We start from the raw sequence: 53,783 nt of genomic DNA on the forward strand, positions 1-53,783 counted from the left end.
CTGGCGCAACTGCAGGCCTTCAATGGCACGCAGACCGTGAACACCGGGGAGGGGTTACTGACCCTGCTGAGCTACAGCGGCTCGGCCAGCGGTGGCACGGTGAACTACAGCTACACCCTGAGCGCGACCATCGACAACGACAGCAAGGCGGGTGCCACGCTGACGGAGTTTGATGACAGCGTGACCATCGCGGTGAACGGGGTGGGCGGTACCACCGCCAGCGACCAGCTGATAGTGCGCATCGTGGATGATACCCCGACGGCCAATGATGATGCTGACAGTGCGACTGAAGGCGTGTTCACTGCCGTTACCGGTAATGTCATCACAGGGGTTGGTACTACAGGTGGCACGGGAGGCTCGGGGGTTGACGTCAAGGGGGCGGACGATGCAGCCGTCAGCCAGGTTGTCGGCTTTGGTGGCAGTACTGACAGCAACCCGGCAGGTGGATTCACGGTCAGCGGTCAATACGGCAACCTGACCATGGGGGTGGATGGTACATACAGCTATACCCTGACGGCAGCCTCGGTTCCTGTCGGTGCCTCGGACGTGTTTACCTACACGCTCAAGGACGGCGATAACGACACTGATCCGGCTACCTTGACGATCAATATCGCTCAGGACACGCGTATCCCAGTGCTCACCATCGGCAATGCGACCGTCGATGAAGAGGGCTTGCCGGCTCGCGCCGGTGAACCAGCAGGCAATGCGGCCAGTGGCAACTCCGAGATCTTCAACGGCAGCTTCAGCATCAACACGCAAGGTGAGAACCTCACCGCGCTGACCATAGGTGGCCAGATTTACAACCTGGGGACGGGGGGCAGTCAGACCCTGATCAATAATACGCAGGGGATGCTGGTCGTGACCGGGGTGAGCGGTCCGGTCTCGGGTGTGTTCACGGTGAACTACACCTATACGCTCAAAGACAACATCCTCACCCACAATGTGCAGGGCAACGCTGACACGGCCAATGGCCCCAGCTTCGTGGTCTCTGCCACGGATGCCAGTGGCGATACGGGTACTGGTAACCTTCAGGTGGTCATCAGTGACGATGCGCCGATCGCCAACGGGGCTACCAATGCAGGCCAGGCGACTCAGGTCCAGAACACGAACCTGATGCTGATCCTCGATATCTCCGGCAGTATGGATGACTCATCGGGGTATCAAGGCATGAGCCGGTTGCAGGTAATGCAGAAGTCAGCCCTGGAGCTGCTCGACAAGTACGATGCCTACGGCAATGTGATGGTCAACATCATCACCTTTGCCACCATGGCATCCAACCCGACTGGGACCTGGGTGACTGTCGATGCGGCCAAGGCGATCATTCTTGGCCTCTCGTCAACCGATTCGACCAACTATGACGATGCGTTGAACGACGCCATCAATGCCTTCGCAGCGAGCAACAAGATCGTCGGGGCGCAGAACGTGTCCTACTTCATGTCGGATGGTTTGCCCAATGCGAGCAGCGTCAGCAACGCTGCGACTGTCCCTGATGGTTCCAACAGTTTTGGCGATGGTGATGGCATCAGTGCCGCCAACGAGAAGGACTGGACCGATTTCCTGAAGGCGAACAACATCAACTCGTTCGCACTCGGCATGGGCTCCGGCGCTACCCAGTCGGCACTCGATCCTATCGCTTACAACGGTGTGACCGGAGCCAGTCCGGCAAACACTTCCGCGGTGGTCGTCACCGACTTCAGCCAGCTGGCGGCTACGCTGCTCAGCACGGTTGTCGCACCACCACTGGCCGGACAGCTGATCGATGGACTGACGGCGAGCACGGGGGCGGATGGTGGCTGGATCAATGCCATCACGGTTGGGGGGATCACCTACACCTACAACCAGAAGACCGATGTCTCGGGTGTCACTGGCGGGGCGTCGGCCGGTACCTTCGATACAAACACCAACGAATGGTCCATCACGGTGGCCGGTGGCATCTTCAAGATTGATATGGATAACGGTCTGTATACCTACACACCGCCCTCTTCCATCCCGGTGGGGGGGATCAGCCAGGTGCTGGGTTACAGCGTGATCGATAACGACGGGGATACCGCGTCCAACACCTTGTCTCTCATCGTCAACCCGGCGATCGGGCCCACAGTGGTGCGCGATGACTTCATCATCACCAACCAGGATCCGTCGACCATCCCGGATTGGGCTCTGCTTGCCAATGATACGGGACCACTTGCTGGCACACAGACGCTTACAGGGGTCTCTGGGGCCGTGAGTGGCACTGTGGCTGACAACGTGGGGTCGGTAACATTCGATGACACGTCTGGCAATATCACGCCGAGTACCTACGAGGGGTCGTTCAACTACACCAACAGCACCACCACGGATACGGCCAAGGTGTTCGTGGATGTGCAGAGCGGCTCGACGCTCACTGGTGGTTACCTTGACGAGATCCTGATTGGCGGAACAGGCAATGACACTATCAACGGCAATGCCGGCAATGACATCCTGCTGGGTGGTGCCGGCAACGACAACCTGAACGGTGGGGAGGGTAATGACATCCTGGTTGGCGGTGCGGGCAACGATATCCTGGATGGTGGCGTGGGCAACGACACCGCCAGCTATATCGACAGTGCGGCTGGGGTCACCGTCATCGTCAATGGCGCCAGCCAGGCGACGGGAGGGGCGGGTACCGACAGTCTGAGCAACATGGAAAATCTGGTGGGTTCCATGTTCAACGACAGCCTGACCGGTGATGGCAATGCCAACATCCTCAGCGGCCTGGCGGGTGACGACATCTTGAGCGGTGGCGGAGGCGATGATCTGCTGATTGGTGGTACCGGCAGTGACACCCTGACCGGTGGCGCAGGCAAGGATACCTTCAAGTGGATGGCGGGGGATGCTGGCGGTACCGACACCATCAAGGACTTCACCACGGGTGCTAACGGGGATGTACTGGACCTGAGTGAACTGCTGAGTGGGGAGCACTCCAACGCAGCCAGCCTGGATCAGTATCTTAACTTCGCGTCGGGTCCAGGTAGCAACAAGTCGACCCTGACGATCGATCTGGATGGCTCGGGGAGTGGCAGCACGACCCATACCATCTTCTTCGACAGCGTGGATCTGACGCTCGGCAATACCCGAACCGACTCACAGATCATTCAGGACTTGCTGACCCAAGGCAATCTGAAGGTTGATCCATAATCAAACCATGGGGGCCGGGCTTGCCCGGTCCCTGTTATTTGATGACGAGGACGGCTAAGATAGCGGGAGTATCAGGAGTAGAGTCACCATGCAGTCATTCAATTGGGTCGACATCGATGGCATTCGCTATAGCTGGGATGGGCAGGACAACATCGTCTGCACCGGCCGGTTTGGCTATCAGGCCACGATGACGGGTGACCAGATCAGCGGCCTGGATCTTGAAAGTGAAGATGGCGAAGTGGCAGGGTCGCTCAATGTGGACTTTGCCGCATCGAGCATCAGCTTCACGCCGGCAGAGGATGCTCCCTTGCCCCACATGGTGGTGCTGGTTGGCCACGAACAGGGGCAACAGGAGTACTCACTGCAGAGCCTGAGTGACAGCTCATTGCAGGACCTGCTCAGTCAAGGCGATGATTTTGACTGGAGTGCGCTGGCCATTGCCAGCACGCCAGAGTCAACAACGCCTTCCCAGGGACATATTCTGTCGTGGGACTCGTTTCATTTCGAAGAAGAGGATGCCCTGCTCGGAGCCCGCGAGCCTGCCGCCGTGCTGGCGTCCCATGGCAGTCTGCTTGGCAGCGAGATCAGCATCAATATCGACATGACCAATCAGGTGCTGGAACAGATCCCCCCCTTGCACGATATATGAATCTCATTCGACGATGGGCATAATGACCTCAATCCAATCGATTGAGGTTTTTTCTATGTGGCGTCCCCTTCTTACCCTGTCTGCGCTGGTTGTCAGCGCTCCCTTGCTTGCCATCGAGGTGCCGCAGGCGCCGCATCTGGTAGTCAGTGGCTACGCCGAGCAGAAAGCCGAGCCCGACATGCTGACCCTCAACGTCTCTGTCACCGCGCTGGAGAAACAGGGCATCAAGGCCAAGCAACAGGTTGATACCAAGGTGGCGGTCTTCTTCGGTCAGCTGGAGAGCCTCGGCATCAAACGCAGCGATGTGGAAGCCGGTAATCTGGTGATCTCCCCCGAGTATCAATACCCCCAGAACAAGCAGCCGGAGATGGTGGGCTATCGTGCCCAGCGCCAGCTCTCCGTCAAACTCTATCAGCTCGACAAGCTGAGCCAGCTGATGGATACCGCCCTCAAGGCGGGGCTGGAGTCCGTCTCCCAGATTGAGTACGGCTTGAAATCACCGCAAGTTATCAAGGAGCAGGCTCGTCTTGGCGCCGTAGCCGATGCCACTAACAAGGCAGAATCGCTGGCCAAGGCGTTTGGCATGAAGCTTGGCAAGGTCTACAGCGTGGAGTATCGCAACAACTCTCCCATGCCTATCTACAGCCGGGCCATGAAGGCCGCTGCGGCACCTGCCGCCGACATGGTGGAAAACAGCTATCAACAGCAGCAGATCAGCATCACGGACAACGTGGAAGCCGTGTTCCTGCTGGAATAGCATGATGGCCACTCGGCCCTGTTCCATTGGTTCTTAAACACAAAACCCGGGGCTGATAACCTCGGGTTTGTTGTTTATAACAATGATGTAGAGTAAATAAATTATGTTGTAAAAATCTTTTGGATGAGTTTTTAAATTACGTACCTTCTTAAGGTGTTATATATTCTTATACATGAAGTGAGCCGGGTTCCTGAGAACAGGCCGTCTTACCTCGGAATTCTTTAACCAAGTGATTTATAAGCTTATTATTGAAGTCTTATATTTATATTCGGAACGCTCTTGGTCAGCGGAGGAATAAAGCTAGATATTGTTACTAACATCTGACCGGCCAGACAGGTTTGGCAACAATGTCTCATAAACAGTCGTTACTACTTAGTGTCAATGTAGTAGTGACGCAGATAATATCGTCTTTCACATCAACAATACCGGGGTTGGGATTTTATTTTTAGTCTTAACTTTAATCATGGCTGGAGTCAGTAGATCCGCTAAAGTCCAAGGTTGAAATAACAGCCAATATGTACGTCTTATTAAGTGAGAAGCCATTTCTCATTATGCTCATGTTTATTGCTTTTTATTTTAAAATAAAATTTACGAGTTGCTTGACGCGGTATGTGCGCTCATCCAGCTAGCGGATGAGCGCACCGCAATATGGTTCCAGTTGCAGATATTCTGATAGGGTTGTTTATCTGATATATATCAAATTACCGATCCGTCCTGCTCAACAGGGTTAACCGATAAGACCTTTACCACCAAACATTGACCATGGCGCCGACGGCCCAGGTGTCGTCGCTGTTATGGCCTTCGAAGCTATGGGTTGTGTCGTCCCAGTTGCTGTTGTCGCTGTCCAGATAGGAGGTGTAAACACGCAACTCAGGCTCGCCACGGCCAAAGGACAGCGCTTGGGCGAGTGTGACTTTGGAACCGCTGCGGTCATAGTCGGTATCGTTGACGCTCTTGTCATCCTTGAAGTACCCAGCGTCGAGATAGGTGCGGGTAATATCCGACCAGTGATAAACCACGCCGGCGTTTACGGCCATGCTGGAACCATCACCTTCGTCACCATTCCACTGCTCGACGCTATCGGCCTCGGCATAAGTGAGCACATGGGTAAAGTCCCAATCAGCAGAGAGCGGGATTGCGCCAAAGTTGCGGATGGCAAACCCTGAACCGTCTTTCACTTCCCCATTCAACACGTCGGCCGCACCAAATTGGACGCCTTGCAGGGCCGAACCATCCAGGTAGTACTGCAGCACAGTGCGGTTATAGCCAGATTCGCCAATTTCCTGTTTGAGTTCGACCAGGAAGGCATGACCATCGGCGTAATCATGTTCACCCAGCTCCGGGTTGTCGATTTGAGCGTCTGTTGGGTCGGCATGGAGGAACCTGTAGCCCATTGCCAGCGTGCCTTTATCCCAGACAGAGAGGTTGTCATAGAGGATCTCGTAGTTCATGGCGTCGATGAGGGTACCCTCCAGGGCGCCTTCTTCAGAGTCGATGCTCGGATTGTGAATGACGCCATCGAGATCCCGATGCAGCACGGCAAGGGAGAGGTTGCCCGGGCCAGCCTTTATATCCTCGACGCCGGCACCCACCGTGGTCTGACCCCAGTAATAGTGGTCGGTCATATCGATATAGTAATTGCTCTTGTATTGACGGATCCCCGCCCATGAGGTTTCGCCCAGACCCATGAAGTTGCGTAACTGCATATTCATGTTTTCCCAGCCGAAGGGACTATCGTCGGTGCTGCTGTTGGTATCCCCGTCCCACATGTTGAACATGGTCTGTACGTAGACGGAGCGGTTATTTTCGTTATACAGCTCGGTGCCGAAACCGACCTCGGCGTAGTTATCAAACTCGTTGCCGATACGGCCTATTTTATTTTTCTCGAAAGAGTCACCACCAATGTTGTTTTCCATGCTGCCATCGGCACCACCCGCAACACCTGCTCTAAAATAACCAAAAAAATCAATGTTCTTGGCTGCTGTGGCCAGAACGTCAGCAGTTGTTGTCCCCTCGGCCGCCATGCTATTCGTTGCCCCGAGGGCGAGAGCGGCGGCAACCATGGTGTAACAGATCGATTTTTTCATAACTTTAAATCCCTATTATTAGTTATGTGACTCACCCAGCCTTGGCAAAGGCAGCAACCTAGATCCGTTGAACGGCCGATTAAGCACCGTATATCGGTATCCTGACCTCAAGGTTCGGACTCATTCTTTGGTCTCCCCCTCCAGATTGGTATCAACATACCAGACCAATATTTTCATTGAAACACTCTGTTACATAATCGTGAGCACAATCACAGTCGGAGACTTGCTTTCGAACGAAAGCTTCATTCCATCCGATGAAAAATCATGAACGATGATGAGAAAGGGTGTTTCCCAGAAAGGTTCTGATGAATCCAGATGGTGACAGACAGTCCTTTACCTCCTGGTTGTACTCGATCGAGTGTTGTGTAACTTATTGTTTTCATTGAGATAAAAATAGATCTTGTGTGTTGATAAAAATATCCATATAAGGTGTGCTGTTGGCCGTATAGCAGGGTGTCGCAGGGATCTCCCGGGCATGAAAGTGGTGATGGTGATGACTGAGTATCATCTGAATCACGGGTTTGACGGGGTTTTGCAATCGCCCTCACACTTTAGTGAAAATGTGGTAGATACCAAAATTGGTATTTGTTATTTTGCGGCCAATTGGTATTTGTTTGCGATGTGGTTGGAGTCTGTATGAAGAGAATGTTTGAAGTCCTCAGAGCCGATGTGCTGGCGACGCCGCCGGAGCAGCTACTGCAGATGATCCGGCATAGCGAGGGGCGGACCCTGATGGCCGAGACGGTGGTGAGTTGCCAGCCCTTCTCCGAGGGGGTGAGCAATCCCGAGTTGGCGGCATCGTTTGGCGCAGACATGATCACCCTCAACACCTTTGATCTGGGCCAACCCTTCGTCGAAGGCCTGTATGAGGAAGCGGTCGACGACGATGCCTGCCTCGCTACCCGCTATGAACAGCATGCTGGCTTCATTCGCCAGCAAGCGAGCCTGAATCGGGTGGTACAGGATTTAAAGCAGGTATCGGGTCGCTTCATTGGCTGCAATTTGGAGCCTGTGCCGCAAGACATTAAGTATCCGGCCGGTTTTCGGGTATCGGCAGACAACATCAGGCAGGCGGTGGCCCTGGGTCTGGATTATGTCGTCATCACCGGCAATCCCAATACCATGATCACCGAAGAAGGGATCATCGACGCCATTCGCATGGCCAAGGCCGTGGCTGACAATCAATTGCTGATCATTGCCGGCAAGATGCATGGGGCGGGTACAGGCACAGAGGTTGCGGCTGAGATGCTGCTCAAATATTGCCAGGCGGGGGCCGACATCATCATGATCCCGGCGCCTTACACCACCCCAGGCATGACACCAGAAACCGCCAAGGCGCTGATAAACGTTATTCATGGTGCCGGCAAGCTGGCCTTATGTGCCATGGGAACCTCTCAGGAGGGGGCCGATAGAACGGTCGTCGAGCAAATAGCACTTAATTCCAAGGTGGCCGGCGCAGATATTATTCACATCGGTGATGCAGGCTTTGCCGGGATTGCCGACCCAGAGAACATCAAATATTGCTCAATAGCCATTCGTGGTAAACGACACACTTATCGCCGGATAGGATTGCGCCGTTAATTAATGTCATTAAATGGTTTTTAAAATGGAGCCTGTTATCAGGCGTATTTAATCGATGCTGTTGCGTTGATATATGGCGAGGGATGCTATGAATAATACTAATGCAAAAGATCCAATTGAAAAATATGTGATGCCGCTGGCTCAGCGGTTGGGAAATAACCGTCATCTGATCGCCATCCGTGATGGTATGGCACTGGTCATGCCCTTCATGATCATTGGCTCGCTATTTCTTATCCTGGCCTTCCTGCCGTTCCCCGGCTACGAAGAGTACATGACCGAGAGCGGTCTGATGGATAAGCTGCTGCTGCCGGTCGGTGCAACTTATGATCTGATCGCCATCTTTGCCACCTTGGGGGTTGCCTATCGTCTGGCACAGAAATATACCCAGCTCGATCCTATTATCGCCGCCGCCGTTGCGCTGGCTGCTTATATGCTGGTCACGCCCTACAACATTACTCACACCATAGAGGCAACCGGTGAGGAGATCAGTGTCAGTGGCATCAACCTTGCCTATATGGGTAGTGCCGGTATGTTCCTAGGGATCATCATCGCCATCTATGCAACCGAGGTCTATCGGTGGTTGATGGTCAGGAACATCAGTTTCAAGTTGCCCGATTCGGTCCCACCCGCCGTGTTGAAGTCCTTCGCGGCCCTTATTCCCGCGTTCGTTGTGCTGACCTCACTGTGGCTGGTGCGCCTGGCCATTGAAGCGGCTGATCTTGGCAATTTGCACACCATCATCGAGAGCATCCTGACGGCGCCGCTCAAGCTGATTGGCGGCAGTTATATCGGAGCATTGGTAGCCACGACGATGGAGCATGCGTTGTGGGCCGTGGGTATTCATGGCAGCAATATCGTCTCCAGCATCATGCTGCCCATCTGGCTGGTCTTCACCGATGAAAACCGGATCGCCTTCCAGGCCGGTACCGAAATCAAAAACATCATCACCGACCAAACCAACTCCATTTTCCTGAACTTCGGTGGTTCTGGCAGCATGATGGCGCTGGTACTGTTGCTGGCCTTCCGTGCCCGCAGTGAACAGTGCCGTTCTATCGGCAAGTTGGGCCTGCCTTCCTCGCTGTTCAATATCTCCGAACCCATCATGTTTGGTCTGCCTGTGGTGCTCAACCCCATCATGGTCATTCCTTTCATCCTGGCGCCGGTCGTGGGTCTGACTCTGACCTATACCGGCATGGTCAGCGGTCTCGTGGCGTTGCCGGCGGGTATTTCGGTGCCTTGGACCACCCCCATCTTCATCGGTGGTTATCTCTCCACGGGGGGCCATATCTCGGGCGCAGTGATGCAGCTGATAAACCTGTTGGCAGCCATGGCCATCTATTACCCCTTCATGAATAAATGGGACAGCATCTGCATGGCCAATGAAAAAATGGTGACGAAAGAAACGCAGGAAGAAGACGAGAAGGCAGCACTCTCTTTCTGAGTCAGTCAGTGGCAGACGTTAAGTCATCGGGCTTAACGTCTGCGATAAAACGGGGTAAGGCAGCATGCAGGCAATTGTGGTTACAGCGGGAAAGGGCACCAGGTTATGGCCATTTACCAAGATAAGAAGCAAGTCTATGCTAGCTGTCAGTAATATGCCGATTGTTTACTGGTTGCAGCAAGCCTTGGCTGTTGCCGGAGTAAATGAGGTGGCAATACTTGCTGATGAGCATGAATGCCAATTCACCCAGTTTATTCATCACAATAAATTGGCGCCTGCGACCAGTATCCACTCGGTGGCAGGGGCTCAGGACATCGTAGAGGCCTTGCTGGCGTATCAGCAGCGCAACCCTGTAACCGATACGGTGCTGATTATTCCCGGGGATTGTCTCATTCAGGCAGAAGATCTGGCGCGACTGGTCAACAGCACCTCTGCCAACGCCGTTTTGCTGAGAAAACTGCGTGCAGAAGAGCGTTCCGATCGGCTGTGTTTCAATGCCGAACAAGGCTTTAAGTTATTGGCGCACCCACGGCGAGAGGGATTTGATTGCGAGATCGTCGCTTATAAGTTGAGTGCCGATTTTTTCAGCGAGGCATTGCCTTACACGACAGAAATTTATGACCATGTTCAGGTTGGCATGATGCCGTCGAGAGAGAAATTTCTGGAATCAGCCCTGGTTAGTTGGGCGCAGCAGGTCGCCGTCGATTTTATCCACTGCGACCAGCCCAGTTTTAATCTCGACTACCCCTGGAATATTCTGGAGGTCAACAGCTATCTCAACCGTCAGCGTTGTCAGCAGCTGATCACGAGTGAGATTGCAGACAGTGCCACCGTCTCAGCCCGTGCTGTGATACGTGGACACATCAAGGTCGGTCAGCACAGTCATATTGGCGATGGGGTTATTTTCCAGGGTAATGCGATTGTCGGTGATCATTGCCAGATAACAGATGGTGCCATCATCGGTGAGAACGTGGTTATCGGCCATGGTGCGACCATCAAAGAGTATTGCAAGCTGGCCGATGAGACCACGGTGGGTAACCAGGCCATCATCGGCCACTGCGCCGAATTGGCGGGGGTCATTTTTGAGAGTACCTATCTGTACCATAACTGCGAGATCGCCGGGGTGCTCGGCCGTAATGTGGATATAGGCGCCGGCACGACCTTTGGCACGCTGCGATATGATGATGCTAAAACCAGTCATCTCATCAATCAGCAACGGGTGACCCCTCACCATTATAGTAACGTCGTCTACATGGGGGATTTTACCCGTACCGGGGTAAATACCGTGATCATGCCAGGCGTGAAAGTCGGCAGTCGCTCCGTCGTCGGCTCGAATGTGGTGTTGGCCGACGATCTGCCCGATGAACGTATTATTCAGGTTAAACAGACATTGGTTACCAAGCCTTGGGGCAGTCAGCGTTATGGTTTTAATAGTTAGGATGACCTCATTGTAAATGTATTAAGGAACCTCCTGGCTTATAGCTATGGCCAATCATCGACAGGGTCGACTTATGTTTGAATATGTAGAGTTATTGCAACGCAGGCTTGATACCTTGATCAGCTGTAATACTGACAATATGAAAAAAGTCATTGAATTATTTTCCGATGCAATATTGAACAACAGCATGATTCATATCCTTGGCACCGGTCATTCTCATATGGTCGGCTTGGAAGGGTTCATTCGTGCCGGGGGGCTTGGCAATATCAATGCAATCCTTGATTCGACGGTGACGACCAGTGACGGCGCCTTGCGCAGCTCCAAACTGGAGAAGTTGCCGGGGCTGGCGGCCATCTTGTGGTCAGAGCAGCCCATCAGTGCAGGTGATCTGATTGTCGTGGTCTCCAATTCGGGGCGCAACGCCTTGCCGATTGAATTTGCCCAGATAGCACAGGCACGTGGCCACAGTGTGGTGGCTATCACCTCGGTAGAGCAGTCGAGCGCCTACCCAAGTTTGCATCCTTCAGGGCAAAAACTGTTGGATGTGGCAGACATAGTCCTTGATAATTGCGTTCCGAGTGGAGATGGCTTGTGCCTGGTCAACGGCCGAGTCACTGGCGCATTTTCTACAGTGGCAGGTGTCGTCCTGCTCAACAATATCGTAGTGGAAGCGCAAAAGCAGGCATTGGCTCGACATGGCACGCCCTTGATATTCTCTAGTCAGAACGTCGATGGTTTTAATAATGATGATGTCTATGCCCACTTTGCAGGTCGCTTGAAGTCAATGTGAGGAGATGATTTTGTCCAGTTACCGTTATCAAGAAGTCTGTGCTCAGCTGAAAGAGTTTATTCTCAATGAGAAGGACTTTCAGAAATTACCTGATGAGAGGACGTTGGCACAGCAATTTTCGGTAAGCCGGGTAACCATTCGCAAGGCGTTGGCATTATTAAAAGAAGAGAAAATAATTGATGTTCGTCACGGCTCTGGAATATATATAAACAATAATAAGATGATTAACTCGTTTGAATTTGGTAGCCTGACTCAAGACATGAAAACAATTGGTAAGGAAGTGGGCACCGAGCTTCTTAATTGTTATGTGATGAAAACCCCGGCGCACGGCGAATTGAGTGGTTTCTCCGGTGATAATATTATTTGCCTGGAGCGTGTGCGCAGTGTCGATGGTGTGAAATCTATTCAAGAACTCAATTATCTTTGTGCCGAACGGTTTCCTGAATTAGATAAAAAAGTAGAAAGTAATCAATCTCTTTACCAACTGCTGTTGCAAGAGTATCACGTGAAATTCGACCGTGGTGTTGAGACATTATCTGCTGGGTTTATATTGTTGGATACCGCCAGCAAATTGGATACATCGGCGCTTAGCTGCGCAGTAAAAGTAATTCGTGCTGCCTATGAAGGGGACCGACTGGTTGAATACACCATCTCTTATACTTTGGCTGAGCATTATAGTTGGCAGTATGAATTAAATAACGTCACTTTATTACACAGATAATCAGGTTGGTCATATGCAGAAAGCGATTAAAGTGGTGACTATCGGCGGGGGCAGCAGTTATACCCCGGAGCTGATGGAAGGATTCATCAAGCGTTATCATGAAATGCCGATCAGCGAATTCTGGTTGGTGGACGTGGCCGAAGGAGCTGAAAAGCTGGGCATCATTTTTAACCTATGCCAGCGGATGATCAAAAAAGCAGGCGTGCCCATCAAGCTTTACCAAACGCTGGACAGACGCGATGCTCTGTCGGGTGCCGATTTTGTGACTACGCAATTTCGAGTCGGGCAATTGGAGGCGCGGGCCAAGGATGAAAAAATCCCGCTTTCTCACGGGGTGCTGGGGCAGGAGACGAACGGTGCCGGCGGGCTGTTCAAAGCGCTGCGAACCATCCCGGTCGTCTTCTCTATCATCAAGGATATTGAAGAGCTATGTCCGGATGCCTGGCTTATCAATTTCACCAACCCGGCTGGCCTGGTGACGGAAGCTGTTCATCGCCACACCGATTTTCGCCGCTTCATCGGGGTTTGCAATGTACCCGTTGGCATGAAGATGTTTGCCAGGGAGCTGCTCCGCTGTGATGAGCATGCCGAGGTGAATATGGATCTCTTTGGCCTGAATCACATGGTGTTCATGCAGGACTTCCTCATCGATGGTGACTCGAAGATGGAGCAACTGCTGGCGGAGGTGACCAGGGAGAGCAACCAGCAGTCAGCCTCGGTAAAGAATGTATCCGATCTGCCCTTTGATATGGATTTCATCAATGGTTTGAAGCTTATTCCTTGTCCTTACCTGCGCTATTACGTCAAAGAAAAAGAGATGCTGGCGATAGAAGTGGGTGAGTACTATAAGGGAGGAACCCGCGCCGAAGTCGTGCAAACGATAGAAGCCGATCTCTTCAAACTCTATCAGGATCCCGAGCTGGATATCAAACCAAAGCAACTGGAAGAACGTGGCGGTGCTTATTATTCTGAGGCAGCTTGTGATGTCATCAGTGCGATTGTGAACGACAGCCACACCGAGCATTATGTGAATGTCTGCAACAACGGCCATGTCAAAAATATTCCACATGATTGGTGCATTGAAATTAGCTGCACCATCAGTAAAGAAGGCGCCAAGCCTAAAGCTCACATTGAACATTTTGACGAACGCGTGCTGGGTATCATCAGTTCAATTAAATCTTTTGAGATTGCAGCCAGCAAGGCCGCGCTGACAGGAAATTACCAAGACTTGATCGTGGCCATGAATTTGAGTCCGCTGATTCATTCAGATACATCAGCGAAGTCTATCGCCAACGAAATGTTATTGGCTCATCAAAAATACTTGCCACAGTTTGATAAAGTGATTGCTCAATTGAGTAATTAGATAGTAACGTGAAGATGAGCCACAGCATATAAATTCAGGTGTCATATGAATAAGAAAATATATCTCTTTTGTGCCGCAGGCATGTCCACTTCATTGTTGGTTAATAAGATGAAGGAGCACGCAACCAAACACGCAGTTCCGGTAGATATTCAGGCATTCTCCGAATCATTGATTCTGGAAAAAGGCCCCGAGGCTGATCTCATTCTGCTCGGGCCACAAATTAAATATATGCTCAATGACTTCGCTGGCAAATTCCCTGATAAGCCAGTGGCCATCATTGACTCCTTAATCTATGGCAAGATGGATGGCCTGGCATTATTGAAATCATCCATCGCCATGATCAAAGCACATCAGAGTGCATAGTCCATCCACACAAAGCAGGAAGACAGATGAATATGCTGGATATTGAACTGCCTGGTTCAGAGGATATTGTCTCTGATTTGGAAGAACAGGTAATGGGATTGATCATCAATTCCGGTAATGCACGCAGTTGCGCCTATGAAGCACTCTCTTTTGCTAAACAAGGAAACTTTCTGAAAGCAGAAGACATGATGCAAGAGGCCAGGGCTGCGTTAAATGAGGCCCATCTGGTTCAAACTCAATTAATCGAACATGATCAGGGAGAAGGTAAAACCAAGATGACGCTGGTCATGGTCCACGCCCAGGATCATTTGATGACCTCCATGCTCGCTCGTGAACTAATTGCAGAGTTGATCCAGGTTTATAAAAGGTTGTCAGAAAAGTAATTAGCGATATTTATATTTAACACTACTTAATAGCAATTTAGTTTAAGTCATTATTAAAATGGAGTTTTGTCATGGAAAAAAATGGACTTTTCAATAAATCAAAAATAGCAGTGGTTATTATTACCGCGATGCTCGGCCTGTCTGCGTGTAACGACGCTACCGAAGATAACGGCAATGCGGCGGTAGACAATAATACGAGCGATTCTCGCAATCCAGGTGCCCCGCGGGACCCCATCGTTCCGACCAATCCGAGCACGCCGATGACTCCTGATAATCCGGATGTGGCTGCCAAGCCCGTGCTCGATCTCGATGCGCCGGCAAAGATCAAAATGGGAATATGGAATAACACCGAGCTGGTCGTTGGCCAATCCCGCTCTATCGAAGCCATGCTGATCCCCGATGAATCTCTGCCTTATCCCGGCAGCCCGGAAGAGGTACTGCAAAAGCAGGGTATCACCTGGTCCAGCTCCAATGAGGCAGTGGCCACCGTCGACAAATTTGGCCGGGTCAAGGCCCTGAGCACAGGCGCGGTGGAGATCTCCGCCCGCTCTGTGACCAACACCACAGTGGTGGGGATCGCCAAGTTGAATGTGGTGGCCACCCCGACCCTGAACACGCAGAACCCGACTGTCATGATCAAGGGTGACAAGCCTGCCAAGAACCCGATCTTGCTGGAGAAGCAGGTCACCCGTTATGCCTCTACCAATGCCAGCCAGGACCTCGTCGACATTCGTGCCCAGATGGCCGCCGACGGTAGTGACGAAGTTCTGCAGGACAACATTCGCTGGCTGATCCAGGAAAATACCAACCCGGGTCGTGAAGGTGTCTATATCGTGCGGGAAGACAGAACCGCCACCAACCGTGACCGCATGATGTACTTCATGGGCAACCGCTATCTGCCCATCGAAGCGAACATCTCCCTGACTGGTGAGGTGGAAATCAATGCCCCGGTGAACTATGCGCCGCAGGTGCCCACCAAGATCATGTCTGACGGCAACAAGGGCATCTGGATCACTTCCGCCACTGGTGCCCTGAGCCACATCGCCATGGTGCGCATGAACCCGGATGCCAAGGCGAGCTTGATGAGCGAGGTGACCCAGCGTGTGGTCGATCGCCGTGGCTCCGTGTCCGATGCCAGCTATCGTGCCGATGGCAGCACCGGTACCTGGCACCCGGAGATCACCGACAACGATGGTCTGTGGACATCCATGTACGGCGGTGGTGAGCTGATGCGTTATGCCACTCTCAAGCGGGAAGGGGCTGACAAGGGAGAGATCGAAGCCGCCCGCAAGACGGCGCTGCGCGCCCTCAAATTCGATCTGCTGCTGAGCAACATCTCCGGCCGCAAGGGAGAAGTGAAGACCAAGGTCCGTCCTATCGTGGGCGCGGATGGCGGTGACTACAAGTTGCAGACGCTGGTGCTTCGCAAGGATGGCGAATACGCCATCAACAACAAGCCGACCGGGCCATCAGGCAACGGCGGCAAGGTGGGTCTGGTCTATAACATGAAGCCGATCGACGATACCCAGTTTGTCGACGATCCCTATGCCATCGGTGCGCTGAATGATACCAACATCGACTATGACACCAAGACCCGTACCATCGAAGGCTTCTTCGCCCGTACCTATGCCTTCCAGGGCGCCGATACCAACGGCTTCATCGAGGGTTACGTACAAGGTGGTTCCAGCAACTACTTCCCGGGTGGACACACGGTTGCGCGTGCGGGGGAACTCGGTACCAAGGGGGATCTGACCGGCAAGAAAATTGCCAAGTTTATCTACTGTGATGGTGTACCAAGAGATTTGGGCGGTAACAAGGATTGCAACCCGGTTGGTGAGAAGATGGCTGGTCTCGAGATCAATGCCGAGCTGCCGATCCCGGATGTGCTGCAGTGTACCGGTGCCTTCGCCGCACAGAGTGATTGTGCGAATGCGATGGAAGACGATCAGGGAACCATCTTTACCGAGGAGCAGGTGCTCTACAAGGCGGATACCAGTAACGACGAGTCCATCGGCCACTTCTTCATCTACCGTATTGCCTACGACATCCTCGATGAGAGCAATCCGGAAGAGAAGGCCACCAAGGATCTGATCCGTACCACCATGCAGAAGTGGGCCGACCAACTGATCGCCAACGAGTACAACTTTGTTGATGCCAGTGGTCAGCCGACCAAGTGGGGCAAGACCTCCCGCGATTACTTCAACAACGATTACGCATGGGAAGATGCGGCCCTGAACTCTGTGGTGCTGGTTGCTGGCATGAAGGTGGCGGCCTATGTCACCGGTGAGCAGCGTTACGAGTCCGAATATCAGGCGCTCGCCAGCAAGCAGGGTTATGACTACGCCACCCTGGCCAAGGAGTACTGGAGCCGTTGGGCGGCCTTCGCGGGTGCCCAGTATGGTGCCGATACCTCCATCATCGGCTGTCTGGATTCGACTCCGGTCATAGAGAACGGTGACAACACCAAGAACTCCCCCTCCATCGGTACCTTTGCCAGCGGCAACGACGGTGGTGGCATGTGTGGTGACGGTATCGAAGATCCCAGCGATCCGGTGCAGGTTGAAGAGTGGGTGCGTGAGGTAGTCAACACCTCCGATGAAGAGATGGCTGCGCTGGCCTGGTACATCCTGTTCACTACCGAACAACAGGGCACCGAGCTGCATCAGCAATACGTGGCGGCCTATGACGAGTGGTACCGCTCCATGGGTTACCAGGAGAACCCCTTCTTCGATTACGTCCGCCAGCTGGGCCAACCGAAGACAGAGTTGACCAACGCCTCGGGCAACAACCTGAAGAAGACTGCCGCCTGGCAACTGCATCGTCACCCGATCGACACCAGACGCTGGGGTGCCTATGACTTCGCCCGTCCCGACGTATGGAAGGCTGGTATAGGTTCGGAAGCCGCGACCCGTGAGGATCGTTACCCCATCATCAAGACCAATGATGCCGCCATCGTCGATAGTCGGACCATGCGTGATCAGGTGCTGGTCGAGGGGTCACACACCACCTTGCCGCTGGATGAGCGCATGCTCACCAAGTTCAACAACAGTACCTTCAACCTGGGCTTCAAGCCGCTCCAGTATCATCAGTGGCTGGACAAGAACAGCACTTGCTTCGATAACGATGCCAGCACGGCCTGTGCCTATACCGGCACCAAGCCGAACCCGGCTTATGGCAGCCCGACCACGTTCGAAGGCTCGACCACTTACACCTTGCCGTACTGGATGGGACGCTTCCACAGCTTCCTGGCCAAACCGGAATAACAGGGTGCATCGCCAGCGTGCATAACCGGAGGAGGCAGATGGCTGCCTCCTCTTTCTCGTTTGACTGTCGAGAGGATCAAAGATGCAGGGATCAGATATTTTCATTGGCATCGATCTGGGGGGAACTCAGCTGCGGGTGGCCGCCATCACGGGGCAGGGCGTCATCCTGGAGCAGATCAAGATGCTGACCGACAGTGCCCGTGGTTACAGGAGCATCGTGGCCGATATGCAGCGTGCCTGCCGGCGCCTGACACTGGCGTATCGGGTCGCCGCCATTGGGGTCATAGCACCTGGGCCGCTGGATGCGGTCAATGGGGTGATACATGCGCAGCCCACTCTGCCGGACTGGGATGAGATCCCCCTCAGGTCGATGCTGGAGGCCGAGTTCGACTTGCCGGTACGGCTGGAGAACGACGCGAATGGTGCCGCCCTGGGGGAAGCCCTGCTCGGGGCGGGCAGAGGCCATACCAGCGTCTTCTACATCACGGTGAGCACCGGTGTCGGCGGTGGTTTCATCTACAAGCAGCAGCTGATCAGCGGGGCGCACAACTGTGCCGGCGAAATTGCCAACATGATCATCTCCGATGAGGGGCCTTGCGGCGGCGAGCTGAACAAGGGCGCGCTGGAGAGCCTGGCGAGCGGTACGGCGCTGGGGCAACAGGCGAGGGCGTGGGGATTGGTGGATGCGGCTGCGCTGCTGACTCAGGCCGAGCCACGAGCCCGTTTCGTCGCCAGCCTGAGCACAGGGGTCGCCAACGTCATCCATACCCTCAACCCGGACATCATCGTCATGGGGGGCGGGGTGATGAACTCCCAGGCCCTGTTCTGGGATGAGCTGCAACGGCGGACAGATGAGAAGCTCTATCCCTATCTCAGGGGCAAGACCCGCTTCGCCCTGGCGGCGCTGGACGGCAATGCCGGCATTGTGGGGGCCGCCCTGTTGGCTCAGCAGTGCTTCGAGGAAGCAATGCACCCGTCCCGTATGTGAAGGGTCGCAGGAGCGAGGTGCATCCAGCATCATCAGCCGACGCTTGCCGACAGTGACCTGGCGTGATTTCCACGAACAGTTTCGATTGTTACTCAACAATCATTGACATGGATGTAGCACATGAAAGGAAACCTGATTGCTCTGAGCCTGATGCTCGCCACCCCCGCCGCGATGGCAACCACCATCATAGACGTGAACTTCATGGTGCCGCAGGCCATGGCCGACAGCCAGGGCCGCGAGGCGTTGTTTGCCGGCCTGCGTGCCAATCTCGGCAAGGTGGACGAATTTTATCTGTCGAAGTACACGGGGATCACCAAGAATGGCAAGCCGGAGGATATCCACTTCAACCTGCGCCAGATCCTCGTGCTCAGTGACAAAACCTCGGATACAGAGTGCCAGGACGGCTTGGCCCATACAGCGATGGTCCTGTATCAGGACGGCCAGATTGCCGCCAGGGATCATGATGTCCCTGCCGAGCAGGGGTACAACAGCGACTGTATCTCCCCCGAGGATGCCGAGCTCATTCGGCTTGCCGGACGCAGCTCTGGCGCGGATTTCTGGGTCACCCTGCACGATGGTTTTCTGCGCGGCTATGCCATTGGCCTCGCGAGAGGCCAGATGGATGCCGAGGTCAAGCTCACCAATGCTGCAACCACCGGCGGCTACTACGCCCCCAGCAGCCTGGCGCACGAGTTCTTTCATTTCTTCGGTGGCGTCGATCTGTACAACAAAACGGAAAATGCCCTCTGCCATGCTGGCGGCGACTGGTCAGGGCGTTTGATGTGTACCAGTCCACAAGTCCCGAACGAAAACCTGTTCGGCAGCACTCAATACCTGGATGAGAAGTTGTTCCTGCAACGCTTCTACAATAACGCGGACTCCACCCTGGGTAACTGGGTCTATCGTGGCATCAACCGTAGTCGCTCCGCATTCAAGGCGTCGGGAGCGGCGGTGATGACGGCGCCGGCCAATGGCAGCCGTGTTGCCAGCCTGCAGGTCAGTGGCGGCACTCTCTCTCGGGAGGCGCCCTTCCTCACGCTCAGCGTCACGGTGAAAGGGGCAGGCCAGTATGCGCAACCCGTCGCGGTGGAGCTCTACACCCAGGGGGTCACCGCCAAGGCCAGCGATAATTACTTCGATGATGTTACCCAGACCCTGATCTTTGACCCGAGCAACCCCGACTACGAGGTCACGGCCGACGGCCGCTGGGTCAAGACCTTGAGGCTCACCAGCAAAAACCTGGACTTCAGTGGAAACAAGACGCTGCTCCTGGGCCTGCGTGGTGGCAACGCCACCGCGGTCAACGCCGCTCAAACCACTATCACTGTCGCACGAACCGGTCCTGCACCCGCCCAGACTGAGCCTGCCCAAAACGCCCCTGTCCAGAGCAGTGACCATGGCACGAGTGAGCCAGTGGTCAAGAGCAAGGACGAGGGCTTCGGTGCGGGCTCCGGCTCCCCGCTGGTGCTGCTGGGGCTGGCTTGTCTCGCCTGGTGGCGCAGACAGTATCGCTAATGAATGCGAACGGGTTGGCACCCTAGTCGAGCAAGGGGAAGGGGATACAAACGATGAGCATAACCGTCCGAATCAACGGTGTGTCCATATAAAAAATGCCGGTCAGTGACCGGCATTTGCGTAACAAGAGCGGGGAGGCTTAGCCGAGGTTGGTCGCGACAGGGCTCCGACGCTTGAGCTTGAACTGATAGCCGATGGCCAGAACAATCAGCCAGACCGGGATCAGCATCACCGAGATCGCCATGCCCGGGGTCAGGTACATGATGACCAGGATGGCGGCCATGAAAGCGAGGCAGAGGTAGTTACCGAACGGGTACCAGAACGCCTTGAACTTGGGCTCCACCCCTTCGACCTGCTTGGCCTTGCGGAATTTGAGGTGGGCGAGGCTGATCATGGCCCAGTTGATGACCAGAGCGGAGACCACCAGCGCCATCAGCAGACCAAAGGCCTTGCCTGGCATCAGGTAGTTGATCAGCACGCACAACAGGGTCGCGGCGGCGGAGACCGAGAGGGCGACCAGTGGCACCCCGCTCTTGTTGGTCTTGAGCAGGCTGCGCGGGCCGTTACCCTGTTTGGCCAGACCAAACAGCATGCGGCTGTTGCAGTAGACACAGCTGTTGTAGACCGACAGCGCGGCGGTCAGCACGACGATGTTGAGCACGGTGGCCACCAGGTTGCTGTCCAGCGCGTGGAAGATCATCACGAAGGGGCTGCCGCCTTCCACCACCTTACCCCAGGGGTAGAGGGACATCAGCACGGCCAGGGCGCCGATATAGAAGATGAGGATGCGGTAGATCACCTGGTTGGTGGCCTTGGGAATGCTCTTCTCGGGATCGTCGGCTTCCGCCGCCGTGATACCGACCAGCTCCAGCCCGCCGAAGGAGAACATGATCACCGCCATGGCCATCACCAGTCCGTTGATGCCGTTGGGGAAGAAGCCGCCCTGATCCCACAGGTTGGTCACGCTCGCCTCGGGGCCAGCGCCGCCAGAGAACAGCAGGTAGCCGCCAAAGCCAATCATGCCGACGATGGCCACCACCTTGATGATGGCAAACCAGAACTCCATCTCGCCGAACGCCTTGACGTTGCTGAGGTTGATGGCGTTGATCAGCACGAAGAAGAAGGCCGCCGACATCCAGGTCGGGATCTCGGGCCACCAGTACTGCACATAGATGCCGACCGCGGTCAGCTCGGCCATGCTCACCAGCACGTAGAGTACCCAGTAGTTCCAGCCGGAGGCGAAACCGGCGAAGTCACCCCAGTACTTGTAGGCAAAGTGACTGAAAGAGCCGGCTACCGGCTCTTCCACCACCATCTCGCCGAGCTGGCGCATGATGAGGAAGGCGATGAAGCCGCCGATGGCATAGCCGAGCAGCACCGAGGGACCTGCCATCTTGATGGTTTGGGCAATGCCGAGGAACAGGCCGGTACCGATGGCACCGCCCAATGCGATAAGCTGAATGTGGCGGTTTTTAAGGCCGCGTTTCAGCTCACCGCCGTTTTGTTGAAGATCCATTCTTCCGTCCTTACGTCGCTGAAGTCACTGGTCTGTCGCCCCGTCCACCCTTGCACGTCCTGTGCCCCGGCGCGGCACGCTGTGCCGAAAACGTGACGAAATCCGTATTAATTTCGTTACGGTGTGCCGCATATCGTTTTTTATAGCGGCTACCAACCCGAGCAGAATAGTGATAATCAGCCGTTGACGCACCTGTTTTCCTCATCATTGGTTGGTTTTTTGCGGTCGAAGCAGGTTTTTTATGATCTTGGAAGGGGTTTTGGAAGTGATTGCTGGTTTTATAGGCTGTTGGTTTTTTGGTGATTGACCTTGCTTTACACTTGTGTCCTATTGTCGTTCTTTTTCATGAAAGGACTCATTATGGTCGAACGTATTACCGCTGGCCTGTTGCTTGCCGCGCTCTGGCTCGGGATCTGGCTCTCCCCCATGTTGCTGACCATGGCGGCGGCCTGCCTCATCGTCTGGGGCTGGCAGGGGGCGGATTATCTGGTGGCTAACATCAGCATGGTACTGATGCTGGCCGCCGGCATTGGCCTGCTGCCCGCCTGCTGGCTGAGTGAGCGGGTACGCAAGGGGCCCGGTCTGCTGACCCTGCATGGCTGGCTGATGAACAATAGAGAGCTCAACAAGCCGGATTCTCGCCCCCTGCCATAAACGACATGACGCCGACGAGCCCCGTCGGCGTCATTGTTGCCCCATTTTGATGTTCATTTATATTGCCACGACCCATTTTGGTGGCACTTCATACTGATAATCGTGTTGCTATCAGCACAGCTGGCGGCGCAATCCGGTTGCCTCAAGGATCTTGGCGCTGATCTCCTCCACCGAGTGGGAGCTGGTATCGAGGAAGCGGATCGCCTCCTGACGAAACAGCCGCTCCACGCTCATCAACTCCTGCTCACACTGCTCAAGGGACGAATAACGGCTGTTGGCGCGGCGCTGGTTGCGGATCTCGTGCAGTCGCTGGGGCGCTATGGTGAGGCCGAACAGCTTGTGGCGATTGGCCTTGAGGGCCGCAGGCAGCTCGAGCGAGCCCATGTCCTGCTCGATAAAGGGATAGTTGGCGGCGCGAATGCCAAATTGCAGCGCCAGATAGAGGCTGGTCGGCGTCTTGCCACAGCGCGACACCCCGATGAGGATGATGTCCGCCTCGTCATACTCCTTGGTGGTGATGCCGTCGTCGTTGCTCAAGGCGAAGTTCACCGCCTCGATGCGATCGTCATAGAGCTTGCGGTTCTCCATGCCGTGGGTGCGATGCAGTCTGGGCTCGGCCTTGATACCGAGCTCCTGCTCCAGCGGGCTCACGAAGGTGTTGAGAAAGTCGTGGCTGCTGGCCTGGGCCTTGAGCACCTCTTCGCGCACCTGGGGATCGACGATGGTGTGAAACAGGATGGGACGCACCCCGGTCTGGCGAAATTGTTCGTCGATGCGCATCCGCACCTGACGGGCCTTCTCCTGGGTCTCCACGAAGGGGATGGTGACCTGTTCAAACACCAGGGGGAACTGGCTCAAGACGGCGTGACCGAATACCTCGGCGGTGATGGCGGTGCCATCGGATACATAAAATACGGTGTGCACAGCGGACTCCTGTGGTGGGCGAGGGTAGGGGAGGAATATTCAGTATCTCTCGAAACCATACCCGTTTTGTCAACCGGTCTGCCATGCCCAAGTTGTGAACTTGCTTGCAAACCTGAGTCGTTACCTTTTTGTGTCGGTATTGTAGAATGCCTGTGTCAAACGGCCATCCCCAAATCTTGCAGGGGATTTTTTTGACAATAAGTAGAAAACGTTTTCATGGTCGTTGGCAAGCACACACCAACAAAAACACATGATTTGGCACAGCAGGTGCGTTGACACCCTGGCCCACCAACCTGGAGACATGCAAATGCAACAGTACGTACTCTGGTACGAACAGCTCGGTATGCAGGACGTAGAGCGCGTCGGCGGCAAGAATGCATCCCTTGGCGAGATGATCAGCAACCTCTCCGGTGCCGGTGTATCCGTGCCTGGCGGTTTTGCGACCACCGCCTTTGCGTTTAACGAGTTTCTGGAGTTAAGCGGCCTCAACGGCAAGATCCACGACCTGCTCGACAGCCTGGACGTGGACGACATCGCCGCCCTCAACAAGGCCGGTCAGCAGATCCGTGACTGGGTGGTAGAAGCCCCCTTCCAGCCGGCATTGGAGCAGGCCGTGCGCGCCGCCTATGACAAGCTGAGCGCGGGTCTTGAGGCGTCCTTTGCGGTGCGATCTTCCGCCACCGCCGAAGACATGCCGGATGCCTCCTTCGCCGGTCAGCAGGAGACCTTCCTCAACGTGCGCGGCATCGATGCCGTCATGACCGCCATCAAGCATGTGTTTGCCTCTTTGTTCAACGATCGCGCCATCTCCTACCGGGTGCATCAGGGGTACGATCACAAGGGTGTGGCGCTCTCGGCCGGGATACAGCGCATGGTGCGCTCGGATCTCGCCGCCTCCGGCGTCATGTTCACCCTGGATACCGAATCTGGTTTCAACGACGTGGTCTTCATCACCGGCAGCCAGGGCCTTGGCGAGATGGTGGTGCAGGGCGCCGTCAACCCGGACGAATTCTATGTGCACAAGCCGACCCTCAACGCCGGCCGTCCCGCCGTGGTGCGCAAGACCTTGGGCTCAAAGCTCATCAAAATGACCTACTCGGGCGATGCTAGTCACGGCCGTCAGGTGCAGACCATCGACACCAGCGAGGCCGAGCGCAACCGCTTCTGCATCACCGATGACGAGGTGATGGCGCTGGCCAAGCAGGCGCTCATCATCGAGCAACACTACGGCCGCCCGATGGACATCGAGTGGGCCAAGGATGGTCAGGACGGTCAGCTCTATATCGTCCAGGCCCGCCCCGAAACCGTGCGCAGCCGCCAGGAGGCGAACACGCTTGAGCGTTTTGCTCTGAAACAATCCGGCAAGGTGCTGATCGAAGGGCGCGCCATCGGCCACAAGATAGGCGCAGGTCCGGCGCGGGTCATCTCCTCCATCAGCCAGATGGACGAGGTGCAGCCCGGCGACGTGCTGGTCACCGACATGACGGATCCGGATTGGGAGCCCATCATGAAGCGGGCCTCCGCCATCGTCACCAACCGCGGCGGCCGTACCTGTCACGCCGCCATCATCGCCCGTGAGCTCGGCATTCCTGCCGTGGTGGGTTGTGGTGATGCCACCGACCATATTCAGCCGGGCCAGCTCATCACCGTCTCCTGCGCCGAAGGGGACACCGGTTTCATCTACGACGGCGAGCTCGATTTCGATGTGGCGGTGACCGAGGTGGGCAACATGCCGCGCCTGCCCATCAAAATCATGATGAACGTCGGCAACCCGGATCGGGCCTTCGACTTCGCCCAGTTGCCGAACGCTGGCGTCGGGCTGGCCCGTCTCGAGTTCATCATCAACCGCATGATAGGGGTGCACCCCAAGGCGCTGCTGGAGTTTGACAAGCAGAGCCCTGAACTCAAGGCCACCATCACCAAGATGATCGCGGGCTACGACAGCCCCCGTGAATACTATGTGGCCAAGCTGAGCGAAGGCATCGCGACCCTGGCCGCCGCCTTCTGGCCGGAGCGGGTCATAGTGCGGATGTCGGACTTCAAGTCCAACGAGTACGCGAACCTGGTGGGGGGCCGTGGTTACGAGCCCCACGAAGAGAACCCGATGATCGGTTTCCGCGGTGCGTCCCGTTACATCGCCGACAGCTTCCGTCCCTGTTTCGCCCTGGAGTGCGAGGCGATGAAGCGGGTGCGCGACGGCATGGGCCTGACCAACGTCGAGGTGATGATCCCCTTCGTGCGCACTGTGGGTGAAGCGGAGCAGGTGGTGGAGATCCTGGCGGAGAACGGCCTGCGCCGTGGTGAGCGCGGCCTGAAAGTCATCATGATGTGCGAGCTGCCCTCCAACGCCCTGTTGGCGGATCAGTTCCTGCAACACTTCGATGGCTTCTCCATCGGCTCCAACGACATGACCCAGCTCACCCTCGGACTGGATCGGGATTCCGGCCTCATCGCCCATCTGTTCGATGAGCGCAACGAGGCGGTCAAGGCGCTGCTGTCCATGGCCATCCAGGCCGCCCGCAAGGCGGGCAAGTATGTGGGCATCTGCGGCCAGGGCCCGTCCGATCACCCGGACTTCGCCGCCTGGCTGGTCGAGCAGGGCATAGATTCGGTGTCCCTCAACCCCGATACCGTGGTCGACACCTGGCTCTATCTGGCCGAGCAACACAAGGCCGGCTGAACCCGTCTCGATACGAATTGACATAAAAAGGCGCCCAATCGGGCGCCTTTTTCATGCTTGCCATATGCTCAGAGTGTTTATCGAACCACAGTAACATGTGACTCCCAATAACCGATTCGAGAGTGGATACGACATCGGTAGGCTCATGTTTCTTAACCGATAACGAGTCTTTTATTTATATCTATGGGGCTATGTCAAGAATATATTAATAGTAAAATTAAGCTTTAACTCTAAACAGCCGACCTATTTAACAAACATAAAATTATCAGCATTTAGTGCTGGTATTGTGGTGTTATTTTAGATTATTTATCTGATTCGTTAGGATCTTTATTGGCGTACATCGACGCTATCTTATTGTTTAATGGTTTGTTTTAAAAAAATCATAAAAATTATTTTATTATCAGTAATTGGTGCGGTCATTCTGTGAGAATAACCACATTCAGTTTACATACAGCATTCCAAACATCGATTTTGTTAATATATTAATCACCATAAAGGAGATCTCACACAAACAAATGGGGGACAGGACATGCCTGAATCTGATGATGCGATAAGAGCAGAGTCGCATCTGGTGAATAATAAGAAAAATGGGGCGGCATTGTTTTTGGTGAGTAAAGACAACAATGTCATTATTGATCTGATAAACGGCACCTTTACCGTTTGCTATTTTGCCGGAACACGACAGCCTCAAGTGATAAAAATGGGTTCAAGAGAGGCCGGGGTACTGCGTTACTTGGTGAATAACAGTGGTTATCTCGTTTCCAAGGATGAGATGCTCAACAGTGTTTGGCACGGCAGGATCGTCTGTGAAAACACGGTGTCAGTTGCATTATCAAACATCAGGAAACTATTGCGGCGGTTTGATCAGGATTGCCGTTGCTTGGTGACAGTAGCCAGAAATGGTTACATATTCTATCCCTATCGTTCTGGATTGACGATTGAGTATGAAAATAATGGTGAGAGCAGATGACTCATGTTTTGAGTATATAAAACATACGCTGGAGCCTATTGTGAATGTGGCCGATGGCGATATTCATTCATTTGAGATTATTTCATTATCTTCAGAGAGAACCTTGCTGAACAGGATCTGCGTCAATGACGCAGATCTTGCGGCCATGGCGAATCTATTGATGCGGCAATTGGAGTTCTTTCAGAAGCTGAATGGTTATGACGCTGAGCTATATAATACCATATTCATCAATATAGACCCTCAATTGCTCTTTAAAAGCATCTCATGGAAGAATATTGTTCCATTTATTTTCCAGTTCAAGATACATGTCGGATTCGATATGGCTCTGGTGGTTGATGAACTCCCGATACAGACGCTGTATGCCATATCTCGGCTGAGAGCGCTGGGAGTCATGTTCTGGATAAACAATGCTGATGAAGGCATTTATAAGATCCCGACCGAGCGACTGGCCTATTTTGATGGGGTGAAGATAAGCAAGCACTGTTTTTGGCAGTTTTTTAGTCGAAAAGAGATCAGCCTGCTTACCTTCTCGCGGGTCGCATGGGGAGAGCGAGGGGTCATTGTCGAGGGGGTCGAGAATAAACACCATCAAACTTTCCTGAAAAGCCAGGGATTAATACAGAGTCAGGGTTTTCATTGGCGAGCCAAGCTGGCCAGACACCTTCATTGGCATTGATGCTGTAGATAAACAAAACCTCACGTGCAATGCGTGGGCTTGGTAACCCGTGCTTGGTAACCAGGGATTGCGGCAATCATATATAAGCATTGCCGATGACACACAGAATATCACCGTCATTGACTGAGGATGTAATAACCATGTCCATGGACCTTGGTTATCTCTCCTTATGACGACGGTCGGCTCCCTGTATCAGATTCATTGATGGCAGCGAGAGCGTGTATATACGATTTATTAAAGGAATAACCCTATGTCTTCTTGTCATATTTATAAGAACATCAAAAATATAATAATCAGGGGCGGTTTATTATTGGTGGCGTTAATCATGACGGCCTGTAATAGCGATAATGCCTCATCACCCACTTCGCCCTCGGCCAAACAAGTCGTCTCCATTCAGGTTGCCCCCACGACAGCCTTGTCCAAAGGCGTCACTCAGGATCAGCTGCCCCTTGGCCTCAAGGTGCAATACGAGGCCACCTTGTCCTATAGCGATGGCTCGTCTGAGGTGACGAGCAAGGGAGTGCAATGGCGTCTGTCCAATGACTTCGCCACCATCTCCCCATCGGGCCTGCTGACGGCTCAGCATCCTGGTTAGCTGGTGATCGAGGCGAGTCTGGATGGGATCAAGGGGGAGCGGGCGCTGACTATCTCGGATGCCATGCTGACCGATCTCTCCTTGACCCCGGCGGCCATCAGCTTGCCCAAGGGGCTGAGCCAGCCGTTCCAGTTGCAAGGGTTCTACAGCGATGGGACCAGCCTGGATGTCACCCGCAATGGCACCTGGCTGAGCAGCAATCCGGCTGTGGCGAGCATTGATAATGCAGGTTTGGCTCAGACTCTGGGGGTCGGGAGCGCCCATATCACGGCCAGTTTCGGCGGTCGCAGTGTCAGCGTGACGCTGGCGGTAACAGATGCCGTGCTGACCGGCATGACGGTGGCTCCTGCCACTGTCCAGCTGGCCAAGGGGCTGACGCAGGCGATGACGGTCGAGGGGCGTTTCAGTGATGGCAGTGTGGCCGATATCACCGCCAGCGTGAGCTGGCAGAGCCGGGATCCCGCCATTGCGAGCATCGACGCTGCCGGGCTGGCCAAGGCCCTGACCTTGGGCACGACCGAGATCGGCGCCACCTTCGACAAACACACGGCCAGTGCCACCCTGGAAGTCACCAATGCCACTTTGACCGCCATCGAGCTGACCCCGGCCAGTGCGACTGTGATGCGACTAGGTACTCAGAGATATAAAGCCAGGGGGCTCTTTACCGATGGCAGCAACCAAGACATTACGGCTCAGGTCCTCTGGAGCAGTAGCGACGGCGCCGTGGCCAGCATCGATCAGAAAGGGGTTGTAAAAACACCCACGGTGGGATTTGCCACCATCATGGCGGCTCTAGGCTCATATAGTACCAATGTCCCGCTGGAAGTTACCGTAAGAGCGCCATTGACGTCTGTTTCTGTCATGTCTTCTCGTACAAGATCACCCATAGGTGATACTCAGCCGTTTACGGTTCAAGGCTTCTTTGGCGATGGCAGCAATGCGGATATCACCGACTATGTGGCCTGGCGAACGAGTGATCCCACCGTCGCCAGTATCGATGGTGCAGGGGCTGCTACCGCCCTGGTTGCCGGTAAGGTCGATATCATTGCAGACTTGGATGGCAAAAGTGGCGTTTTCGCATTGGAAGTAACCCCCCTCATCAAGCAGGTGGTGACTTGGGGGAGCGTGGATCACGGAGGAAACAGCAGTGCGGTGCAGCCGCTAGGCGATGTCAAACTCATTACCAACAATAGATTCGCTTTTGCGGCCCTCAAAGCTGATGGCAGCGCAGTGGCCTGGGGAGATCCGGACAGAGCAGGTGACAGCAGTGCGGCGCAGGCGCAGCTCACCAATATCGTGCAAATAAGCAATGCATATTACGGTGGTTTTGCGGCGTTAAGAGCAGATAAGACTGTAGTGACCTGGGGAAACCCAAGCTATGGGGGGGATAGCAGCTCGGTACAGCCGCTGACCAACGTAAAGCAACTTTTTAGCAATGGCTCTTCCTTTGCAGCATTGAAATCTGATGGTTCAGTGGTGACCTGGGGCGGTGCAACTACGGGGGGAGATAGCAGCGCCGTACAAGCCGAGCTTGTGGACATACAGACGATTTTCAGCGCCCCTGATGGTGCAGCGTTTGCTGCCCTGAAATCAGATGGTTCAGTGGTGACCTGGGGTACAGCATTCGCAGGTGGGGACAGCAGTGCCGTACAAGCTCAGCTGACCAATGTTACCCGGATATTCTCCAGCTACAGCACCTTCGCGGCACTAAAGGGGGATGGCACTGTGGTGACCTGGGGATATGCCTCTTCCGGTGGCGATAGTAGCGCTGTGCAGGCCCAGCTTACCGGCGTAAAGCAGGTCTTTAGTAATTACTATTCATTCGCGGCACTGAAGCTGGACGGCAGTGTAGTGACCTGGGGTGACCCATCCTATGGTGGCGACAGTGGCGCAGTGCAAGCTCAACTTACCGGTGTAAAAGCGATACTCGGCAATAGTTATGCCTTCATTGCGCTAAAGGCCGATGGCACTGTTGTTACCTGGGGAGATAACTTTTACGGTGGGGATAGCAGTGCAGTACAAGTCAAGTTGACCAATGTGAAGAAGATATTCCGTACTGCATGGGCCTTTGCCGCGCTGAAGTCTGACGGCACTGTGGTGACTTGGGGAGAGGCTGGTTCAGGAGGCAACAGCACGGCGGTACAGCCACAGCTCACCAATGTGGTTGATATAGTCTCAACCGATTTTGCCTTTGCCGCGACCAAGGCAGATGGCCACGTAGTCACTTGGGGCAGCGTGTCCTCTGGTAGCAATAGCAGTGCTGTGCAATCTCAGCTCATCGGTGTGAAATGGATTGTGCCCTCATCCAATGCCTTTGCTGCAGTGACGACACAATAAAGTTCTGACTGTAAGGCCATCCACTGGATGGCCTGTTTGATTGATGATGGAGATTGCCAAGAGGTTCTCTAAGAAACACGGAGTCGCTTGCTGCGCCCTCTGGAAGACAGGGCGTTTATACATTTGATTGAACAACAAGGGGGCCATCGGCCCCCTTGATCATTTCGCATGTCCCTATTCAGGGAGCCGCTTACTTGGGTTGTTGCTGGGCGCCGGCCAGCTCTACCTGCACATTCAGCCCTTCCTGCTTGAGCTGGGCCGCGATGGCGTTGAGATCGGTGCCTGGCTTGGCCTCCAGCAGGGCGATGCCGCCGCTGCTCTGTTTGAAGCGCAGACCGTGACGGTTGGCCAGTGCCTTGGCCGCGGGCTCCTCGGCTTCGACCAGCAGGGTGCCGCTGACGATGAGCTCAGGGCTTGCGACCCCCTGCAACAAAACATCGCCGCTGCGCAGGCTGGGTTGCGGCGCCTTGCCGTCCAAGCTGCGGGCGACCCGCTTCTTGCTGCCGTTATCCGGCGTGAGGTAGGTTTGACCGTTCACCTCTATGGTGCGGTACTGTTTGCCATCGACCACCACGGATTCGTCGGCCGTGGCCGAAACGGAGACCGAGGCCAGCAGGCTTGCCAGGGCAAGGCTGAGTACGCTGTGTTTCATGTTGTGACTCCTGTGCACGTTAGAGGGGGGCTGCGTCATGGCCGATCACCTTGAGTGACCAGTTGAGCAGTTGACCCGGCTGGCTGTTGTTGCGCTCGGTCAGGGTGCTGCGCACATTGGTGCCGCGATTGAGCAAGGAGACCTGACGGGTGCCGCTGGCGACGTCGGTCACCGCCAGTTGCCACTCACCCTCGGCGGATTCCCCGTAGAACTTGTGGGAGAGCATGCGCATGTCGCGCAGCCCCTTGGTGCGCACGTATCCCAGCTGCTGCCGGTCGAGGGATTGCCCCACCAGACTGTTGTTGGGGTTGAGCAACACGCTGCGGGTGCCGGACGGGGAGACCAGCTCGATCAGCAAGTCAGGCAGACGCTGGTGATCCAAGGTGACCAGCACCTGTACCGCTTCCACTGTCAGCGGCTGAGTGACCTGGGTGCTGGAGGTGGTCGGGCTGCTGCCCAGATCCGGGATGGCGCCCGCGGCGCGATCCTGCACCGTCACCTTCTGCCACGGCAACTGTACCAGCGGCGGCAGGGGATTGTGAGTGGCGGCGCTAGCCAGGGCCTTGTTCACATCGATGAGGCCAAAGCCATAGGTGGGGTTGAACCAGACTCCGGCGGCGTTGCGCTCCCACCCTTCCAGCCCGGTCACCTGGCGCTGCTGACCGTTGGCGGCCCGGTAGCTCAGCTGCACCGCCGCCTGATTGGCATCGATGCGGGTGGCGTTGCGCGCCAGCAGATCCCGCAGATCCCGCACCGACAGATCCGGATAGGCCGACATCAGCAGCGCCATGGCGCCGGCGGTGTTCGGGGTGGCCGAGGAGGTGCCGTTCATGGTGCCGTTGTAGTCGCAGCTGGCATCCAGCGCCGGGTTGCCGTGCAGCCGGTTGGTGCTGGGATCGTCTACCCGGTTGTAGCCCATGTCACAGCCGGGCAAATCGGTGGTCACCATGGCCGGGGAGGCGGTACCGTATTCGCCGCCCGGGGCCGTCAGGAACACGTTGCTGCCGACGCTCGAGTAGGAGGAGCGCACGCCGTCCGCGTTGCTGGCACTGACCACCAGGTTCCAGAAGTTGCTGTTGGAGGGATCTATGTTGCTGTTTTCAAATGGCAATCTGAGCTCTCCGCCGGTGCGGTTGAGCACATAGTTGCCGGCGGCAATGCGGCTAAAGCCGTTGCCCGCCGCCTTGATATAGGCCGCCCCTTGATCCTTTTGGGTCATCTGCTCGAACAGGCGATCGAGTTGCACCTGATCCAGCCCGTTGGCCCCCTGCGGGTCGACCAGGCTCATGCCGTAGCTCTGGTTGAAGACGCGGTTGTCGCGACTCGCCTGGCTGTTGCCGAGGGCGTAGAGCCAATCTTGCTGCAACTGCTGGCTGTTGTCGTCGAGCAGGTTGAAGCCTTGCAACTGGGCGCGGGGCGCCACACCCCGGGTGCCGATGGCGTTGTCCACCGCGGCTATGATGCCGGAGACGGAAGTGCCGTGGGCGCTGTCCGGATCGGTTGGGGTCGGATCATTGCTGCCGGTTACCACGTTCTTGGAGCCGGGGCGAACGTTGTCCACCAGATCCGGGTGGGCGATGGCCAAGCCATCGTCTACCACGGCCACGTTGATACCCTGACCGAGCACAGAGGTGCGGTGGGCCCACCAGAGGTTGAGGTCATTGCCCGCCACGCCGCCACGGGCGCTGAAGGAGTTCTGACCGCTGTTGAGCAGGTGCCACTGCTGATCCTGCAGAGGGTTGATGCCGGGCAGGCAGCGCTCTGCGCTGGTGCGGCCGGTATCCAGGTTGGCTTCTCTGCCGGTGAGGGGGGTACAACTCTCTGTCGCCTGAACCGAAGCGACAGGCAGGGCCGAGAGCAGGGCCGTGATTGCCAACGCTAGTGATGTTTTTCTCATTGATAAACTCCATCTTAAGGGCGCACCGTCCGAGGTGCGATGGCATCTATACAGGAGAAATAACGATTCAAAAGACTCTCAAGTCAGAGTTGTGAAGGGGTTCATACAAATCTCAAATAAGCCCATATGGGGGTATAAACGGGACGGAGATCATGTTTTATTGAGAGCTATTCGCATCCATTCTTAATGATCTTTTTGTCTATAGATTCTCCTGTTTTTAACGCCCTCCGAGGGGCTGTCGGCCCTGGCAGTCTGTTTGCGCGGCTCTCCCTGGCTGTTGCCTTGCGCGATCCCTGTTAAGGTATCGACAGACAGGTTAACAGGATGGACTCATGACCCTATTGCAGTGGCACTCGGCCAGGCTGGCCCTTCACGCCGATCGTACCCTCTTGATTCCCGAACTGACCCTCTGCCCGGGGCAGTGCTGGGCCTTTGTCGGCAGCAACGGCAGCGGCAAGACCGCGCTGGCCAGCGCCTTGTGCGGCGAGCTCGCCCTGCTCTCGGGGCAGACCCAGGGGCAAGTGGCTGCGGTGCGCCTGTCGTTCGAGTCACAGCAACGGCTCAGCGAGCAGGATTATCAGCGGCGCAACACCGACATGCTGGGGGAAGAGGAGGAGGCGGGCTATCAGGTCTCCAGCCTGATGCTGGAGCAGGGCGGGGACGAAGAGCAGGCCCGGGCCCTGCTGGCACGTTTCGGCATAGCCGCGCTCTGGGATAGGCCCTACCGGTATCTCTCCAGCGGTGAGGGGCGCAAATTGTTGCTGGCCCGCGCCCTGCTGACCAGACCCGAACTGCTGGTGCTGGACGAGCCGTTCGACGGGCTGGATCAGGGCTCGCGCCACGAGCTGATGGCGCTGCTGGCTCAGCTGGTTGGGGAGGGGCAGCGGCTGGTGGTGATCGTCAATCGCTTCGACGAGATCCCTTCGTTTGCGAGCCACCTCGGCCTGCTCGGGGATCTTAATCTGCTGCTGGCAGGGGAGCGAGCTGAGGTGCTCGGGAGCCAGGAGGTGGCCCAGCTGGCGCGCGCCGAAGCCGTCAATCCTTGCTTGCCGCCCCCGCTGACGGCGCCGACCCCCTTGCCTGTCGGCCCCAGAGTAGAGATGCGCAAGCTGAGGGTCGCCTATGGGGAGCAGGTGGTGATTGATGGGCTCGACTGGACAATAGCACCGGGCCAGCACTGGCAGCTGGTCGGCCCCAATGGCGCCGGCAAGTCGACCCTGCTTTCCCTTATCACCGGGGATCATCCGCAGGGGTACAGCAACGATCTGCATCTGTTTGGAAGGCGCCGGGGCAGCGGCGAGAGCATCTGGGAGATCAAGCGCCACATCGGGCTGGTGAGCCCGGCCCTGCACCTGGACTATCGCGTCAGCGGCTCGGTACAGACGGTGATCCTGTCGGGCTTTTACGACTCCATCGGCCTTTACAGCCGCCCAGGGGATCGCCAGCTGGCGCTCGCCAACCAGTGGCTGACCCTGCTCGGGTTCGGCAATCAGGGGTCGCTGCCGTTTCACAGCCTCTCCTTCGGCCAGCAACGGCTGGTGCTCATCGCCCGCGCCCTGGTCAAGCATCCGCCCCTGCTCATCCTGGACGAGCCGCTGCAGGGGCTGGATCCCCTCAACCGCCATCTGGTGCGCGCCATGGTGACGCGCCTCATCGGCGAGGGCACGCAGCTGCTGTTTGTCTCCCACCACGCCGAGGATGCGCCCCCCGGTCTCACCCACCGTCTGAGCTTCGTGCCCAACGATCGGGGCGGTTATGACTATGTACAGGAGTCGCTGAGGGAGGGCTGACCCATTCCGAGCGGGTATTGACCCGCTACTAGTCATAAAAAACGGCGCCATAGGGCGCCGTTTTTTATGAGTTGCTAGCCGGATGTCGGGCCTTGACCCTATTCAGGCAAGAGCCCTTGCTGGCGGATAAGCCCGGCCAGGCTGGCTGCTATGCCGTCGTGTTCGGCGGCGGTGGGGTGCCAGAGGCAGCCTGAGTTGTCGGAGCGCATCTGCTCGATCAGCACGGGAGGCTCTCCCAACAGGGCGAGCTCTTGCTGCAACCGGGCCAGGGTCTGGTTTAGCCGATCGTGAGGCCAGAGATACTGACCCATCAGTATGATGGGGGGGCTGTCGTAGCGCTGGCGCAGATCCCGCAGCAGCTCGACATAGCCATCGATCCAGGCCTGCTGGAAGGCCTCCTGATCCGGCCAGGGCTCCTGGGGCTGCAGCTCGGAGCTGAAGTCATTGGTGCCGACTTCGACGACGATGAGCGCCGGGTGCTGGCTCTCGAAATCCGTGCCGCCCTGATAGACGGCGCCCGCCTTGTCCAGGTAATGGGGCAGGGCATGATGGGGCTGGTTGCCGCCCCAGTTGCGCAAGAGCCCGAGCCCCGAGTAGGAGACCTGGCTATGGGTGGCCCCGAGCAGAGCCGCCGTCTTGGCCGGGAAGGCGAGCCTGGCGTTGGAGCTGTTGAGGTTCTCCTCCCAGCTGCATTCGCGTTTGTTCGACTCGCTGCCCATGCCGGCGCTGATGGAGTCACCGACAAACAGCAGATGGGGCTTTTGCTGCCAGATACCGCTCACCACCCCCTCGGTGACCAGGGCGTCCAGGGTCAGCATGGCGTCATAGGTCTCGGTGCGTTTGACCAGTTCGACCTTCACCGAGCGAGGCGTCGGCCACTGCAGCAGGGGGTAGGTATGCATGCCCTGGCCGGTCTTGATGACGCCCTGCAATTGGCCATCGATCAGCAGATCGAACTGGCTCTGCTGGCCGTCCATGGCGATGGCGAGCTCCCGCCCCTCGAAGCGAAATGTGAGCCGGGTCGCCGGCCAGTTGAGCCGCACGTCCTGCTTGGCCCAGTCGCGCACGATGCGCCCCTCGTAATTGAGGCGATAGTCTGTTGCTTCAATGCGGGCGGCCTGTGCCTCGGCGGCCAGCCCCATGGCGGCGAGCAGGAGGAGTCCTTTCACTGTAATCATGCTGATCCCTGTGCTGTGTGTTGGGTTGACGCGGCAGGGCGCACCCCGATACCGGATCCGCTCCCACGCACGGCGAGAAGCGATCAGGCAGGTGTCATCGTCGCTGCCATTTGGCGCCTAAAAAATGGGCGCCGAATGAAGATAGATGGAGAGGTGCTGTGCATAAAAGCAGCATCATCAGGATCTGTGGGGGCCATCAAACTTTTTATTCGAAGATTAATAAGTCTTTCCCGGCCCGCTATCGCACCAGAGCCAAGATCTCGCGAAACGCCGGATCGCGGCAATCACCCAGCAGCTCGTAGAGGCACATCTCCACCGAGGTGAGGGCCGCGCCGTATGCCGCCAGCTGGCCGTATAAGCTGAGTGTCACACGGTCGGGAGAGTGATGACTGGGTGAGGAAGGTGTTGGGGGAAGGGGTGCCCTCATGAGTACTCTGACCACTCATTAGCAATGAGTGGGGGATAGCCGAGTAGCAGCCACCAGAGTGCATAAAAGAGAACTGTGCCGATCCCGAGCCAACTCAGGTAACGGCGGGTAACGATCATGCCTATCGCGGTGGCTGCAAGCGCAATTTGGAGTGCGATCAGACCAAACATAAAGGGGGCCATGTTATCCATCATGGCGCTTATCTCACCAGGGCCAGGATCTCGCGAAACGCCGGATCGCGGCAATTTCCCAGCAGCTCGTAGAGGCACATCTCCACCGAGGTGAGGGCCGCGCCTCGCGCCGCCAGTTGGCCGATGGCGAGCGCCCGGTTGGCTGGATCGCGGGATGAGACCGCATCGGTCACCAGCGATACCTTGGCGCCGCTATCCAGCAGCCCCAGCACGCTCTGGTAGACACAGATATGGGCCTCGATGCCGCACACCAGCCAGTGGCTGACGCCGCTCTGTGCGAGGGTTGCCGCCACCAGCGGCTCCCCCAGGGCGCCGAAGCTGAACTTAGGAAGCACCAGGTTGCCGGCCTGCAACGGTTGCAGCTCGGGCACGGTGGCGCCGAGCTTGGCCGGGTTTTGCTCCAGCCAGACTACCGGCAGTCCCAGTGCCTGCGCCCCCTGCACCAGCCGGGCCGTGTTGGCGATGAGCCGTTCGCTCTCATTCACCAGTCGTGCCAGCTTGCCCTGAATGTCGATCACCAGCAGGCCGGTGTGATTGCGCTGCAACATATTGTCTCCTTGGTAAATAGCGGATGGGAGGCATTGTCACCATGCACTCCGTTGCCTCGTACAAATCGATACACATACTGCGCTGACGCCGAACAAGGCCGAGGCTAGAATCCGAGCCGTCCAGCAAGGTTTCTGGCTGCGGCCTGTTGGCGTGGAATATCGCCATAATGAGTTGCAGTAGCTGGAGCGACTGCATTTTCTTGGTTAGATGGCATTTCATTCAAGATAGGTATCACCATGCGGAAAATAATCCTGTTGTTATCGGTCGCCAGCCTGATGGCCGGTTGTTCCAGCGCCTCGCAACGGATGGCCGACTGTCAGGCCCAGGGGATCGGCAAGGATGCCTGCTACATGGCGGAGCAAAATCGCCAGACCGCCCTTCTCGGCGCCGCCGAGAAGCAGGCGATGGAGAACGCCAGCAAGGCGGTCAAGTAATTCGGCGATAGGGATGCAATAGTCCGTGCATTCCCAAGGCCCTGTCGTTGATAACGACGGGGCTTTTGGTTGGTAGCGCGAGTCGACATTTTCTTGTTCAGCTCGTCGTTCATCCAAGGTTTCTGCGTTCCGTGCCAGCCACGCGGCATTGGCGATCGGATGAGGCGCCATATTGCCTGGGCATCTTGACGCCCAGCAGACCGATGGTCAGCATGGCGGTCACTTTGATAAAACTTGACTGGTAAACATCGGGCTCACATACGGCTTGATTCAGCGGTTGCTAGCCTCATTCTTTTTGACCTTCTTCAATGCCATTTGGCGTTTCAATGGTGATAGGTAATTGATAAAGAGGTTGCCCTTGAGATGATCTATTTCGTGCTGAAGCACTATAGCCAGGAAGCCATCTTGCTCTAGCAGCAGTGGTTGGCCATGGCGATCCTGGGCCTTGATGGTGACAGTGGTAAACCGCTCAACCTCGGCGTAATAGCCGGGTACCGACAGGCACCCCTCTTCTCCCATGGCGTTCCGGTCACCGGTGATAACCTCAGGATTGATCAATACCAGAGGTTCATTACGGTCTTCCGAGATATCGATCACGATGACAGCCTCCTGCCTACCCACTTGAGTTGCAGCAAGCCCAATACCGTTGCTGGTGGCATACAGGGTTTCCAGCATGTCACTGATGAGGGATTGCACTGCGGTGATATCGGTAACCGGTATAGCAGGCAGATTTAGCCGAGGATCAGGGATTGTCAGGATAGTCAAAATGGACATGTCATCTCATCTTCAAGTGGTTTTTACCTAAGGAGGTTGGATTTTCATGGGTATATCGATTATCTGGCATATTAATGTACCTCAATCGACTCTCTCTATGTCAGGGCTTTTTATTTTCAATACATAAGCTTGCCCGGTTTTGTTGCTTGGCGAAGGGGGAATGCTCTGCTATGGTGGCGTTAATTAGCCATTTGGATGGCTAGATGGTTGTGATGAATCTGCCCGCGTGGCAAAAACCGCAACCCGGCCACCGTTTCGATGATCATTTTGACAGGGAGTCCCCATGCAGCGCCGTTCCTTCTTCAAACTCTCCGCCCTTGCTCTGCTCGCCAGCAGCGTCTCTTTCGCCACCCTTGCCGCCGATCCGGCCAAGCAGGAGATCGTCATCGGCACCACGGTCGGGGACTTTGCCGACATGGTGACCGAGTCCATCAAGCCGCAACTGGAGGCCAAGGGTTACAAGGTCAAACTGGTGGAATTCACCGACTACGTGACTCCCAACATCGCCCTGGCCGATGGCTCGCTCGATGTGAACTGCTTCCAGCACAAGCCGTACCTTGAGAGTTTCGCCAAAGACAGGGGTCTGTCCCTGGCCCCCATCACTCAGGTGCCGACCGGCCCCATGGGGCTCTACTCCGGCAAGCTAGCCGAGCTGAAGGCACTCAAAGAGGGGAGCACGGTCGCCATCCCGAACGACCCGACCAACCAGGCGCGGGCCCTGCTGATGCTGCAGGACTTGGGTTGGCTGACCCTGAAAGAGGGCATCAATCCGCTCAAGGCGAGCGAGTTTGACGTGGTGAACAACCCGCACAATATCAAGCTGGTGCTGTTGGAAGCGGCGCAACTGCCCCGCTCGCGCGAAGACGTGGACTTCTCCGTCATCAACGGCAACTTCGCCGCCTCCAGCGGCATCCCGTTTAGCGAGGGGCTCTTCCTCGAGCGCAGCTACGACTTCATCAACTGGGTGGTGGTCAAAAGCGATGACGCGGCCAAGCCTTTCGCCAAGGATGTGATCGACGCCTATAACTCTCCCGCGTTCAAGGCCTATGCCGCCAAACGCTTCGTGGGCTACAAGTACCCCCAAGGCTGGCAGAGCAAGAGCTGATCCCCCGCATGTCAGATAGTAAAACGGGCACCTCAGGGTGCCCGTTTTTATTGGTGCGCTCTTTGGCGCTGCTCAGTAACGATGCAGCCACCAGCGGGCAGCTAGCAGGGCGGTCAGGCTGCCGAGCAGGGCGCTTGCCAGCACGTCCAACGGCCAGTGCATGCCGATCAGGGTGCGTGACAGGGCGATGGCGACCGCCCAGAGCGGCAGCAGCCAGGCACCTTTGGGGGCGCGCGCCAGCCAGATCAGACCGAAGAACTGGGCCAGGCTCATGGCGGCGATGCTGTGACCGGAGGGGAAGGCGTAGTTCACCTCCGCCTGCCAGTGGTTGCCGAGCCATTGGGGCAGCGCCAGCAACTGGCTGGCCGCATGCACCTGCTCACCGCGCAGCGCAACGCTGCCCGCGTAGAACTGGCGGATGGCGGGGATGAGGTTTTGCCCCTCCAGCCAGAGCAGATAGGGGCGCGGCTCTTCGGTCAGCTGCTTGATGAGGCTCTTGATGGCCCAGTCACTCGCCAGTGTCGCGAACAAGGCCCCCGCCAGCGCCAGCAGCGCGGCAGGGGTCAGCGTCAGCTTGTGTCGGGTCAGCAGCAACAGGGCCGCTATGGTCAGGGCGATGCCGGGCACATCCACCATGCGGGTGAGGGCGTAGGGCCCCCACAGCCAACCCGATTGCAGGGCGCTGCTCATGAACGGCTGCCAGGGCAGGCAGACCAATAACAACAGTGGCAGAATCAGGGCGGCGCTGAATCTCAGCACCTGGCGGCGCGGCAGCGAAGAGGGGGGAGTCGGCATCTTAGAGCTCGTATCGGGGCGCGCATTGGCGGCAGTGAAAAAAGAGGCGCCATTGTGCCAGCTCACCTTCGGTGGTCAAGGGATGGGGCCGGTTAACAACAGGCTGTTACAAATTAGCGCCACGGCGGATCCGGGCCGCCTTGGCGACCCCGCAATAAGCATCTGAAACTTGGGGCGCTTTGCGCTAGAATGGCGGCCCTGTGGCCGGTTGTGACCCGCAAGTTCATAAGAGAAACTGATGAAAATCGTCGTTGATGAAAATATGCCCCACGCCTGCGAGCTGTTTGCCGAGTTCGGCGAGGTGGTTCCCCTGCCCGGGCGGCAGATCTCGGCGGCGGATCTGCAGGACGCCGACGTGCTGCTGGTGCGCTCGGTGACTCGGGTGGACGCCAACCTGCTCGCCAGCTGCCCGCGGCTCGCGTTCGTCGGCACCGCCACCATAGGCACGGATCACATCGACAAGGCGCTGCTGGCCACCCGGGGCATCCCCTTCTTCAGCGCCCCCGGTTGCAACAAATATTCGGTGGGGGACTATGTGCTCTCCGCCCTGCTGGTGTTGGCGGAGCGCCATGAGCTGGTTTTGAGCGAGATGAGCCTCGCCGTCATCGGCGCCGGCAACACCGGCGAATGCGTGGCGGGCAAGGCCGAGGCGCTTGGCATGAAGGTGCTGCGCTGCGATCCGCCCCGCGCCAAGCTAGAAGGGGCTCAGGGCTTTGTCGATTACCAGACGGCGCTTGGCGCCGACATCGTCAGCTTCCATGTACCCATCACCCGTCGCGGGGAGGATGCCACCTTCCACCTGTTGGGGGAGCGCGAGATAGCGGCAAGGCCAGCGGGGCAGTTTCTCATCAATGCGTCGCGCGGCGAGGTGTGGGACAACCAGGCCCTGCTCACCCGCCAGCGGAGCGATGCACCGTTGCGGCTGGTGATGGACGTGTGGGAAGGGGAACCCGATCCGCTCGTCGCGCTGGTGCCTTATACCGAGCTGGCGACCCCGCACATCGCCGGTTACAGCCTGGAGGGCAAGGCCCGCGGCACCTGGATGTTGTATCAGGCGCTCTGCCAGCAGCTGGGGCGCGCCCCGCGCCAGGATCTGCAATCCCTGCTGCCAGCCCCCGAGGTGCGCGGGCTGACGCCGGGTCAGGCCACCGATCAGGCGTTGATCAAGCAGCTGGTCCACCTTATTTATGACGTGCGGCGGGACGATGCCCGTTTTCGCAACCGCATCCACCAGGCCGGCAGCTTCGATGAGCAGCGCAAACACTACCCGGAGCGGCGGGAGCTATCCTCTTTGCAGGTGAGCGGCCCCTTCGCCAGCGACACCCTGGCCCGGCTCGGCTTTATCTGCGGCTTCCGTTAGTCCGGATATCAACGTCATCAGGGGCCTGGATATCCGCCAGGCCCCACCCGTTTTCGGCGCGCTACCCTGCCGCGCCCATTATCAGGCCAGTGCGCCTGCCAGCGTGATGCCAAGGCGTCAGCGGCAGGCGTGACAGGCACTATCACAGGAGAGAACAGCAGTGAGTCAGCAATTCAACGTAGCGGTATTGGGCGCGAGCGGCGCCGTGGGTCAAGCCATGATCGAGATCCTGGAGGAGCGTGCCTTCCCGGTCGCCACTCTCTACCCGCTGGCCTCCAGCCGCAGCGCCGGTGATACGGTGCGCTTTGGTGGCAAGAACGTCGAGATCCAGGATGTGGAAGAGTTTGACTGGAGCCAGGTGCAGATCGCGCTCTTCTCCGCCGGTGCCGAGGTGTCTGCCAAGTGGGCACCGATCGCCGCCGAACACGGCTGCATCGTCATCGACAACACCTCCTGCTTCCGTTACGACGAAGACATCCCCTTAGTCATTCCGGAAGTAAACCCGGATGCGCTGGCGGATTTTCGCAATCGCAACATCATCGCCAACCCGAACTGCTCCACCATACAGATGCTGGTGGCGCTCAAACCCCTGCACGATGAGGTGGGCATCGCCCGCATCAACGTGGCGACCTACCAGTCCGTCTCGGGCTCTGGCAAGGAAGGGGTGAGCGAGCTGGCCGGTCAGACCGCCCACCTGCTCAACGGCCGTCCGGTGGAGCCGACTATCTATCCGCAACAGATCGCCTTCAACCTCATTCCGCAGATCGACAGCTTCACCGACAACGGTTACACCCGCGAAGAGATGAAGATGGTGTGGGAAACCCAGAAGATCCTGGGGGATGCCAGCATCGCCGTGAATCCTACCTGCGTGCGGGTGCCGGTGTTCTACGGTCATGCCGAGGCGGTGCACGTCGAGCTGCATCAGCCGCTGGACGCGGATCAGGTCAAGGAGCTGCTGCGCAATGCGCCGGGCGTGACCCTGTTTGATGACGACGCCGACTATCCGACCCCGGTGCGCGACGCTACAGGCAAAGATGAAGTGCTGGTTGGCCGGGTGCGCCAGGATATTTCTCACCCGAGTGGTATCAATATGTGGATCGTGGCCGATAACGTTCGTAAGGGCGCGGCAACCAACAGCGTGCAGATCGCTGAACTGCTGGTACGTGACTACCTCTAAGCCCTATGTTTGGCCGGCTGCGGGGAAGGAACCCCGCCTCGAGGCCTCTGCCGGTATGGCGGTGTTCGGATGTGACCGGGGCCGCACTCTTTTGCACTCAGAATGTGACGCGATATCAGTCGATTAAGTTTTTTTCTACACTCTTGCCAGCAGGCTGACACGAGTTGGTGCTAAATGTGTCGGATCGCTGGCTTGAGACTCGGGCCTGATTTATATTGAGCCGATTGTTTTGGGGTAACTATCCAGATTTTTCAATGTGATAGGGCCATCATACGAAGGAACGAACATGGGACATTCCCGCATAACGCTGGCAACGCTACTCGCATTGGGTCTTCTGGGCACGGTTCAGGCCGATGAGGCGGGGCGAGAGCCATTCTTTGTCGAGCTCAAGGGGCCGGATGGCTCACCGCCACCCGCGGTGCAACCGCAGCCTCAGGCCCAGCCTGTGGCTCCCGTCGTCTTGCCCAAGGCGCAGCCCATCGTGCGTCAGGTTGCCAGTGCCCAGGGCAGCTATGGTCCCGTTCGCCCCACCGATACCCTCTGGAGTCTGGCGAGCAAGCATAGACCCTCCAATCGGGTGACCGTCTACCAGACCATGGTGGCGATCTACGACAAGAATCCCCGCAGTTTTGCCGATGGCAACATCAACCACATCCTGGTGGGATCCCATATTCAGTTGCCCAGCGCCGCCGAGGCGAGTCGCATCACGGATGCGCAGGCACGTCAGCGCTTCAACAGCGACAATGCCAGCTGGAAGGGGCTGAGCCCCAAATATCTGGCCAGCAAACATCCTCAGCCCGCCAAGCCGGTTGAGAGCAAACCCGCCGCCGTGCCCGCCAAGGCCCCGGTGGCCAAGGCTGCCCCCATTCCCGCACCGGCGCCCAAGGCCGAGGCGCTGCAAGTGGCCGCCGAGGTGAAGGCACCTACCAAGGCCGCAGAGCCCCAGGTCGCCGCGCCCAGCGCCGCCAGTGGGACAGCTCCGGCACCTCTGCCGGCGGATCTGGCCACCCCGGTCAGCACCCTGGTCGGCAAGCCCTCTACCGAGATGGCACTGGCGCTGGAAGATGCCAATGCCCAGCTCGGCCAGGTCACCGAGATGAATCACAGGCTCAAGCTGCGCCTGCAATCTTTGACCGAAGAGGTGGAGACCCTCAAGGCGCAGCTGCAGGATCAGACCGCGCTGCAAAAAGAGGTGGCCGAGCTCAAGGCCCAGCCGGTGCCGCCAGTGGTGGCGCCTGAGCCCAAACAGAACTGGCTGATGGAGCTGCTCTCCTCTCCGCTCAACCTCGCCATGATCATCCTGCTGCCGGTGCTGCTGGTGCTGGCATTGGTGACACTCTGGTTGAGGGCCCGCGCCCGCCGTGAGCTGGAAGAGCAGGAGAAGAGCCTGTCCGAGTCCACCGCCATGGTGATGGGGGAGGAGAGCAGCGAGTTCGATCAGCTGATGACGGTCGGTATCGCCGACGATGAACCCATGCACCCCATGCCGGATCTCAATGCCCAGGATGGTTACAGGGCGGTGGATGGGTCGAAAGAATCGAATGATGTCATCTTCAGCGATGATGGCGAGCTGGCCTTGTCGGCATTTGACGAAGAACCGGCGGCGCAGTCCGGCAAGCGGGATCCGGATCTGGTCCCCGAACTCGACCTGGCACATGAGGGCTCCTTCGATCTGCCCTCTGAGCCGGATCTCGACCTGGCCGGTGAGTTCAACCCCTCCACCCGCGCCAGCAATGAGATCATGAGTGAGGAGGAGCTGCAGGCGGCCCTGTTTGCCGAGCTGGATGAGGATCTGGCGCGGGATCATGAACAGGCGCTGCCCCGCTCTCGCCGCGACGAGGAGCTCGCCAATTTCGACTTGAGCGATTTTGAATCCGGTTTCAGCGAGCCCGCGATGGACAAGCCTGCGGCGGGACAGAGCGCGGCCGCCGGTTATGGCAAGGACGATGTCGACGACATGCTGGCCGAGCTGGGGCTGGAGCCGACACAGAGCAAGGCGGCGCCCGCACCTACTTGGGATCCCAACGAACTGGCGCTTGCCGATTTCGAGGATGCCTTCACCGAGGTGGAGTCCCATCAAAGCGATGTGAAGCCCCGCGAGCAGGTGCAGGCGAACGACTATGTCGAGATCGACAAGTTGCTGGCCGAGGCCAATGCCAGCAGCACCGAGCAGGAACCCTATCAGGGCTTCTCGCTGGACGTGGGGCTGGACGGTTTCCCCGAGGTATTGCCCCAATCTACCGGTTTTGACGTGGACGCCGACGATGGCGGGGTGGGGGCCAAGCTGGATCTGGCGCGTGCCTATCTCGAGATCGACGACAAGGAGAGTGCCCGCGAGCTGCTGCAAGAGGCCTCGGCCCAAGGCACGACGCACCAGCGCGCCGAGGCCGAGAAGCTGCTCAAGCGGCTGGGATAGCGGCCGCGACAGTCTGATATCGACAAGGAGGGCAGCCCGCGGGCTGCCCTCCTTGTTATAGGGCCTCGTAGGGAGAGCGCGCGCCGGTTTGGGACTTTTCGGCCCAAGCGGGTATAATCCGCCCCGTTTCTTTCCTCGTTTCCTTAATAAGACATAAGTTATCCATGCGAATCGCCCTAGGTATTGAATATGACGGCAGCCGCTATTTCGGCTGGCAGCGTCAGCGAGAAGTGATCAGCGTACAGGCCGAATTGGAAAAGGCGCTCAGCCGCATCGCCAACCACCCTGTCTCCATTCAGTGCGCCGGTCGCACCGACGCCGGGGTGCATGCCACCGGTCAGGTGATCCATTTCGATACCGAGTCCAATCGCGCCGAATCCGCCTGGACCCTGGGTCTCAACTCCAATCTGCCGCCGGACATCGCCGTGCGCTGGGTCAAGGTGGTGGACGAGCAGTTCCACGCCCGCTTCAGCGCCACCGCCCGTCGCTACCGTTATGTCATCTATAACCACAACTATCGTCCCGCCATCCTCGGCAGCGGCGTCAGCCACTATCACGAGACCATAGACGCGGCGCTGATGCACCAGGCCGGTCAGAGCCTGCTGGGGGAGCATGACTTCAGCACCTTCAGGGCCATCGCCTGCCAGTCCAACACCCCCTGGCGCAATGTGACGCACCTGTGCGTCAGCCGCGAGGGGCCTTATATCGTGCTGGATATCCGCGCCAATGCCTTCTTGCACCACATGGTGCGCAACATCACCGGCTCCCTGCTGCTGGTGGGGCAGGGGCTCAAACCGGTGGAGTGGATTGCCGAGGTCTTGGCGGCCAAGGATCGCAATCTGGCCGGTCCGACCGCCAAGGCGGGCGGCCTCTATCTGGTGGATGTGGATTACCCGGCCGAATTTGGCCTGCCGCAGCTGCCACTCGGCCCGCTCTGGCTGCCGGACTCGGCACCGGGTACGACCAGTTTTTAGTAACTGGGCCCGAAAATTTGTGGTTTAATGACCCGTTATTTATTGCCATCGAGCCGTTAAGTCATTGAACAATCTAGGCCCGATGCGTTTTGTCAGGCACAAATGCATTAAGGAATTCCATGAGCTGGCTTGAGAAGATCCTTCCCAAGAGCAAGATCACTACACCGCGTCGTCACAACATCCCGGAAGGGGTGTGGACCAAGTGTACCGCTTGCGAACAGGTGCTCTACCGGGCAGAACTGGAGCGCAACCTCGAAGTGTGCCCCAAGTGTGATCATCATATGCGGATCCGCGCCCGCGCCCGCCTCGAGAGCTTCCTCGACGAGCAGGGCCGCACCGAGATCGGTGCCGAGCTGGAGCCGCAGGACATCTTGAAATTCAAGGATTCCAAGCGCTACAAGGATCGTTTGTCTGCCGCTCAGAAAGAGACGGGAGAAAAAGATGCGCTGGTGGTGGTGAAGGGGACCCTCAAGGGGGTACCGGTCGTCGCCTGTTCATTCGAGTTCTCCTTCATCGGTGGCTCCATGTCCTCCGTGGTCGGTGCCCGCTTCGTGCGCGCCGTCGAGGAGAGCATCAAGGAAGGCCGCGGCCTGGTCTGCTTCTCCACCTCTGGTGGGGCGCGGATGCAGGAAGCGTTGTTCTCCCTGATGCAGATGGCCAAGACCAGCGCTGCGCTGGACCGGCTCACCAAGGCGGGTCTGCCGTTCATCTCCGTGCTGACCGACCCCACCATGGGTGGCGTCTCCGCCAGTCTGGCGATGCTGGGTGACATCAACGTGGGCGAGCCCAAGGCGCTGATCGGCTTTGCCGGCCCCCGCGTCATCGAGCAAACCGTGCGCGAGAAGTTGCCAGAAGGCTTCCAGCGTTCCGAGTTCCTGCTGGAGAAGGGCGCCATCGATCTCATCATCGACCGCCGCGAGATGCGCGACCGTCTGGCCAGCCTGCTGGCCAAGCTGATGAACACTCAAGTCATTGAAGAGTGAATCGAAGAGTAAGATGAGTTCACAGATGCAGTCTTCCCAAAGCCGGTCGCTGGTCGACTGGCTTTCTTATTTGGAGCAGATCCACCCGGTCAATATCGACATGGGACTGGATCGCGTTGGCGCCGTCGCCCGGCGCATGAGCCTCACCGAACTGCCGTTCAAGGTCATCACGGTGGCGGGTACCAATGGCAAGGGATCTTCCTGCGCCATGGCAGCCAGCATACTGATGGCGGCGGGTTACAAGGTGGGGGTCTACTCCTCACCGCACCTGCTGCGCTTCACCGAGCGGGTGCGTATCGATGGTGAGGAGCTCTGCGAGCAAGATCACTGCGACGCCTTCGCCGCGGTGGAAGCGGCTCGCGCCGAGATAGCGCTCACCTTCTTCGAGTTCGCGACCCTCGCCGGGCTCTGGCTGTTTCGCCGCGCCGCGCCGGATGTGCTGCTGCTGGAAGTGGGGCTGGGTGGGCGACTCGACGCCACCAATGTGGTGGAGTCCGATGTCGGCATGATCACCTCCATCGCGCTGGATCACTGCGACTGGCTCGGTGATACCCGCGAGGCGGTGGCGGTGGAAAAAGCCGGCGTCTATCGCTTGGCTAAGCCCGCCATCAGCGGCGAGCCAAATCCCCCTGCCACCATTGCCAGCGAGGCGCTGCGTCTTGGCGCCTGCTTGCGTCAGGTCGGGGTGGACTTTTATGGCGATGAGCATGGCGAGCGTTGGGATTACCACGGCGAGCGGCACTGGCTAGATCTCCCCAAACCGGCGTTGCCGCTGATGAATGCGGTGACCGTGCTGGCGGCGCTGGAATCCCTTGGTCTGCCATTGACGGAGAGTGCCATCCGGCAGGGGCTGGCGGAGGCTCGCCTGGCGGGCCGGATGCAGCGATTGCAAAGCGCGCCTCTGGTCATCGTCGACGTGGCTCACAATCCCCATTCGGCGGCTTATCTCGCCAGCCAGCTGCGCCTGATCCCTTGCAGTGGACGACGCCGCGCCGTGGTCGGCATGCTCAGAGACAAGGACATGGCGGGGTCGCTTGCCGAACTCGATGGCCTGATCGACGACTGGTATCTCGCCAGCCTCAGCGGTCCGCGCGCCGCCTCATCGGCTCAGTTGGCGATGGCGCTCGGTGAGCGGGGGCTCGCGATGACATTCGAGTCGGTCACCGCTGCTTATGACGCGGCGCTGGCGGCCTCGGGGCCGGATGACATGGTGATTGTGTTCGGCTCCTTTTACACTGTCGCGGCCGTGCTAGCTGAGCCGACGGCGCAAGCCTAGATCGGTAGTGAGCGGGTCAGTCAGAGGAGGCATTGGTTGGGCTTGCTGGTTCAATCGATCTCCTTTGCTGGCCGCATCGAGTCCTGATGATATGGTCATTATGTTGGGTTCGTTTTACACTGTCGCCGACATGCTGACGGGGTCGGCGGTCGAATCGACCCGGCAATAACGGCTAAGCAATATGGGTAGGAGTTAACTTGGCTTCGAAGTTTCAAAACAGATTGGTGGGGACCGTCATCCTGGTCGCCCTGGTTGTCATTTTTCTGCCGGATCTGATGGACGGCCGCAAGCTGGAACAAAAGGACGAGGCATTTGCCAATATCCCGCTGCGCCCGGAACTGGAGCCGGCCAAGCCGGCGCTGCAGGTCTCGGCCGCCAGCACCTTGCCGGCAGACCACGTCGCCAGCCAACAACAGGCGGCGGCCGCCGAACAATGGCAGGTCGAGGAGGTCGGTGATGTGGTGACCCTGCCTGCCAATGGGAATCAACCGGCCGCTCAGGTGCCGCAACCGGCGGCGCAGCCCAAGCCGCAGCCCAAACCCGAGATAGTGGCCAAGAAACCGGTCGAACCGGCCAAACCAAAGCCAGTGCCTCCCAAGCCGGTCGAGGTGAAGAAACCGGTGGAAACCAAACCGCAGGTGGGTCAGATCAAGTCGATGGATGATCTGATTGCGAGCAAGATGACGACCCCGGCTACACCGGCGCCTGCCGCGGCGGCACCTGCCCAGGGCAGCTGGATCCTGCAGCTCGGCGCCTTCAAGAACGCAGACAGCGTCAATGCGCTGGTGAGCAAGCTGCGAGCGGCGGGCTACTCGGCCCATACCTCGCCGAGAACGCCGGTGCAAGGCCAGATCACCCGGGTCTTCGTGGGGCCGGATGTTTCCAAGGCCAAGCTGCAGGGCATGCAGAGCAAGATAAGCCAGATGACCGGACTCGGTGGCTCTGTGGTGGCATACAACCCCTGATGCGGGTTTGACCAAGGCCGAACAAAAAAATACCGCGCTTCATCTCACCGATGAGCGCGGTATTTTTTTAGCCCCTGTTCGGGGGGGCTAGTCAGACATTGAACTGGTTGTTAGATGCATTTCACCGGTTTGGGCAGGCCGGCAATCTTGGTGGCCTGCTTGGCGGGTCCCTCCGGAAACAGCTTGTAGAGGTAGCGGCTGTTGCCCTTCTCGGGGCCATACTGCTTCTCCATCGCCTTGACCAAGGCGCGAATGGCGGGGGAGGTGTTGAACTCCAGATAAAACGCCCGCACGAAGCGCACCACTTCCCAGTGCGGCTCCTCCAGTACGATACCTTCCTGCTCGGCCAGCACCTGTGCCAACGCCTCGCTCCAGTCAGAGGTGTGGCGTAAATAGCCCTTGGCGTCAGTTTCTATGGTTTTTCCGTTAAATTCCAGCTGATGATGCTCAGACATAAGGGGCTCCTCGCAAAGGGGCTATCGGGATGGGGCGGGCATGGTAGCGCCTTGGCCTCGGGTGAGCAACCGGCTGCTGATAGACCGTAGCCCGCCACTCATTCTCCCGCATGGTCAGTGCGCCCATGGATCAGTGGCCATGTCTGGTGAGCAGGTGGCCATCGTTGGCCAGTATCAACAGCTCATCCGCCAGCTGGCTGATGTGGTTGAGCTGCTGGGTTAGCATCAACTGCTCCTCGCTGCTGTCCGGGGCGATGAGCGGGCACTGGCCCTCGATCTGCGCCGGCATGTCCCCCGCCAGATGGCTGGCGGCGCTCTCCAGGGTGTGGCTGATGTGACGGCTGATCTCGTCGAGCCCGGCAATGGGTTCGAGTCTGTCACGATGGGCGCCAAGGGCCGAGATGTAGGAGAGCAGGGCATGGTTGCGCCAGGTGAGGGTGAAGCAGAGATCGAGGAAGCGGCGGCGCTTGCTTGGCTCCACCAGCATGCTCTGCCAGGCCATGGCCAGCTCGCTGTCGGCGAGATGAGCACACTTGCGAGCCACCCGGTAGTCGAGGGACTCATCCCGCTGGCGATGCAGGCTGGCGAGCACCGCCGAGAGATAGCGCGCGTTGGCCGAGAGCGAGTTGGCGATCAGGGTTGGCAGCCGCTTGTATTGCCAGTCCGGCCACAACCAGGCCACCAGCGCGTAGGAGAGCAGGCAGCCGAGCAGGGTGTCGAGCAGTCGTGGCCCCAGGATGGCGAAGCCGATGCCATCGAGCAGGTTGAACGCCATCAGCACATAGAGGGTGATGAAGCAGACGGCGGCGCTGTAGTTGCTGCGCACCTGGGTGAAGAACAGGAAGGCGGCGAGCCCCATGATCCCCAGTTGCAGGTGCAGCTCGGGGAACAGCCAGAGCACGGGGATGCCGATCAGAATGCCGGCGAAGGTGCCGAGCATGCGCTGTACCAGCCGGCGCCGGGTGGCGCTGTAGCTGGGTTGGCAGACGAACAAGACGGTCAGCAGGATCCAGTAGCCCTTGTCCAGATTGAAGGCTTGCAAGATGCCATAGCCGACCACCAGCCCGAGCGACAGGCGCAGGGCGTGGCGAAACACCATGGAGTTCGGGGTCAGGTGCTGCTTGAACAGGGTCAGCAGTGGCAGGGGGGCCGGCCGCGCCAGGGTTGGCAGGGTGGCAGGGGGCTGGGTCGGGTTTTGCAGCTCCTCGGCGCTGGCCAGCAACTGGTTGATGCTGGCCAGGTTGCGGCGCAGAAACTTCATCGGCGTCAGCAGCGTCTTGGGATAGTGCTGCTTGAGGTGGGTGAACTCCAGCTGATCGCCGAGGGCCTCCAGGGTCCAATGGATGCGTTTATGGTGTGCATAAGGCTTGTGCACCAGGATGGCGTAGCCAAGTTGCTGGCAGGCCTCGGAGAGTTGCAGGAACACCTCCTGGAAGCCATCGAGTACGATGCCTTGCTTGAGTTCGGCCTCCAGCTTGCTGTAGGGGTAGTGGCTGGAGGTGGCGCGCTCCTGAATTTCCAGCGCCAGCAGATAGAGGCGCAGCAGGCTGGCGAGCTCGGGCGCCGCTTGATGACGGGTGCTGAGGCGGGCATTGAGCGCCGTCTTGGTCAGGTTGAGGGCATTGACCAGGTTGATATTGAGCTGGGCCAGGTTGTGGCGGATGGCTTGGGCACCGTGCTCGTCGGCCGGGAAGAAGCGGGATTTTTCCAGCAGGTAGCGGCCGAGGACGAAGTAACTTTGGGCGAGCTGCTCGTGCAGCGTCTTGTAGGGCAAGAGCCAGAGCCAGATGAGCGACACCAGCCCGTACCAGAGGGCACCCGCCCCGAGCGCCAGCGGTTGGTAGAAGAGATCCGGCGCCTTGGCGGCCCCCAACATGGTGTAGATGGCGATGAGCAGGGAGCCGAAGCTGATGGTGGCGTAGCGCTGGCCGAGCGCCCCGACCATCACGAAGATAAAGGTCGAACCGGCCAGCCCCAGGGCAAACAGCCAGGGGGTGGGGAAGAGGTATTGCACGCACAGGGAGGCAAACAGGAAGCACACCAGCGTCATGGCGAGGTTCTTGACCCGGCCCCACAGGCTGTCATCGGTCTCGGCGATGGCGCCCGCCACTACCCCGAGGGAGAGCAGCACGGTCAGCGAGATGTCGCCGCTCACCAGGGCGAAGGCGAGCAGCCCCACGATGGCCAGCAGCACCTTGAGGGCGAAATAGATATGACTGTCAGACAGCAGACGGCGCAGCAGGCCCGCGAGATCAATGGGCATGGGAGACACCATCCTTGAGTGCAGTGAAATCGATATGACTGTCGCTTAGCTGGCGGTGCAGTAGAGCAGAGAAGTCCATGGGCATGGGATAGGCACAACCCTTGAGCGAATCGAAAGCGAGAGGATACTCTGTCGGTTACGAAAGAGCCCTGATCCAAATCAGGGCTCCCTGTGTTCATGCATCAGGTTGCACACCGACTCGCCTCCACCCTAGCAGGGTGAGCGGCCAATAAAAACCCCGCCGTAGCGGGGTTTTCGGTACTGGATGTACTTAGTTGCGGTTGCCACCGAGCAGGCTCAGCAGGCTCAGGAAGATGTTGTAGATGGAAACATACAGGGTCACGGTGGCGGAGATGTAGTTGGTCTCGCCGCCACGGATGATCTGCTGGGTGGTCAGCAAGATGGCACCGGAGGAGAACAGCATGAACATGGCGGACAGCGCCAGACTCAGGGCACTCATCTGCAGGAAGATGTTGGCGACCATGGCCACCAGCAGTACCCAGAAACCGACGAACAACATGCCGCCGATGAAGGAGAGGTCCCGCTTGGTGGTCAGGGCATAGGCCGACAGACCGAAGAAGGTCAGCGCGGTGCCACCTAGGGCGGTCATCACGATCTCGCCACCACCGTTGTTCATGTACATGTTGATGATGGGGCCCAGGCTATAGCCCATCAGACCGGTCAGGGCGAAGGTGAACACCAGCCCCATGCCGTTGTCGCGGTTCTTCTGGGTCAGGAACATCAGACCGTAGACACCGATGAGGAAGATGGCCCAGTGCAGCGGCGGCATGTTCATCACGGTGGCAATCCCGGCCACCACGGCGGAGAAGCCCAGCGTGAGGGAGAGCAGCATATAGGTGTTGCGCAGTACCTTGTTGGTGTCACGCGCGGCACTCTGGGTGCCAGTGTAGATAGAACGGGTATCCATCTTGGTGTCCTCTTGATGTCCGGGTTGAGGCGGCAAATTCCGCTTCGTTAACGCATTGTATGCACTGAATGTGTGGATGACGAGTGCTGATTTCAAGCGGCACCCCAGCCAGTTTCGCCCTACTATCCCAGAACAAATATGTATTGCATATGAACAAGGGCCTGACGTAGTATGCACTCCGTTCGGAGGGGTGGCAGAGCGGCTGAATGCACCGGTCTTGAAAACCGGCGATGGGTGACCATCCGTGGGTTCAAATCCCACCTCCTCCGCCATCTATAGAGAACCCATTTCATTGATTGAGATGGGTTTTTTTGTGTCTGCGATAATTGGCATCCCATCCCATCCCATCC

At 57.6% G+C, this 53,783-nt stretch carries 42 protein-coding genes, 1 tRNA gene and 1 pseudogene (1 of these 44 running past the window's edge); 31 read left to right on the plus strand and 13 right to left on the minus strand.

The annotated features are described in order from the left end of the window. The 3 genes from BN1137_RS22185 to BN1137_RS00755 all read left to right on the plus strand — a co-directional run. Positions 1-3,153, plus strand: partial view of a retention module-containing protein gene (locus BN1137_RS22185; RefSeq protein WP_050716768.1) — the final stretch only. The gene continues 6,945 nt to the left of window position 1, outside the view; 3,153 of the gene's 10,098 nt are visible here — the last part of the coding sequence; its start codon lies beyond the left edge, outside the window; it ends in the stop codon at positions 3,151-3,153. 88 nt (positions 3,154-3,241) lie between these two features. Beyond that, positions 3,242-3,802, plus strand: a complete 561-nt coding sequence (locus tag BN1137_RS00750; protein ID WP_050716769.1) for a hypothetical protein — start codon at positions 3,242-3,244, stop codon at positions 3,800-3,802. A gap of 55 nt (positions 3,803-3,857) precedes the next feature. Next, the gene (locus BN1137_RS00755) at positions 3,858-4,559 is read left to right on the plus strand and encodes an SIMPL domain-containing protein (RefSeq protein WP_050716770.1); all 702 of its coding nucleotides are present in this window, start codon (positions 3,858-3,860) and stop codon (positions 4,557-4,559) included. Between the two features lie 743 nt (positions 4,560-5,302). Here BN1137_RS00755 and BN1137_RS00760 read toward each other — a convergent pair. Then, positions 5,303-6,646, minus strand: a complete 1,344-nt coding sequence (locus BN1137_RS00760; protein WP_050716771.1) for a carbohydrate porin — start codon at positions 6,644-6,646, stop codon at positions 5,303-5,305. Positions 6,647-7,282: 636 nt separating this feature from the next. On the opposite strand from BN1137_RS00760, the gene BN1137_RS00765 reads away from it, so the two are divergent. From BN1137_RS00765 to BN1137_RS00815, 11 genes are all read left to right on the plus strand, one after another. Continuing rightward, complete coding sequence (locus BN1137_RS00765; RefSeq protein ID WP_050716772.1) at positions 7,283-8,227, plus strand: DUF7916 family protein; 945 nt, start codon at positions 7,283-7,285, stop codon at positions 8,225-8,227. Between the two features lie 130 nt (positions 8,228-8,357). Continuing rightward, positions 8,358-9,668, plus strand: coding sequence for a PTS cellobiose transporter subunit IIC (gene celB / locus BN1137_RS00770; protein ID WP_198150567.1), 1,311 nt, complete (start codon positions 8,358-8,360; stop codon positions 9,666-9,668). A 64-nt stretch (positions 9,669-9,732) separates the two neighbouring features. Next, positions 9,733-11,106 (plus strand): nucleotidyltransferase family protein, encoded by a 1,374-nt coding sequence (locus tag BN1137_RS00775; RefSeq protein WP_083443325.1) that lies wholly within the window; start codon positions 9,733-9,735, stop codon positions 11,104-11,106. 73 nt (positions 11,107-11,179) lie between these two features. Beyond that, positions 11,180-11,896 carry a sugar isomerase domain-containing protein gene (locus BN1137_RS00780; protein ID WP_050716809.1) on the plus strand — a complete coding sequence of 239 codons (717 nt, stop codon included), beginning with the start codon at positions 11,180-11,182 and terminating at the stop codon, positions 11,894-11,896. 10 nt (positions 11,897-11,906) lie between these two features. Next, on the plus strand, positions 11,907-12,617 hold the full coding sequence (locus BN1137_RS00785; RefSeq protein ID WP_198150568.1) for a GntR family transcriptional regulator: 711 nt from the start codon (positions 11,907-11,909) through the stop codon (positions 12,615-12,617). Between the two features lie 13 nt (positions 12,618-12,630). After that, positions 12,631-13,980: a 6-phospho-beta-glucosidase gene (locus BN1137_RS00790; protein WP_050716776.1), complete on the plus strand. Its 1,350-nt coding sequence runs from the start codon at positions 12,631-12,633 to the stop codon at positions 13,978-13,980. Positions 13,981-14,025: 45 nt separating this feature from the next. Next, positions 14,026-14,343, plus strand: a complete 318-nt coding sequence (locus tag BN1137_RS00795; RefSeq protein WP_033132208.1) for a PTS sugar transporter subunit IIB — start codon at positions 14,026-14,028, stop codon at positions 14,341-14,343. A gap of 32 nt (positions 14,344-14,375) precedes the next feature. Further along, positions 14,376-14,726, plus strand: coding sequence for a PTS N,N'-diacetylchitobiose transporter subunit IIA (gene chbA, locus BN1137_RS00800; protein ID WP_050716810.1), 351 nt, complete (start codon positions 14,376-14,378; stop codon positions 14,724-14,726). Between the two features lie 329 nt (positions 14,727-15,055). Then, positions 15,056-17,989 (plus strand): Ig-like domain-containing protein, encoded by a 2,934-nt coding sequence (locus BN1137_RS00805; RefSeq protein ID WP_198150569.1) that lies wholly within the window; start codon positions 15,056-15,058, stop codon positions 17,987-17,989. A gap of 82 nt (positions 17,990-18,071) precedes the next feature. Beyond that, positions 18,072-18,977 carry an ROK family protein gene (locus tag BN1137_RS00810; protein ID WP_050716778.1) on the plus strand — a complete coding sequence of 302 codons (906 nt, stop codon included), beginning with the start codon at positions 18,072-18,074 and terminating at the stop codon, positions 18,975-18,977. Positions 18,978-19,097: 120 nt separating this feature from the next. Further along, on the plus strand, positions 19,098-20,492 hold the full coding sequence (locus BN1137_RS00815; RefSeq protein WP_050716779.1) for an SVAGG family GlyGly-CTERM protein: 1,395 nt from the start codon (positions 19,098-19,100) through the stop codon (positions 20,490-20,492). Between the two features lie 139 nt (positions 20,493-20,631). On the opposite strand, the gene BN1137_RS00820 is transcribed toward BN1137_RS00815, so the two are convergent. Continuing rightward, a complete protein-coding gene (locus BN1137_RS00820) occupies positions 20,632-22,008 on the minus strand; it encodes an amino acid permease (RefSeq protein ID WP_050716780.1) in 1,377 nt (458 codons plus the stop codon). A 360-nt stretch (positions 22,009-22,368) separates the two neighbouring features. Between BN1137_RS00820 and BN1137_RS00825 the strand changes: the two genes are divergently transcribed. Next, positions 22,369-22,662, plus strand: a complete 294-nt coding sequence (locus tag BN1137_RS00825; RefSeq protein WP_050716781.1) for a hypothetical protein — start codon at positions 22,369-22,371, stop codon at positions 22,660-22,662. Positions 22,663-22,773: 111 nt separating this feature from the next. On the opposite strand, the gene ppsR is transcribed toward BN1137_RS00825, so the two are convergent. Continuing rightward, positions 22,774-23,586 (minus strand): posphoenolpyruvate synthetase regulatory kinase/phosphorylase PpsR, encoded by an 813-nt coding sequence (ppsR, locus tag BN1137_RS00830; RefSeq protein ID WP_050716782.1) that lies wholly within the window; start codon positions 23,584-23,586, stop codon positions 22,774-22,776. A 307-nt stretch (positions 23,587-23,893) separates the two neighbouring features. Here ppsR and ppsA point away from each other — a divergent pair, with 307 nt between their 5' ends. From ppsA to BN1137_RS00855, 5 genes are all read left to right on the plus strand, one after another. Then, positions 23,894-26,266: a phosphoenolpyruvate synthase gene (ppsA, locus tag BN1137_RS00835; RefSeq protein WP_050716783.1), complete on the plus strand. Its 2,373-nt coding sequence runs from the start codon at positions 23,894-23,896 to the stop codon at positions 26,264-26,266. A 529-nt stretch (positions 26,267-26,795) separates the two neighbouring features. Continuing rightward, the gene (locus tag BN1137_RS22665) at positions 26,796-27,236 is read left to right on the plus strand and encodes a winged helix-turn-helix domain-containing protein (RefSeq protein ID WP_050716784.1); all 441 of its coding nucleotides are present in this window, start codon (positions 26,796-26,798) and stop codon (positions 27,234-27,236) included. Positions 27,237-27,276: 40 nt separating this feature from the next. Next, positions 27,277-27,912 carry an EAL domain-containing protein gene (locus BN1137_RS00845; protein WP_198150570.1) on the plus strand — a complete coding sequence of 212 codons (636 nt, stop codon included), beginning with the start codon at positions 27,277-27,279 and terminating at the stop codon, positions 27,910-27,912. 250 nt (positions 27,913-28,162) lie between these two features. Continuing rightward, positions 28,163-28,507 carry a hypothetical protein gene (locus BN1137_RS00850; protein WP_050716786.1) on the plus strand — a complete coding sequence of 115 codons (345 nt, stop codon included), beginning with the start codon at positions 28,163-28,165 and terminating at the stop codon, positions 28,505-28,507. 3 nt (positions 28,508-28,510) lie between these two features. Next, a complete protein-coding gene (locus BN1137_RS00855; protein ID WP_050716787.1) occupies positions 28,511-30,844 on the plus strand; it encodes an Ig-like domain-containing protein in 2,334 nt (777 codons plus the stop codon). A 190-nt stretch (positions 30,845-31,034) separates the two neighbouring features. On the opposite strand, the gene BN1137_RS00860 is transcribed toward BN1137_RS00855, so the two are convergent. Together BN1137_RS00860 and asp are read right to left on the minus strand one after the other, a co-directional pair. After that, the gene (locus BN1137_RS00860; RefSeq protein ID WP_050716788.1) at positions 31,035-31,496 is read right to left on the minus strand and encodes a serine protease chaperone; all 462 of its coding nucleotides are present in this window, start codon (positions 31,494-31,496) and stop codon (positions 31,035-31,037) included. Positions 31,497-31,515: 19 nt separating this feature from the next. Continuing rightward, positions 31,516-33,393: a serine protease Asp gene (gene asp, locus BN1137_RS00865; RefSeq protein WP_050716789.1), complete on the minus strand. Its 1,878-nt coding sequence runs from the start codon at positions 33,391-33,393 to the stop codon at positions 31,516-31,518. A gap of 332 nt (positions 33,394-33,725) precedes the next feature. Here asp and modF point away from each other — a divergent pair, with 332 nt between their 5' ends. Further along, complete coding sequence (gene modF, locus BN1137_RS00870; RefSeq protein ID WP_050716790.1) at positions 33,726-35,183, plus strand: molybdate ABC transporter ATP-binding protein ModF; 1,458 nt, start codon at positions 33,726-33,728, stop codon at positions 35,181-35,183. A 98-nt stretch (positions 35,184-35,281) separates the two neighbouring features. Here the strand turns inward: modF and BN1137_RS00875 are convergent, their stop codons facing one another. The 3 genes and pseudogenes from BN1137_RS00875 to BN1137_RS00885 form a co-directional block, all read right to left on the minus strand. Further along, positions 35,282-36,352, minus strand: coding sequence for an SGNH/GDSL hydrolase family protein (locus BN1137_RS00875; RefSeq protein WP_198150571.1), 1,071 nt, complete (start codon positions 36,350-36,352; stop codon positions 35,282-35,284). A 247-nt stretch (positions 36,353-36,599) separates the two neighbouring features. Beyond that, positions 36,600-36,710 (minus strand): annotated as a pseudogene (locus BN1137_RS22980) (hydrolase); the annotation flags it as partial. A 277-nt stretch (positions 36,711-36,987) separates the two neighbouring features. Continuing rightward, entirely contained in the window at positions 36,988-37,527 is a 540-nt protein-coding gene (locus BN1137_RS00885) for an isochorismatase family protein (protein ID WP_050716792.1), read from the minus strand. A 237-nt stretch (positions 37,528-37,764) separates the two neighbouring features. Here BN1137_RS00885 and BN1137_RS00890 point away from each other — a divergent pair, with 237 nt between their 5' ends. After that, positions 37,765-37,962, plus strand: a complete 198-nt coding sequence (locus BN1137_RS00890) for a hypothetical protein (RefSeq protein WP_050716793.1) — start codon at positions 37,765-37,767, stop codon at positions 37,960-37,962. Between the two features lie 270 nt (positions 37,963-38,232). Here the strand turns inward: BN1137_RS00890 and def are convergent, their stop codons facing one another. Next, complete coding sequence (def, locus tag BN1137_RS00895) at positions 38,233-38,736, minus strand: peptide deformylase (protein WP_050716794.1); 504 nt, start codon at positions 38,734-38,736, stop codon at positions 38,233-38,235. A 283-nt stretch (positions 38,737-39,019) separates the two neighbouring features. Between def and BN1137_RS00900 the strand changes: the two genes are divergently transcribed. Continuing rightward, positions 39,020-39,841 carry a MetQ/NlpA family ABC transporter substrate-binding protein gene (locus tag BN1137_RS00900; RefSeq protein ID WP_050716795.1) on the plus strand — a complete coding sequence of 274 codons (822 nt, stop codon included), beginning with the start codon at positions 39,020-39,022 and terminating at the stop codon, positions 39,839-39,841. Positions 39,842-39,913: 72 nt separating this feature from the next. Here BN1137_RS00900 and BN1137_RS00905 read toward each other — a convergent pair whose 3' ends face one another. Continuing rightward, a complete protein-coding gene (locus tag BN1137_RS00905; protein WP_050716796.1) occupies positions 39,914-40,636 on the minus strand; it encodes a phosphatase PAP2 family protein in 723 nt (240 codons plus the stop codon). A gap of 238 nt (positions 40,637-40,874) precedes the next feature. On the opposite strand from BN1137_RS00905, the gene BN1137_RS00910 reads away from it, so the two are divergent. From BN1137_RS00910 to dedD, 7 genes are all read left to right on the plus strand, one after another. Next, positions 40,875-41,996, plus strand: coding sequence for a 4-phosphoerythronate dehydrogenase (locus tag BN1137_RS00910; RefSeq protein WP_050716797.1), 1,122 nt, complete (start codon positions 40,875-40,877; stop codon positions 41,994-41,996). A gap of 160 nt (positions 41,997-42,156) precedes the next feature. Continuing rightward, positions 42,157-43,173, plus strand: a complete 1,017-nt coding sequence (locus BN1137_RS00915) for an aspartate-semialdehyde dehydrogenase (RefSeq protein ID WP_050716798.1) — start codon at positions 42,157-42,159, stop codon at positions 43,171-43,173. A gap of 286 nt (positions 43,174-43,459) precedes the next feature. Further along, positions 43,460-45,589 (plus strand): FimV/HubP family polar landmark protein, encoded by a 2,130-nt coding sequence (locus tag BN1137_RS00920; protein WP_050716799.1) that lies wholly within the window; start codon positions 43,460-43,462, stop codon positions 45,587-45,589. Between the two features lie 164 nt (positions 45,590-45,753). Continuing rightward, on the plus strand, positions 45,754-46,563 hold the full coding sequence (gene truA, locus BN1137_RS00925; protein WP_050716800.1) for a tRNA pseudouridine(38-40) synthase TruA: 810 nt from the start codon (positions 45,754-45,756) through the stop codon (positions 46,561-46,563). Positions 46,564-46,682: 119 nt separating this feature from the next. Then, the gene (gene accD, locus BN1137_RS00930; RefSeq protein WP_050716801.1) at positions 46,683-47,546 is read left to right on the plus strand and encodes an acetyl-CoA carboxylase, carboxyltransferase subunit beta; all 864 of its coding nucleotides are present in this window, start codon (positions 46,683-46,685) and stop codon (positions 47,544-47,546) included. 13 nt (positions 47,547-47,559) lie between these two features. Continuing rightward, positions 47,560-48,822 carry a bifunctional tetrahydrofolate synthase/dihydrofolate synthase gene (gene folC / locus BN1137_RS00935; RefSeq protein ID WP_050716802.1) on the plus strand — a complete coding sequence of 421 codons (1,263 nt, stop codon included), beginning with the start codon at positions 47,560-47,562 and terminating at the stop codon, positions 48,820-48,822. A 197-nt stretch (positions 48,823-49,019) separates the two neighbouring features. Continuing rightward, positions 49,020-49,787 carry a cell division protein DedD gene (gene dedD, locus BN1137_RS00940; protein ID WP_050716803.1) on the plus strand — a complete coding sequence of 256 codons (768 nt, stop codon included), beginning with the start codon at positions 49,020-49,022 and terminating at the stop codon, positions 49,785-49,787. A 110-nt stretch (positions 49,788-49,897) separates the two neighbouring features. Here the strand turns inward: dedD and BN1137_RS00945 are convergent, their stop codons facing one another. The 3 genes from BN1137_RS00945 to BN1137_RS00955 all read right to left on the minus strand — a co-directional run bounded on the left by BN1137_RS00945 (position 49,898) and on the right by BN1137_RS00955 (position 53,433). Further along, a complete protein-coding gene (locus BN1137_RS00945) occupies positions 49,898-50,242 on the minus strand; it encodes a TusE/DsrC/DsvC family sulfur relay protein (protein ID WP_050716804.1) in 345 nt (114 codons plus the stop codon). 130 nt (positions 50,243-50,372) lie between these two features. Next, entirely contained in the window at positions 50,373-52,505 is a 2,133-nt protein-coding gene (yccS, locus tag BN1137_RS00950) for a YccS family putative transporter (RefSeq protein ID WP_050716805.1), read from the minus strand. A gap of 271 nt (positions 52,506-52,776) precedes the next feature. Continuing rightward, entirely contained in the window at positions 52,777-53,433 is a 657-nt protein-coding gene (locus BN1137_RS00955; RefSeq protein WP_050716806.1) for a Bax inhibitor-1/YccA family protein, read from the minus strand. A 184-nt stretch (positions 53,434-53,617) separates the two neighbouring features. Between BN1137_RS00955 and BN1137_RS00960 the strand changes: the two genes are divergently transcribed. Then, positions 53,618-53,705 (plus strand) — tRNA-Ser (locus BN1137_RS00960). Positions 53,706-53,783: the final 78 nt, after the last annotated feature.

The organism is Aeromonas tecta (assembly GCF_000820185.1).
Taxonomy (GTDB): Bacteria; Pseudomonadota; Gammaproteobacteria; order Enterobacterales; family Aeromonadaceae; genus Aeromonas; species Aeromonas tecta.

Coding starts and splice junctions, on each gene's coding strand:
- BN1137_RS00750 (WP_050716769.1), top strand. CDS start 3,242: ATGCAGTCATTCAATTGGGTCGACATCGATGGCATTCGCTATAGCTGG.
- BN1137_RS00755 (WP_050716770.1), top strand. CDS start 3,858: ATGTGGCGTCCCCTTCTTACCCTGTCTGCGCTGGTTGTCAGCGCTCCC.
- BN1137_RS00760 (WP_050716771.1), bottom strand. CDS start 6,646: ATGAAAAAATCGATCTGTTACACCATGGTTGCCGCCGCTCTCGCCCTC.
- BN1137_RS00765 (WP_050716772.1), top strand. CDS start 7,283: ATGAAGAGAATGTTTGAAGTCCTCAGAGCCGATGTGCTGGCGACGCCG.
- celB (WP_198150567.1), top strand. CDS start 8,358: ATGCCGCTGGCTCAGCGGTTGGGAAATAACCGTCATCTGATCGCCATC.
- BN1137_RS00775 (WP_083443325.1), top strand. CDS start 9,733: ATGCAGGCAATTGTGGTTACAGCGGGAAAGGGCACCAGGTTATGGCCA.
- BN1137_RS00780 (WP_050716809.1), top strand. CDS start 11,180: ATGTTTGAATATGTAGAGTTATTGCAACGCAGGCTTGATACCTTGATC.
- BN1137_RS00790 (WP_050716776.1), top strand. CDS start 12,631: ATGCAGAAAGCGATTAAAGTGGTGACTATCGGCGGGGGCAGCAGTTAT.
- BN1137_RS00795 (WP_033132208.1), top strand. CDS start 14,026: ATGAATAAGAAAATATATCTCTTTTGTGCCGCAGGCATGTCCACTTCA.
- chbA (WP_050716810.1), top strand. CDS start 14,376: ATGCTGGATATTGAACTGCCTGGTTCAGAGGATATTGTCTCTGATTTG.
- BN1137_RS00805 (WP_198150569.1), top strand. CDS start 15,056: ATGGGAATATGGAATAACACCGAGCTGGTCGTTGGCCAATCCCGCTCT.
- BN1137_RS00810 (WP_050716778.1), top strand. CDS start 18,072: ATGCAGGGATCAGATATTTTCATTGGCATCGATCTGGGGGGAACTCAG.
- BN1137_RS00815 (WP_050716779.1), top strand. CDS start 19,098: ATGAAAGGAAACCTGATTGCTCTGAGCCTGATGCTCGCCACCCCCGCC.
- BN1137_RS00820 (WP_050716780.1), bottom strand. CDS start 22,008: ATGGATCTTCAACAAAACGGCGGTGAGCTGAAACGCGGCCTTAAAAAC.
- BN1137_RS00825 (WP_050716781.1), top strand. CDS start 22,369: ATGGTCGAACGTATTACCGCTGGCCTGTTGCTTGCCGCGCTCTGGCTC.
- ppsA (WP_050716783.1), top strand. CDS start 23,894: ATGCAACAGTACGTACTCTGGTACGAACAGCTCGGTATGCAGGACGTA.
- BN1137_RS22665 (WP_050716784.1), top strand. CDS start 26,796: ATGCCTGAATCTGATGATGCGATAAGAGCAGAGTCGCATCTGGTGAAT.
- BN1137_RS00850 (WP_050716786.1), top strand. CDS start 28,163: ATGTCTTCTTGTCATATTTATAAGAACATCAAAAATATAATAATCAGG.
- BN1137_RS00860 (WP_050716788.1), bottom strand. CDS start 31,496: ATGAAACACAGCGTACTCAGCCTTGCCCTGGCAAGCCTGCTGGCCTCG.
- asp (WP_050716789.1), bottom strand. CDS start 33,393: ATGAGAAAAACATCACTAGCGTTGGCAATCACGGCCCTGCTCTCGGCC.
- modF (WP_050716790.1), top strand. CDS start 33,726: ATGACCCTATTGCAGTGGCACTCGGCCAGGCTGGCCCTTCACGCCGAT.
- BN1137_RS00885 (WP_050716792.1), bottom strand. CDS start 37,527: ATGTTGCAGCGCAATCACACCGGCCTGCTGGTGATCGACATTCAGGGC.
- BN1137_RS00890 (WP_050716793.1), top strand. CDS start 37,765: ATGCGGAAAATAATCCTGTTGTTATCGGTCGCCAGCCTGATGGCCGGT.
- def (WP_050716794.1), bottom strand. CDS start 38,736: ATGTCCATTTTGACTATCCTGACAATCCCTGATCCTCGGCTAAATCTG.
- BN1137_RS00900 (WP_050716795.1), top strand. CDS start 39,020: ATGCAGCGCCGTTCCTTCTTCAAACTCTCCGCCCTTGCTCTGCTCGCC.
- BN1137_RS00905 (WP_050716796.1), bottom strand. CDS start 40,636: ATGCCGACTCCCCCCTCTTCGCTGCCGCGCCGCCAGGTGCTGAGATTC.
- BN1137_RS00910 (WP_050716797.1), top strand. CDS start 40,875: ATGAAAATCGTCGTTGATGAAAATATGCCCCACGCCTGCGAGCTGTTT.
- BN1137_RS00920 (WP_050716799.1), top strand. CDS start 43,460: ATGGGACATTCCCGCATAACGCTGGCAACGCTACTCGCATTGGGTCTT.
- truA (WP_050716800.1), top strand. CDS start 45,754: ATGCGAATCGCCCTAGGTATTGAATATGACGGCAGCCGCTATTTCGGC.
- accD (WP_050716801.1), top strand. CDS start 46,683: ATGAGCTGGCTTGAGAAGATCCTTCCCAAGAGCAAGATCACTACACCG.
- folC (WP_050716802.1), top strand. CDS start 47,560: ATGAGTTCACAGATGCAGTCTTCCCAAAGCCGGTCGCTGGTCGACTGG.
- BN1137_RS00945 (WP_050716804.1), bottom strand. CDS start 50,242: ATGTCTGAGCATCATCAGCTGGAATTTAACGGAAAAACCATAGAAACT.
- yccS (WP_050716805.1), bottom strand. CDS start 52,505: ATGCCCATTGATCTCGCGGGCCTGCTGCGCCGTCTGCTGTCTGACAGT.
- BN1137_RS00955 (WP_050716806.1), bottom strand. CDS start 53,433: ATGGATACCCGTTCTATCTACACTGGCACCCAGAGTGCCGCGCGTGAC.